49 protein-coding genes and 1 riboswitch (2 of these 50 cut by a window edge) are annotated in these 57,671 nt (G+C 35.8%); of the genes, 41 read left to right on the plus strand and 8 right to left on the minus strand.

Features of this window, described 5'->3' with window-relative positions:
• The 28 genes from OCV67_RS00280 to OCV67_RS00415 all read left to right on the plus strand — a co-directional run.
• Positions 1-267: the final stretch of a DUF3794 and LysM peptidoglycan-binding domain-containing protein gene (locus tag OCV67_RS00280; protein ID WP_147641854.1), read on the plus strand. Its footprint begins 1,272 nt before the window's first position; only the last 267 of its 1,539 coding nucleotides appear in the window; its start codon lies beyond the left edge, outside the window; its stop codon occupies positions 265-267.
• 9 nt (positions 268-276) lie between these two features.
• Complete coding sequence (gene spoIVA / locus OCV67_RS00285; protein ID WP_147641855.1) at positions 277-1,752, plus strand: stage IV sporulation protein A; 1,476 nt, start codon at positions 277-279, stop codon at positions 1,750-1,752.
• A 139-nt stretch (positions 1,753-1,891) separates the two neighbouring features.
• Complete coding sequence (gene trxA, locus OCV67_RS00290; RefSeq protein ID WP_147641856.1) at positions 1,892-2,215, plus strand: thioredoxin; 324 nt, start codon at positions 1,892-1,894, stop codon at positions 2,213-2,215.
• 138 nt (positions 2,216-2,353) lie between these two features.
• Entirely contained in the window at positions 2,354-3,064 is a 711-nt protein-coding gene (gene pyrH / locus OCV67_RS00295) for a UMP kinase (protein ID WP_147641857.1), read from the plus strand.
• Positions 3,065-3,066: 2 nt separating this feature from the next.
• The gene (gene frr / locus OCV67_RS00300; protein ID WP_147641858.1) at positions 3,067-3,621 is read left to right on the plus strand and encodes a ribosome recycling factor; all 555 of its coding nucleotides are present in this window, start codon (positions 3,067-3,069) and stop codon (positions 3,619-3,621) included.
• A 17-nt stretch (positions 3,622-3,638) separates the two neighbouring features.
• Complete coding sequence (locus OCV67_RS00305; protein WP_147641859.1) at positions 3,639-4,373, plus strand: isoprenyl transferase; 735 nt, start codon at positions 3,639-3,641, stop codon at positions 4,371-4,373.
• The gene (locus OCV67_RS00310; protein WP_147641860.1) at positions 4,374-5,207 is read left to right on the plus strand and encodes a phosphatidate cytidylyltransferase; all 834 of its coding nucleotides are present in this window, start codon (positions 4,374-4,376) and stop codon (positions 5,205-5,207) included. It begins immediately after the preceding gene.
• A 42-nt stretch (positions 5,208-5,249) separates the two neighbouring features.
• Positions 5,250-6,437: a 1-deoxy-D-xylulose-5-phosphate reductoisomerase gene (locus OCV67_RS00315; RefSeq protein WP_262644112.1), complete on the plus strand. Its 1,188-nt coding sequence runs from the start codon at positions 5,250-5,252 to the stop codon at positions 6,435-6,437.
• Between the two features lie 8 nt (positions 6,438-6,445).
• Entirely contained in the window at positions 6,446-7,495 is a 1,050-nt protein-coding gene (locus tag OCV67_RS00320) for a M50 family metallopeptidase (protein WP_147641861.1), read from the plus strand.
• 11 nt (positions 7,496-7,506) lie between these two features.
• Complete coding sequence (ispG, locus tag OCV67_RS00325) at positions 7,507-8,544, plus strand: flavodoxin-dependent (E)-4-hydroxy-3-methylbut-2-enyl-diphosphate synthase (protein WP_147641862.1); 1,038 nt, start codon at positions 7,507-7,509, stop codon at positions 8,542-8,544.
• A gap of 9 nt (positions 8,545-8,553) precedes the next feature.
• The gene (locus OCV67_RS00330) at positions 8,554-12,891 is read left to right on the plus strand and encodes a PolC-type DNA polymerase III (RefSeq protein ID WP_147641863.1); all 4,338 of its coding nucleotides are present in this window, start codon (positions 8,554-8,556) and stop codon (positions 12,889-12,891) included.
• 65 nt (positions 12,892-12,956) lie between these two features.
• Positions 12,957-14,147 (plus strand): ATP phosphoribosyltransferase regulatory subunit, encoded by a 1,191-nt coding sequence (gene hisZ, locus OCV67_RS00335; RefSeq protein ID WP_147641864.1) that lies wholly within the window; start codon positions 12,957-12,959, stop codon positions 14,145-14,147.
• Positions 14,148-14,786, plus strand: coding sequence for an ATP phosphoribosyltransferase (gene hisG, locus OCV67_RS00340; RefSeq protein ID WP_147641865.1), 639 nt, complete (start codon positions 14,148-14,150; stop codon positions 14,784-14,786). It begins immediately after the preceding gene.
• Positions 14,776-16,062, plus strand: coding sequence for a histidinol dehydrogenase (gene hisD / locus OCV67_RS00345; protein ID WP_147641866.1), 1,287 nt, complete (start codon positions 14,776-14,778; stop codon positions 16,060-16,062). Before hisG ends, hisD begins: the two co-directional genes overlap by 11 nt.
• Before the next feature lie 54 nt (positions 16,063-16,116).
• Positions 16,117-17,172 carry a histidinol-phosphate transaminase gene (gene hisC / locus OCV67_RS00350; protein ID WP_178084941.1) on the plus strand — a complete coding sequence of 352 codons (1,056 nt, stop codon included), beginning with the start codon at positions 16,117-16,119 and terminating at the stop codon, positions 17,170-17,172.
• A gap of 14 nt (positions 17,173-17,186) precedes the next feature.
• On the plus strand, positions 17,187-17,768 hold the full coding sequence (gene hisB / locus OCV67_RS00355; RefSeq protein ID WP_147641868.1) for an imidazoleglycerol-phosphate dehydratase HisB: 582 nt from the start codon (positions 17,187-17,189) through the stop codon (positions 17,766-17,768).
• A 3-nt stretch (positions 17,769-17,771) separates the two neighbouring features.
• Complete coding sequence (hisH, locus tag OCV67_RS00360) at positions 17,772-18,377, plus strand: imidazole glycerol phosphate synthase subunit HisH (RefSeq protein ID WP_147641869.1); 606 nt, start codon at positions 17,772-17,774, stop codon at positions 18,375-18,377.
• Positions 18,374-19,102, plus strand: a complete 729-nt coding sequence (gene hisA / locus OCV67_RS00365) for a 1-(5-phosphoribosyl)-5-[(5-phosphoribosylamino)methylideneamino]imidazole-4-carboxamide isomerase (RefSeq protein WP_147641870.1) — start codon at positions 18,374-18,376, stop codon at positions 19,100-19,102. The genes hisH and hisA overlap by 4 nt, the downstream gene beginning before the upstream one ends.
• The gene (gene hisF, locus OCV67_RS00370; RefSeq protein ID WP_147641871.1) at positions 19,103-19,858 is read left to right on the plus strand and encodes an imidazole glycerol phosphate synthase subunit HisF; all 756 of its coding nucleotides are present in this window, start codon (positions 19,103-19,105) and stop codon (positions 19,856-19,858) included. It begins immediately after the preceding gene.
• Positions 19,859-19,876: 18 nt separating this feature from the next.
• Entirely contained in the window at positions 19,877-20,224 is a 348-nt protein-coding gene (gene hisI / locus OCV67_RS00375; protein WP_147641872.1) for a phosphoribosyl-AMP cyclohydrolase, read from the plus strand.
• A 2-nt stretch (positions 20,225-20,226) separates the two neighbouring features.
• The gene (gene hisE / locus OCV67_RS00380) at positions 20,227-20,565 is read left to right on the plus strand and encodes a phosphoribosyl-ATP diphosphatase (RefSeq protein ID WP_147641873.1); all 339 of its coding nucleotides are present in this window, start codon (positions 20,227-20,229) and stop codon (positions 20,563-20,565) included.
• Between the two features lie 91 nt (positions 20,566-20,656).
• On the plus strand, positions 20,657-21,463 hold the full coding sequence (locus OCV67_RS00385) for a hypothetical protein (RefSeq protein ID WP_147641874.1): 807 nt from the start codon (positions 20,657-20,659) through the stop codon (positions 21,461-21,463).
• A gap of 58 nt (positions 21,464-21,521) precedes the next feature.
• A complete protein-coding gene (locus tag OCV67_RS00390; RefSeq protein WP_147641875.1) occupies positions 21,522-22,157 on the plus strand; it encodes a sporulation protein YunB in 636 nt (211 codons plus the stop codon).
• A 107-nt stretch (positions 22,158-22,264) separates the two neighbouring features.
• On the plus strand, positions 22,265-24,250 hold the full coding sequence (gene ligA / locus OCV67_RS00395) for an NAD-dependent DNA ligase LigA (protein ID WP_147641876.1): 1,986 nt from the start codon (positions 22,265-22,267) through the stop codon (positions 24,248-24,250).
• Positions 24,251-24,263: 13 nt separating this feature from the next.
• Positions 24,264-24,533 (plus strand): Asp-tRNA(Asn)/Glu-tRNA(Gln) amidotransferase subunit GatC, encoded by a 270-nt coding sequence (gene gatC, locus OCV67_RS00400; RefSeq protein ID WP_147641877.1) that lies wholly within the window; start codon positions 24,264-24,266, stop codon positions 24,531-24,533.
• A gap of 11 nt (positions 24,534-24,544) precedes the next feature.
• Entirely contained in the window at positions 24,545-26,008 is a 1,464-nt protein-coding gene (gene gatA / locus OCV67_RS00405) for an Asp-tRNA(Asn)/Glu-tRNA(Gln) amidotransferase subunit GatA (protein WP_147641878.1), read from the plus strand.
• 12 nt (positions 26,009-26,020) lie between these two features.
• Positions 26,021-27,457 (plus strand): Asp-tRNA(Asn)/Glu-tRNA(Gln) amidotransferase subunit GatB, encoded by a 1,437-nt coding sequence (gatB, locus tag OCV67_RS00410; protein WP_147641879.1) that lies wholly within the window; start codon positions 26,021-26,023, stop codon positions 27,455-27,457.
• Positions 27,458-27,752: 295 nt separating this feature from the next.
• Entirely contained in the window at positions 27,753-30,965 is a 3,213-nt protein-coding gene (locus OCV67_RS00415; RefSeq protein WP_147641880.1) for a glycoside hydrolase family 9 protein, read from the plus strand.
• 408 nt (positions 30,966-31,373) lie between these two features.
• Here OCV67_RS00415 and OCV67_RS00420 read toward each other — a convergent pair whose 3' ends face one another.
• From OCV67_RS00420 to OCV67_RS00445, 6 genes are all read right to left on the minus strand, one after another.
• Entirely contained in the window at positions 31,374-32,234 is an 861-nt protein-coding gene (locus tag OCV67_RS00420) for a hypothetical protein (protein ID WP_262644117.1), read from the minus strand.
• 107 nt (positions 32,235-32,341) lie between these two features.
• Complete coding sequence (locus tag OCV67_RS00425) at positions 32,342-34,039, minus strand: sensor histidine kinase (RefSeq protein ID WP_178084942.1); 1,698 nt, start codon at positions 34,037-34,039, stop codon at positions 32,342-32,344.
• Positions 34,032-34,715, minus strand: coding sequence for a response regulator transcription factor (locus OCV67_RS00430; protein WP_147641882.1), 684 nt, complete (start codon positions 34,713-34,715; stop codon positions 34,032-34,034). The genes OCV67_RS00425 and OCV67_RS00430 overlap by 8 nt, the downstream gene beginning before the upstream one ends.
• Positions 34,716-34,837: 122 nt before the next feature.
• The gene (locus tag OCV67_RS00435) at positions 34,838-37,330 is read right to left on the minus strand and encodes a cellulase family glycosylhydrolase (RefSeq protein ID WP_147641883.1); all 2,493 of its coding nucleotides are present in this window, start codon (positions 37,328-37,330) and stop codon (positions 34,838-34,840) included.
• A 601-nt stretch (positions 37,331-37,931) separates the two neighbouring features.
• Complete coding sequence (locus OCV67_RS00440; RefSeq protein WP_147641884.1) at positions 37,932-38,858, minus strand: dockerin type I repeat-containing protein; 927 nt, start codon at positions 38,856-38,858, stop codon at positions 37,932-37,934.
• A gap of 131 nt (positions 38,859-38,989) precedes the next feature.
• Positions 38,990-39,160 (minus strand): hypothetical protein, encoded by a 171-nt coding sequence (locus OCV67_RS00445; RefSeq protein WP_178084943.1) that lies wholly within the window; start codon positions 39,158-39,160, stop codon positions 38,990-38,992.
• Positions 39,161-39,273: 113 nt separating this feature from the next.
• Between OCV67_RS00445 and OCV67_RS00450 the strand changes: the two genes are divergently transcribed.
• Positions 39,274-39,624: a hypothetical protein gene (locus tag OCV67_RS00450; protein ID WP_147641885.1), complete on the plus strand. Its 351-nt coding sequence runs from the start codon at positions 39,274-39,276 to the stop codon at positions 39,622-39,624.
• Here the strand turns inward: OCV67_RS00450 and OCV67_RS00455 are convergent.
• Complete coding sequence (locus OCV67_RS00455; protein ID WP_147641886.1) at positions 39,621-41,219, minus strand: cellulase family glycosylhydrolase; 1,599 nt, start codon at positions 41,217-41,219, stop codon at positions 39,621-39,623. The genes OCV67_RS00450 and OCV67_RS00455 overlap by 4 nt on opposite strands.
• Positions 41,220-41,372: 153 nt before the next feature.
• Here OCV67_RS00455 and recD2 point away from each other — a divergent pair, with 153 nt between their 5' ends.
• The 6 genes from recD2 to OCV67_RS00485 all read left to right on the plus strand — a co-directional run bounded on the left by recD2 (position 41,373) and on the right by OCV67_RS00485 (position 46,844).
• Positions 41,373-43,607 (plus strand): SF1B family DNA helicase RecD2, encoded by a 2,235-nt coding sequence (recD2, locus tag OCV67_RS00460; RefSeq protein ID WP_262644120.1) that lies wholly within the window; start codon positions 41,373-41,375, stop codon positions 43,605-43,607.
• Positions 43,600-44,265, plus strand: a complete 666-nt coding sequence (locus OCV67_RS00465) for a ComF family protein (protein ID WP_147641887.1) — start codon at positions 43,600-43,602, stop codon at positions 44,263-44,265. Before recD2 ends, OCV67_RS00465 begins: the two co-directional genes overlap by 8 nt.
• 5 nt (positions 44,266-44,270) lie before the next feature.
• Positions 44,271-45,287 carry a rod shape-determining protein gene (gene mreB / locus OCV67_RS00470; RefSeq protein WP_394802675.1) on the plus strand — a complete coding sequence of 339 codons (1,017 nt, stop codon included), beginning with the start codon at positions 44,271-44,273 and terminating at the stop codon, positions 45,285-45,287.
• A gap of 143 nt (positions 45,288-45,430) precedes the next feature.
• Positions 45,431-45,607 (plus strand): DUF4250 domain-containing protein, encoded by a 177-nt coding sequence (locus tag OCV67_RS00475; protein ID WP_147641889.1) that lies wholly within the window; start codon positions 45,431-45,433, stop codon positions 45,605-45,607.
• A 9-nt stretch (positions 45,608-45,616) separates the two neighbouring features.
• Entirely contained in the window at positions 45,617-46,549 is a 933-nt protein-coding gene (locus OCV67_RS00480) for an InlB B-repeat-containing protein (protein WP_147641890.1), read from the plus strand.
• Positions 46,550-46,664: 115 nt separating this feature from the next.
• Complete coding sequence (locus tag OCV67_RS00485) at positions 46,665-46,844, plus strand: alpha/beta-type small acid-soluble spore protein (RefSeq protein ID WP_147641891.1); 180 nt, start codon at positions 46,665-46,667, stop codon at positions 46,842-46,844.
• A 50-nt stretch (positions 46,845-46,894) separates the two neighbouring features.
• On the opposite strand, the gene mgtE is transcribed toward OCV67_RS00485, so the two are convergent.
• Positions 46,895-48,232: a magnesium transporter gene (gene mgtE, locus OCV67_RS00490; RefSeq protein WP_147641892.1), complete on the minus strand. Its 1,338-nt coding sequence runs from the start codon at positions 48,230-48,232 to the stop codon at positions 46,895-46,897.
• A gap of 73 nt (positions 48,233-48,305) precedes the next feature.
• Positions 48,306-48,463: riboswitch (M-box (ykoK) riboswitch) on the minus strand.
• Between the two features lie 215 nt (positions 48,464-48,678).
• On the opposite strand from mgtE, the gene OCV67_RS00495 reads away from it, so the two are divergent.
• The 6 genes from OCV67_RS00495 to OCV67_RS00520 form a co-directional block, all read left to right on the plus strand.
• The gene (locus OCV67_RS00495) at positions 48,679-49,725 is read left to right on the plus strand and encodes a glycoside hydrolase family 25 protein (protein WP_147641893.1); all 1,047 of its coding nucleotides are present in this window, start codon (positions 48,679-48,681) and stop codon (positions 49,723-49,725) included.
• 54 nt (positions 49,726-49,779) lie between these two features.
• Positions 49,780-53,079, plus strand: a complete 3,300-nt coding sequence (locus OCV67_RS00500; RefSeq protein WP_147641894.1) for a PD-(D/E)XK nuclease family protein — start codon at positions 49,780-49,782, stop codon at positions 53,077-53,079.
• Between the two features lie 185 nt (positions 53,080-53,264).
• Positions 53,265-53,513 carry a TM1266 family iron-only hydrogenase system putative regulator gene (locus tag OCV67_RS00505; RefSeq protein WP_147641895.1) on the plus strand — a complete coding sequence of 83 codons (249 nt, stop codon included), beginning with the start codon at positions 53,265-53,267 and terminating at the stop codon, positions 53,511-53,513.
• 14 nt (positions 53,514-53,527) lie between these two features.
• The gene (gene hydG / locus OCV67_RS00510; RefSeq protein WP_147641896.1) at positions 53,528-54,979 is read left to right on the plus strand and encodes a [FeFe] hydrogenase H-cluster radical SAM maturase HydG; all 1,452 of its coding nucleotides are present in this window, start codon (positions 53,528-53,530) and stop codon (positions 54,977-54,979) included.
• Between the two features lie 20 nt (positions 54,980-54,999).
• A complete protein-coding gene (gene hydF / locus OCV67_RS00515) occupies positions 55,000-56,184 on the plus strand; it encodes a [FeFe] hydrogenase H-cluster maturation GTPase HydF (RefSeq protein ID WP_147641897.1) in 1,185 nt (394 codons plus the stop codon).
• A gap of 148 nt (positions 56,185-56,332) precedes the next feature.
• Positions 56,333-57,671, plus strand: partial view of a transglutaminase domain-containing protein gene (locus OCV67_RS00520; RefSeq protein ID WP_147641898.1) — the 5' portion only. Its footprint extends 125 nt past the window's final position; the window shows 1,339 of its 1,464 coding nt (coding positions 1-1,339); its start codon is at positions 56,333-56,335; its stop codon lies beyond the right edge, outside the window.

A 57,671-nucleotide genomic window follows, 5' to 3' on the forward strand; every position in this document is an offset into this window, starting at 1 on the left:
TTATCTATAAAAACGGATATTCGGGTAATCGGCGATTTATTTACGTCTTCAATGTGTGAAGCTCTTACAGATGTAAAATTTGACGATACTGTAAAGATCACCAGAGACGGAGATTATGCGCTTAAATTATATTACGGAGTAGAAAATGAAGACGTATGGAATATTGCCAAAAAATACTGTACATCAGTAAATGCAATAATGGAAGAAAATTCTCTAGACAGCGACCGTTTAACAGATAACGGCATGTTATTGATACCAATTGTGTAGGAGGATAAAATGGTTAACGATATTTATAATGATATATCCAGAAGAACGGACGGAGATATATATATAGGGGTAGTCGGACCCGTTCGAACGGGAAAATCTACATTTATAAAAAGATTTATGGAATCGTTGGTGATTCCGAATATTGAAAGTGATTTTAAAAGAGAAAGGGCCATTGACGAGTTGCCGCAGTCTGCCGCAGGCAAAACCATAATGACTACCGAGCCGAAGTTTATTCCTGAAGAAGCGGTTGAAGTTAATCTGGAAGACGGTGCAAAATTTAATGTACGTTTGATTGATTGTGTCGGATACATAGTTCCAAGCTCACTGGGATATATAGAGAATGAAGCTCCCAGAATGGTTGTAACTCCATGGTTTGATGAAGAAGTGCCGTTTAATATGGCTGCGGAAGTGGGTACTCAAAAGGTTATATCCGAACACTCTACAATCGGTTTGGTGGTAACTACCGATGGAAGTATTTCAGATATTCCCAGAGAGGAGTATGCAGAATGCGAAAAGCGGGTTGTTGAAGAACTGAAAGAAATAAATAAACCTTTTATTATCATAATGAATTGCTTGGATCCTGAAGCGGAAGAGTCCGTATTGTTATGTGAGGAGCTTTCCGAACAGTATGGAGCAACCGTTATACCTGTAAATTGTCTGGAGCTGAGTGAAAAAGACATTAAGTATATTATGACTCAGATATTGTTTGCATTTCCGATTAAAGAAATTAACATAAGAATGGAAAAATGGATAACAGGACTTGCAAAAGGTCATTGGTTAAAAGATGAGATTTTTTCAAAAGTAAGGGAATCTGCGCAGGATATTAAATTAGTAAGAGAGGTTAAGCAGGCGGCGGAAAAAATAAGGGAGTGTCAGTATATAACGGATTCAAAAATTGCTGAAATTGATCTGGGACAGGGAAGCGTTACCATACAGGTTAATCTTGACAGTACGCTGTTTTACAAAATACTTGGTGAAACGACCGGTATAGAGATCGTAAACGAGAGCGATCTGCTTCCGATTTTAATGGAACTTAATAAAATAAAGAAAGAGTATGAAAAAATTAAACCGGCGCTTGATGAAGTTGAGGCAACCGGTTATGGAATAGTAATGCCGGACATTGACGAGCTTTCTTTGGAAGAACCGGAAATAATAAAGCAGGGAGGAAAATACGGCGTAAAGCTTAAAGCTTCCGCTCCGTCAATTCATTTAATGAAAGCGGCTATTAATACAACGGTCAGCCCTATAGTGGGTACAGAAAAACAAAGTGAAGAACTTGTTATGTATTTATTATCAGGTTTTGAAGAAAATCCAAAAAAAATATGGGAATCAAATATTTTTGGAAAATCTCTCCATGAACTTGTAAACGAAGGACTTCATAATAAATTGTACAAAATGCCTGTAGATGCAAGAATGAAATTACAGGAAACCTTAGAACGTGTTATAAATGAAGGCTGCAGCGGTCTTATCTGCTTTATTCTTTAAAAATTAATAAAAATACTTCCTTTTATGAATTTCATTGCCGAAAAAAATCATAAGGGAAGTTTTTTTTATAATATTGTTGATATTTATTAAAAAAAGTGATAAAATATTCATATAAATACTTTAGGATAAGGAGAATTATATGAATATTATCAATGACAGTAACTTTGAAAATGAAGTTTTAAATTATAACGGAAAAATTTTGATTGATTTTTGGGCGGAATGGTGCGGACCATGTAAAATGATGACGCCTGTTTTTCAGGAGCTTGAAAAAAGTTTTAATAATATTAAATTCTGTAAGATTAATGTTGACGAGTGTTCCGCACTTGCAGAACGTTTCGGCGTTATGAGTATTCCTACATTTATTTTATTTGAAAACGGCAAGGCTGTAAAGCAAATGACAGGCGCACGACCGAAATCAGAATTGGTAAATTATTTTAATTTGGATATTGACTCGAAAATTTAATATTTTCGGGTTATTTTATTTATCTGTAATTGAGAGTAAAAAAATGAATAATTATTTTTAATAAATTTGTATAAATAGACTTTACATCTTGGTAATTTTAGTGTAAAATATAAAAAGAATATTTTGCGAGGTGTAAAAATGGAACTTAAATATAAAAGAGTGCTTCTGAAATTAAGCGGTGAAGCATTAGCCGGAGAAAATAAATTCGGTTTGGATTATAAAGTAATTACCGATATATGCAACAGTATAAAAAAATGTGCTGACGCAGGAGTGGAAATGGGAATTGTAGTCGGGGGAGGAAACTTCTGGAGAGGACGTTCCAGCGGAGGTATGGACAGAACAAGGGCAGACCATATGGGAATGCTTGCAACTACCATTAATGCACTGGCTATTGCCGATGTACTTGAATCAATGGATATTGACGTAAGAGTGCAGACTGCTATCACTATGCAGCAGGTTGCCGAGCCTTATATAAGAAACAAGGCTATGTCTCATCTGAAAAAGGGCAGACTTGTAATTTTCGGCTGCGGAACGGGAAATCCGTTTTTTTCCACTGATACGGCAGCAGCATTGAGAGCAGTTGAAATTGAAGCTGATATTTTTCTCAAAGCTACAATGGTTGATGGGGTTTACGATAAAGATCCCAATAAATATAATGATGCCGTTAAATATGATTCACTGACGTTCAGCGACGTGTTAAATCAGGAGCTTGCTGTAATGGATAGTACTGCCGCAACTATGTGCCGTGATAATGATATGGGACTTTTAGTATTTGATCTTAGCCGTCCTGATAATATTTATGATGCAATAATGGGTAAAAATATTGGAACTATTATAAAGGAGAATTGATTATGAATGAAAAAATAAAAAAAGCAGAAGGTAAAATGACTAAATCTGTGGACAGGCTTAAAGGAGAATTTGCTGCGATCAGGGCAGGCAGAGCAAATCCGGCAGTACTTGATAAAGCTATGGTTGATTATTATGGAGTACCAACACCTATAAATCAGATGGCTGCCGTTTCAGTGTCTGAAGCCAGAATACTTCTGATTCAGCCTTGGGATATTTCAACATTAAAAGCAATTGAAAAGGCAATAATGACGTCGGATATAGGTATTACCCCAACAAACGACGGTAAGGTTATAAGACTTGTATTTCCTCAGCCGACTGAAGAAAAACGTAAGGAGCTTTGCAAGGAAATAAAAAAATACGGCGAAGAAACAAAAGTGGCAGTTCGTTCGATAAGAAGAGATGCGCTGGAGTCCCTGAAATCTATGAAAAAAGAAGGGGAAATCACAGAAGATGATTTGAAAGATCTTGAAAAGGAAGTACAGAACTTAACAGATAAATTCTGTAAAAATATTGATAATCTTGTTTCCGAAAAGGAAAAAGAAATTATGAGCCTGTAATATAAGGTTGGAAAAGTATGGCATTATTTAATAAAACAAAAGAGGAATTACTTCCTGAACAGTTTCCTGAACATATTGCGTTTATAATGGACGGAAATGGCAGATGGGCTAAAAAGCGTGGATTACCAAGAAAATTCGGTCACAGGGAAGGTGCAAAAACATTTAAAAAAATTACAAGATACTGTAAAGATATTGGTATCAAAAATATTACTTTTTATGCTTTTTCTACTGAAAACTGGAAACGTCCTGCAGATGAGGTAAGCGCAATTATTGAACTGTTCAGAGAGTACATAGTTGATGTGCGCAATTATATAGGCGAGGAAGTCAGAGTTTTATTTCTGGGAGATAAAACAATATTTGATGATGATCTTCAGAAAAAAATGAACGATCTTGAAGAGGATACTAAAGATTATAATAAAATGACTATGCTGCTTGCTATAAATTACGGCGGACGTGATGAAATTGTTCATGCGGCGAAAATACTTTCAGAACAGGTTAAAAGAGGTGAAATCCAACCTGACGAAATTACTGAAGATATGTTTCAGAAATATTTGTATACTGCCGATGTTCCTGATGTGGATCTGATGATCAGACCAAGCGGAGAATTGAGACTTTCAAATTTTCTTATATGGCAGTCTGCATATGCTGAATTTTATTTTACAGATGTTTTATGGCCGGATTTTTCACCTAATGAATTGGATAAAGCATTAATTGAATTCGGAAAACGTTCAAGACGGTTTGGAGGTGTCTGAATGGCAGTCAGGTTACTTTCTTCTGCGGTAGGTATTGTAATTGCTGTAATTATCCTGATTTTACATAATACGATTGCATTGAATATTGCAATAGCATTAATTTCAGTAGTTATGGTCTATGAAGTTTTGAAAGCTGCTAGATGTACTCAACTTAGATTAACATGCATTCCAGCGCTTTTGTACGCTGCTGTTAATCCGTTTATAGTGACCGGAGAAGCTGCAAAATACAAATTTACTGTTACTTTTATTGCGCTGACTTGTATTTTTACAACATATATTATTCAGCATAATTCAATGAAGTACTATAGACTTATGTTCATAATTGCTTCATCATTGTTAATCAGCAATGCTATGAGCAGTCTAATTATATTGCATGATATTGATAAGGTAAATGGATTAATGTATTTGATTATGGGATTATGCGGAGCTTGGCTTGCTGATTCGGGAGCGTATTTTGTAGGTACGTTTATAGGCAAAAAGAAATTATGTCCGGAAATCAGTCCTAAAAAAACAGTTGAAGGATTTGTTGGAGGGATTTTTATAACCGGTCTTTTGTTTATGCTTATTAATTTTGGATATTCAAAAATTCTTCCTCATTTTACTGAATATACAGTAAGTGTAAATTACTTTGAAGTATGCGTATTGGGAATGATTCTGGCAGTTGTAGGAACTCTTGGAGATTTGTCGGCATCTGTAGTTAAAAGACAATGCGGAATAAAAGATTACGGAAATATTATGCCGGGTCATGGCGGTCTTATGGATCGTTTTGATAGTGTTGTTTTTGTAGCTCCGTGTCTTTATGCATTTGTTACTATTTTTAATATATACAAATAACTATAAACAGGGGCTTAAAAGCCCCTGTTTTGCGAAAAATATATGAAAGGCTGGTATTATGCCTTAAAAATGGCATATAATTATATGAATAAGGTTATATCAATTCTTGGCTCAACCGGTTCTATAGGCACACAAGCTATAGAAGTTGCACGAATGCATAATATTAAAATTCATGCGCTTGCCGCAAACAGAAATTATCAAATGCTTGCTAAGCAATGTAAAGAAAACAATGTAAAAACTGTTTGCATTTATGATGAAAAATATTATAATGAATTAAAAGTATTGCTTGACGGAACAGGTACAAAAATACTTACTGGTATGGAAGGATTATGCGAAATAGCTGCTGATATTTCCGGAGGATTGCTTTTGAATTCGGTTGTTGGTATGGTGGGACTTCTTCCTACCCTGACAGCGATTGGTTCCGGTAAAGATATTGCCCTTGCCAATAAAGAAACTCTTGTTGCAGGCGGAAATCTTGTGATGAAGGCGGCTGAAGAAAAAAATGTTAGGATCTATCCGGTTGACAGCGAGCATTCAGCAATTTTTCAGTGCCTTCAGGGAAATAAACGCTCACAGCTGAAAAAAATTATTCTGACAGCGTCTGGAGGACCGTTTTTTGGTAAAACTGAAAAAGAATTGAAAAATGTAACAATTGAACAGGCTTTAAATCACCCTAACTGGAGTATGGGAAACAAGATCACTATTGATTCTTCAACTCTTATGAATAAAGGTCTGGAATTCATTGAAGCAAAATGGCTTTTTGATCTTAAACCGGAACAGATTGAAATTGTTGTGCATAAGCAGAGTGTCATGCATTCAGCAGTCGAATTTAATGATAATTCTGTCATAGCGCAGATGGGTGTGCCGGATATGAAAATACCTATTCAATATGCTATTCTTTATCCTGAAAGAATGGAATGCAGCTGTCGCCCGTTAAGTCTGACCGATTACGGTACGCTTACTTTTGAAAAACCTGATTATAAGACATTCAGATGTCTTTCAGCGTGTATCGAAGCTATCGGCAAAGGAGGAGCATATCCGTGTATTGTAAACGGAGCAAATGAGGAAGCGGTAAAACATTTTCTGAATGGAAAAATAGGTTTTCTTGATATAGGTAAATTGGCAGAAAGTTCTGTTGAAAGCTTTAGTTACCGAGAAATAACTTCTTATGAGGACGTAATTGAAATTGACAAAGCGGCAAGGGATTTTGTTAACAGCCGGGTAAATTAGGAGGTATTATGCTTAAATATATTCTGGCAATCATTATTTTTGGAGTTATAATCTTTATACATGAATTCGGTCATTTTTTTGTTGCAAAGCTTTGCGGAATAAAAGTAAATAAATTTGCTTTGGGTATGGGACCGAAGATACTGAAAAAACAAATAGGCGAAACTGAGTATTCGCTTAGACTTTTTCCGGTCGGCGGATTCTGTGCGATGGAAGGTGAAGATCAGGAAAGTGAAAACAGCCGTGCATTCGGGAATAAACCCGTATGGAAAAGAATGCTTGTTATAGTAGCCGGAGCGTTCATGAATATACTATTAGGATTTGTACTTATTGTAATTTTGACTTGTATGCGCAGTGCAGTTCCCAGTACAATAGTCGGAGGATTCAGTACACAGTCTGAAACCAGTGAAGTAATTACGGCGCAAAGCTATGAATGCGGACTCAGAGAAGGCGATGAAATTATAAAAATGGATGGTATGAGAATTTTCACTCCCAGTGATCTGAGTTATCAGCTTTATTCGGACGATGATGGTAAATTTGATATTGTTGTTAAAAGAGACGGTAAAAAAATAACGCTTAATGATGTGATATTTCATGACAGTGCAACAGATTCTGTAGTAGACTTTCAAATTAAGGGATTAAATAAAAATCCTCTGAATGTATTGGCGTTTTCTGGCAAAGACACTGTTTCAACGGCAAGAATGATATGGATTTCTCTTGTAGATCTTGTAACGGGAAAATACGGGTTTAATGACCTTTCAGGACCGGTAGGATTAGTTGGGGCGATAGGTGATGCGGCTGATGCAGGAGAAACATTTAGAGAATCTTTTATGACTCTGATAAATCTTACAATATTTATAACTATTAATTTGGGTATATTTAATCTTCTTCCTATTCCGGGACTTGACGGCGGAAGATTTCTGTTTCTTCTTATTGAAGCAGTAAGACGTAAACCGGTAAAGCCGGAACATGAGGGAATAGTTCATTTAATAGGTATGGCGCTTTTAATGATGCTTATTGTTGCAGTTACTTTTAGTGATATAAAAAAATTGATAGGGTAGGTAAATATACAATGAGAACGGTAAAAGAAGTTAAAGTAAAGGATTATATTCTCGATGGTAAAAAAATATATATTCAGTCTATGCTTAATAAAAGATCTGACGATATTGAAGGAAGTGTAGATCAGGCTGTTGAATTGGAAAAAGCCGGCTGCGATATTGTCAGAGCTGCAATACCGAATATGGAAGCCATAAAGCTGATCCCGGCAATAAAGGATAAGGTTAATATTCCTCTTGTGGCTGACATACACTTTGACTATAAGCTGGCTCTTGCCGCAGCTGATGCAGGAGTAGATAAGATAAGAATAAACCCGGGCAATATCGGAGATATTGACAGAGTGAAACAGGTTGCAGTTACATGTGCAAATAAAAATATTCCTATAAGAATAGGCGTAAATTCAGGTTCGCTTGAAAAACATATACTTGAAAGATATCAGGCGCCTACTGCTGAGGCATTGGTAGAAAGCGCGCTGTATCATGTAAAGCTTCTTGAAAAATTTGATTTTGAAAATATTGTTATTTCTATAAAATCATCAAATGTTAAAACTATGATTGAAAGCTACCGTCTTGCGGCGCTGAAGTGCGGATATCCTATGCACCTTGGCGTTACTGAGGCGGGAACTGAAAGAATGGGCATTATAAAATCTTCTGTGGGAATAGGCTCGCTTTTGTGCGACGGAATAGGAGAAACAATAAGAGTTTCACTGACTGGAGACCCCATAAAGGAAATATATGCGGCAAAGGATATTTTGAAGGCTGTTGGAAAGGGAAGCGGTGTTGAGGTTATTTCATGTCCTACATGCGGACGGACTAGAATTGATCTTGTTAAGGCAGCATGTATGATAGAGGAAGCGGTTAAGGATATCAATAAAGATATTAAGATTGCGGTAATGGGCTGCATAGTAAACGGTCCCGGAGAGGCCAAAGAAGCAGATATAGGAATAGCCGGCGGAGATAAATGCGCAGTACTGTTCAAAAAGGGCGAAATACTGCGTAAAATTCCAGAAGAAAATATCGTATCGGAATTGCTTAAAGAAATTGAATTATTATAGGAGATTAAAATGACTGAAATCAGATTAGGCGATTTTTTAAGTGAATATACAAATGATATTCCCGAAATTACAAAAAACGGAAATATTTATAAATTAACATATTCGGCAAATCTGACTGAAATATCTTTTTATGTAAATTTCAGGGATTTAATTCCCTATAATGATATAATATCATTTGAAAAGCATCTGGAGAAAATTCTGAATCTGGATAAAATTAATCTTTATTGTACATACCTTCCGGAAATGTTTACAATGAATTATTATAATGATCTGATTTCACAGCTTAAAAGAAAATTATCTGTTGTAAACGGATTTCTGGATAATGCTGATGTAAAATATGCTGACGGACTTATTTCTATAGAATTGAAAAACGGCGGATACGACTTATTGGTTAAATCAAATTTCAGCGGAGAATTTTCAAAGCTTATTCAGGAAGAATTTAATTTAAATATCGATGTTGAACTTACAGGCGAGCATAATGTTAATGTTGCAGAGCATGAGAAAATGATGGAGGAAGTAAGAGCGTCAATACCGCAGCATCAGGAACAGTTCGGTAATAAACCGCAGATCTCCAGGGAAATATCCGATCCTAAGCCTCCCAAAAATACTTCTGCTGATATTTCTTCACTTGAAATGCCCTTTGAAGTTATTACAGATTCGGCAGAAATTATTATGGGACGTAATATAAGAAATACTCCTGAATCAATAGCGTCTGCAACAGCCGAACTGGATAGAAAAGTAACAATAATGGCTGATATTTTTGACGTTGGGGAACCCAGAAATACTAAAAGCGGTAAGACGATTTATTCTTATTTCATTACAGATTATACAGGTTCAATACAAATGAAAATGTTTGTTGATCCGAAAAAAGACGAAATAGCTGTGGACAAGCTGAAAAAAGGAGTAACAGTTATAGTATCAGGTTCAATTGAATTTGATACATTTTCTAAAGATATTACAATAAGACCGTTTTCTATTGTTTCAGTTAAAAAGAAACAAAAGCAGGATAATGCGGAAAAGAAACGAGTCGAACTTCATTTACATACAAACATGTCTGCAATGGACGCAGTAACGGATACGGCAACTCTGATTAAACGGGCACATTCATGGGGTCATAAAGCAATGGCTATAACCGATCACGGAGTAGTGCAGGCATTTCCTGACGCAATGAATGCATCGGCCGGACTGGATGACTTTAAGGTTATATACGGGTGCGAGGCGTATGTTGTAAACGATATTAATCCTGTTAATATAATAAACAAGAACGATACCAGAGATGTAAACGACGAAATAATAATATATGATGTAGAAACTACCGGTTTGAATGTGGAAAAAGAAAGATTAACTGAAATAGGCGCTGTTAAAATAAAAAATATGCGTATTGTCGACAGCTTTAATATTATGGTTAATCCGGAAAAACCAATACCGCAAAAAATAGTCGAGCTGACCGGTATAAACGATGGCATGGTCGCTAATGCGCCTAAGGAGAAGGAGGCGGTAGAACAGTTTCTGGAGTTTTGCGGTGATAATCCGGTAATGGTTGCACATAATGCAAGATTTGATAATTCATTTATTGACGCAGTCTGCCGCAGACATAGTATTTCTCATGAATACTCTAGTATTGATAGTCTTGTAATGTGCCGCGCGATGCTTCCGGAGCTTGGAAAGCATAAGCTTGATACGGTTGCAAAGCATCTTAAGCTTGGTAAATTTGAACATCACCGTGCATGTGATGACGCACTGATGCTGGCAAAAATTTTTATAGAACTCATGGGACGTCTAATTAAAAATAACAGTGTTGAAAAATTGTGCGATCTGAATACTAAAGTTAATAAAATAGACGTTAAAAAGCTTAAATCATATCATCAGATTATACTTGTAAAAAATAGCGTGGGATTAAAGAATCTTTACAAGCTTATTTCTTACAGTCAGTTGAATTATTTTTATAAAAAACCTCTTATGCCGAAGTCTGAACTGCTAAAGCACAGAGAAGGTCTGATTTTCGGAAGCGCCTGTGAAGCAGGAGAATTATTCAGAGCCATAATTGATAAACACCCTCAGAAGGAAATTGAAGAGCTTGCAAAATTTTATGATTATCTGGAAATTCAGCCTGTTATGAATAATGAATTTATGCTTCGAAACGGTACGGCTGAAACAGTAGAAGAACTTGAAAATTATAATAGGAAAATTGTTGAACTGGGTGAAAAACTTAATATTCCCGTTTGTGCCACATGCGACGTTCATTTTATGGATAAGGAAGACAGTATTTTCAGAAAGATCCTTATGACCGGAAACGGATTTAAAGACGCCGAAAATCAGCCGCCTCTTTATCTGCGTACTACAGATGAAATGCTTGAGGAATTTAAGTATCTGGGTGAAGAAAAGGCGTATGAAGTTGTTGTTGAAAATACTAATATGATAGCCGACTGGATCGAAAATGATATCCGTCCTATTCCTAAGGGAACGTTTACTCCGGATCTTCCCGGCGCACAAGAAGATTTAGTACGTATAACAAATGAAAGGGCAAAAAGCATATATGGAGATCCCTTGCCTGAAATTGTCGAAAAACGACTTAATCGAGAGCTGGAATCAATTATAAAGCATGGATTTTCAGTATTGTATATTATTGCGCAGAAGCTTGTGTGGAATTCCGAGGAACATGGATATCTTGTAGGTTCAAGAGGTTCGGTTGGCTCTTCGTTCGTGGCTTCTATGGCAGGTATTTCCGAGGTTAATCCGTTAGCTCCTCATTATGTGTGTCCGGAATGTCAGTACAGTGAATTTATTACGGACGGAAGTATCGGTTCCGGTTTTGACTTGCCTCAGAAGAACTGTCCTAAATGCGGAACGGATATGAAGCGGGACGGACATGATATTCCGTTTGAAACATTTTTGGGATTTGACGGTGATAAAGCGCCTGATATAGATCTGAACTTTTCCGGTGAATATCAGGGCAGCGCACATAGGTATACCGAAGAGTTGTTCGGACCGAAAAATGTATTTAAAGCCGGTACTATAAGCGGTGTGCAGTCTAAGACCGCATTCGGTTATGCCAAACATTATCTTGAAGAAACCGGAAAGACTGCAAATCCGGCTGAAGAAAACAGACTGTCTATCGGCTGTACCGGAGTAAAAAGAACAACCGGTCAACATCCAGGAGGAATGGTTGTTGTTCCGTCGGATTATGAAGTATATGATTTTACACCTATACAGCATCCGGCGGAATCAGATGAATCTGATGTTGTTACCACTCATTTTGATTTCCATTCGCTTCATGATACCATTCTTAAACTTGATGAATTAGGACATGTTGTGCCTACCCTATACAAGCATCTTGAGGACATAACAGGAATTAAAATAAAAGATGTTCCGACATCTGATCCGCAGGTTATAAAAATGTGTACGTCTGCTGAGGTTCTTGGAGTAACACCTGAAGAAATATATTGTCAGACGGGAAGCTTGGGTATTCCTGAAATGGGAACAGGATTTACGATCCAAATGCTTATTGATGCAAAGCCTACTAAGTTCAGCGACTTTCTTCAGATTTCCGGATTATCACACGGTACAGACGTATGGCTGGGCAACGCTAAGGATCTTATAGATCAGAATATATGTACAATTTCAGACGTTATCGGTACTCGTGACAGTATTATGACATATCTGCTCTATAAGGGTGTAGAACCTAAAATGGCATTTAATATAATGGAGTTTACCCGAAAAGGCAAAGCGCCTAAGTTCTTTACTCCGGAAATTATTGAAATGCTTAAAGAGCATGATGTTCCGCAGTGGTATATTGACAGTTGTCTGAAAATTAAATATATGTTCCCGAAAGCACATGCTGCTGCGTATGTAATTGCGGCCATAAAATTGGGATGGTTTAAATTATATAAGCCTCTTGAATTTTATTCTACATATTTTACTACAAGAGGCGCTGATTTTGATATAGAAACAGTTGTCAGCGGTATTAACGCAGTAAGAAATAAAATTGAACAGTTAAAGGCAATGGGGAATGAAAAAAGTGCAAAGGAAAAAGATACTTATGATTTGCTTTTAATAATTAATGAAATGATGTCAAGAGGATACGACTTTCTTCCGGTTGATATTTATAAATCTCATGCGTTGAAATATCTTATTGAAGACGGGAAAATCCGCATTCCGTTCAATGCCATTTCCGGCGTCGGAGAAAATGCGGCATTGAAGCTATATGAAGCTGCACAGAAAAAGGATTATATATCTATTGAAGAATTACAGGAAAAGAGCGGTGCGTCAAAAACAACAATGGAAGCTCTTGAAAGAATGGGAGCTTTAGGCAGTTTGCCTAAAACTAGTCAGATGACTCTGTTTTAACTTGACTTTTTTTAATTATCATGTTATCATATTAGCGTACTAAAGTGAAATAAGGAGAAATACCAATGAGAAGCAATGATCTAATTACTCCGGAAGGTACAAAAGACCTTCTTTTTGAAGAATGTATAATCAGACAATCAATAGAAGATAAAATTCATAAAATTTTTAACAGCATGGGATACTCCGAGCTGATAACTCCAAGCATAGAATTTTATGACGTTTTCAATCATAATTCATCTTATTTTCCTCAGGAGAAGCTTTTTAAGCTGACAGACTGCAAAGGCAGACTTCTGGTATTAAGACCGGATAATACTATTCCGATTGCCAGAATAGTGGCTACAAGACTTAAAGATACTACTCTTCCTATGAGGCTTTATTATAATCAGTGTGTATTCAATATGGCTCCGTCTCTGAAGGGAAAAAGCGCACAGGTAGTACAAACGGGAATTGAGCTTATCGGTTCATCGTCTAAAATGGCAGATTTGGAGGTTATTTCAACTGCAATAGAAGTGCTGGCATCATGTTCTTCCAGCAGCTTTTCGCTGGAAATCGGTGATATAAGATTTTTTAATGAGCTTGTAAATAAGCTTGACGCTAATGATATACAAAAAGAAATTATAAGAAATTATATTGAAACCAAGAATTATCCGGCGTTGAATGATTATCTTGACAGTATAGGTAAAAATGAAATAACACACGCTTTAAAAAGACTTCCAAGACTTTTTGGCGGTGAAGAAGTGTTTGAAAAAGCTTCTAAATTGTTTTCTGACGAAAAAATTGACACTATTCTTGCCAATCTTAAGGATCTATATAATCATATTTCACAGATTATAGGTAATGGAAACCTTACTGTGGATTTAGGAATGGTAAACCGTACTGATTATTATACAGGCATTATAATTAAGGGATATCTTGAAGGGTATGGTGAAGAAGTTCTGTCCGGCGGACGTTATGACAAACTGATTGCTGATTTTGGATATGACGTTCCTGCAACGGGATTTGCCGTGAATGTTGACGCAGTTACAAAAGTTGAAATGAAGCATAATTCTGCTGAAGCTTCTGTTGTTGATACAATTGTATTTGCCGAAACAGGATATGAAATGCAAGCACTGAAAATTTCATGTGATTTAAGAAAAGAAAATAAAAAAGTTGAAATATCCTTGTTTAATACAATAGAAGAAACAAAAAAATATTCAGAAGAAAAAAATATTGGAAATATAATATCTGTCGGTAAAACAGTAACGGAGGTAAAATAAATGTCAAAACCATTGAGAATAGCTCTTACAAAAGGAAGGTTAGAAAAGGATACGTTAAACCTTCTGGAAAAATCAGGCTTTGACTGTACTGCCGTAAGAGATAAGGGAAGAAAATTAATTCTTCCGATAAAGAATGCTAATATTGAAGTTGTACTTGCCAAAGCAAACGATGTTATTACTTATGTTGAACACGGCGTGTGCGATATGGGTGTAGTGGGAAAAGATACAATTATTGAAATGAGCGGTAAATTTTTTGAATTGGTTGATTTGGGATTCGGCAGATGCAAATTTGCACTTGCTGCTAAAAAAGGCACTGATTTTTATGAAGGATACGGAGTAAAAACAATAGCTACAAAGTATCCGAATGTTGCAAGAAACTTTTTTGAAAGTAAGGGCATGGATATAGACATAGTAAAAATTGAAGGTTCGGTTGAACTTGCACCATTGTTGGAACTCTCAAACGGAATTGTTGACATTGTAGAAACAGGTACGACTCTTAAGGAAAATGGATTGGAAGTTATTGAAGATATCGTTTCTATTTCAGCAAGACTGATTGTAAATACCGTAAGCTTAAAGCTTCGTCAGAAGGAAATAGAAGATTTGATCAGTATTATTGAGGAGAATTTAAATGATAAGTAAAATTTATGCAAACGGAAAAGATGAAATTGAATTTCTTAAAAACCTGAAAAAAAGAAGCGGTGAAACTAATAAAAAGGTGGAGCAGGTAGTAAGCGAAATAATTGAAAATGTAAAGGAAAACGGCGACAAGGCCGTAAACGATTACACGCTGAAATTTGACGGCAGTCTGCCGGAATATTATGAAGTACCGCAGGATGTCATAAATGACGCTCTGGAAGAAGCAGATGAAGATTTTGTTAATGCACTTTTGAACTCCATGGAGAATGTTGCAGATTTTCATAATCGTCAGAGGGAAAACGGTTTTATGCACTCAAAGGACAACGGTGTAATGCTTGGTCAGAGAGTACGAGGACTTGAAAGAGTGGGTCTTTATGTACCGGGAGGTACGGCTGCTTACCCATCAAGCGTTATTATGAATGCTATACCTGCAAAGATTGCCGGAGTAAAAGAAATTATTATGGTTACTCCGCCTTTAAAGGACGGCACTCCCAATAAAGATATTCTGGTTGCGGCAGCTGTCTGCGGAGTAGACAGAATTTTCCTTACAGGTGGCGCTCAGGCTGTGGCAGCTTTGGCTTACGGTACAGAATCAATTCCTAAGGTTGATAAGATTGTAGGTCCGGGAAATATTTATGTTGCTACTGCCAAGAAGCTTCTTTACGGTCAGGTTGATATTGATATGATTGCCGGACCAAGTGAAATACTTGTTATGGCAGACGAAACTGCTGATCCTAAATTTATTGCAGCTGATCTTATGTCTCAGGCTGAACATGACAAGCTTGCTTCTTCAATTCTTCTTACAACAAGTGAAGAAATTGCAGATAAAACTATTGCTGAAATTGAAAGACAGATGCAATATCTGTCCAGAAAAGATATAATTGAAAAGTCTCTTGATGATTATGGAATGATTATTATATGTGATTGTCCTCACTGTGCTGTTGAGCTTGCAAATGCAATAGCTCCGGAGCACCTTGAAGTACTTATGAAAAATCCAACAGAGTATATAGGTAAGCTTGACAATGCAGGTTCTGTATTTCTGGGTCAGTATGCATCAGAACCATTGGGAGATTATTATGCAGGTCCTAATCATGTTTTGCCTACAAGCGGTACAGCACGATTCTTCTCTCCGCTTTCTGTTTATAGCTTTGTAAAACGTTCCAGTTATATTTATTATACGGAAGAAGCTTTGCGTGAAGCCAAAGATGATATAGTATTGATTGCAGAAAAGGAAGGTCTTACCGCACATGCAAATGCGATAAAAGTAAGATTTGAATAAGCTTTGATAAGAGTTTAAAATGAAAAAGCCTGATTCGGCAGAACGGAGATAAATATGAGCTGGGAAAATAATATAAGACGTGTTGAACCTTATGTACCGGGCGAGCAGCCAAAAGAAAATGATATCATAAAGCTTAATACAAATGAAAATCCTTATCCGCCGTGTCCGGGTATAAGACAGGTGTTAGATAGCTTTGATATAGGCAAAATGCGTTTATATCCGGATACAAATGCCGATGTACTAGTATCTGAACTTGCAAAGAAATATGATCTTGATAAATCTCAGATATTTGTAGGTGTTGGATCAGATGATGTAATATCTATGGCTTTTATGACATTTTTTAATTCAGATAAACCTATTTTATTTCCTGATATAACCTATTCCTTTTATGACGTATGGGCAGAAGTTCACAGAATTCCGTATAAGCGTATTCCCTTAGATAACAATTTTAGAATTAATCCCAATAATTATAAATCAGAAAACGGCGGTATTATTTTTCCTAATCCCAATGCTCCCACAGGCGTATTGGAAAGTGTGGAAATGATAGAAGATATCATTAAAGCAAATCCGAATTCAATTGTAATGATTGATGAAGCTTACATTGATTTTGGCGGTGAAAGCTGTCTAAAATTAATTGATAAGTATGAAAATCTTCTTGTTATTCAGACGTTTTCAAAGTCCAGATCAATGGCAGGCATGAGAATTGGATTTGCTATGGGAAATTCTAAGCTTATTAAGTATCTTAACGATGTAAAGTTTTCTGTAAATTCCTATACTATGAATCAGTTGTCACAAATATGCGGTGCAGAATCAGTAAGAGATGAAAAATATTTTAAAAATACTGTTGAATTGATAATTAATACAAGGGAAAAAACTAAAACTGCTCTTGCCGAATTGGGATTTGAATTTACCGATTCAAAAAGTAATTTTTTGTTTGTTAAGCATAATAGTGTTAAGGCAAAATATATATTCGAAGAATTAAAAAAGAAAAAAATATATGTTCGTTACTGGAATAAACCCAGAATTGATAATTATCTGCGAATCACAGTAGGCACTCCGGAAGAAATGTCAAAGCTTATTTCGGCATTGAAGGAAATTGTAAAAGTCTGAGAAAGGATATCATTATGAAACACGGTCTTGTTGAAAGAAAAACCAGAGAAACTGAAGTTTCGGTTGAAGTTACGATTGACGGAAAAGGAATCGCAGATATCAGCACAGGTATCGGTTTCTTTGATCATATGTTGACAGCTTTGTCAGTGCACAGCGGAATAAGTATGAATATAAAGTGCCAAGGGGATTTGTATGTTGACGGTCATCATACCGTTGAAGATACCGGTATTGTTCTGGGACAGGCATTAGCTCAGGCGCTTGGTGATAAATCAGGTATTGTACGCTACGGCTCGGCGTATATACCAATGGACGAGGCTTTGGGATTTTGTTCTTTGGATATAAGTAACAGACCATTTCTGGTATTTAATGGTGAATTTACTAATCAGATGATAGGTGAATATGATACATGTCTTACTAAAGAATTTTTCAGAGCATTTGCTGTCAATGCAGGTATAACGCTTCATGTTAATATGGTATATGGCAAAAATGATCATCACAAATGTGAATCTGTTTTTAAGGCTGTTGCGCATGCGTTGAAAATGGCTGTTAAAGAAACAGGATCCGGTGAAACGCTTTCAACTAAGGGAGGATTGTAAAAAATGATTGCTGTAATTGATTATGGCGCCGGAAATATTTTCAGTGTAAAAAATGCACTGGATTATTTAGGCTTTGATTCATTACTTACAAATAAAAAAGAAGATATTGAAAAAGCCGACGGACTTATACTTCCGGGAGTAGGAGCATTTCCCAGCGCTATGAAAATGCTTGAACAAAGCGGTTTAACAGAGACTATTAAAACTGAGTCAAAGAAAAAACCGTTTTTAGGAATTTGCCTTGGAATGCAGCTTATATTTCAAAAAGGATATGAATTTGAAGAGTGTGACGGACTGGGTTTGATTCCAGGCAGCGTCAGAAAAATGGAAGAACGGGAACTGATTATTCCTCATATGGGTTGGAATAAGCTTGAGGTTTTAAACGACTGTCCATTGCTTGCAGGACTAGACGATAACAGCTATGTTTATTTTGTTCATTCCTATAAGGCTGAGTGCGAGGATAAAAATATAGCGGCATATTCCGTATATGGCGGCAGAGTACCTGCACTGGTATACGATGGAAATACTGTATACGGAGCACAATTTCATCCTGAAAAGAGCGGAGATACCGGTCTTAAAATTCTTAAAAACTTCGGAGGACTTATTAAATGATAATTTTACCTGCAATAGATATTAAGGACGGAAACTGCGTCAGACTTTTTAAGGGCGATTTTTCTACAGTTGAAAAAGTAGCGGCAGATTATATGGAGACAGCAAAAGGTTTTGAAAAGGCAGGCGCTTCATGGATACATATGGTAGACCTTGACGGCGCAAAGGAAGGAAAACCGGTAAATACTAAGATTTATAAAGATGTAGCGACTAAAACCTCATTGAAAGTCGAAGTGGGCGGAGGAATAAGGAATCTTGAAACCATTGAGGAATACCTTGCAATGGGAATTTCAAGAGTAATAATAGGTTCAGCAGCTTTGAAAAATCCTCAGCTTGTAAAAGATGCAGTGAATAAATTCGGCTGTGAAAAAATCGCTGTTGGAATTGATTCAAAAAACGGTATGGTTGCAACCGAGGGATGGCTTGAATCATCTGACGTCCATTATATAGATCTTGCAAAGAAAATGATTGAAATCGGTGTGAAATATTTTATCGTAACGGATATTTCTAAAGACGGTACGCTTTCAGGCGTAAATACCATTCAGTTGGCAGAGCTTTCAAAGGCAACAAAAGGGCAGTGTAAAATAATTGCAAGCGGAGGAGTTCATACAATTGAAGATATAAAAGAATGTAAAAAACTCGGACTTTACGGTACAATTTGCGGAAAATCCATTTATAAAGGTACTCTTGATCTGAAAGAAGCTGTTGAAATAGGGGAGGGAGCATAAATGCTTGCAAAGAGAATTATTCCTTGCCTTGACGTGAGAAACGGAAAGGTAGTCAAGGGAGTAAATTTTGAAGGAATTAAAGATGTAGGCGATCCGGTTTTATCTGCTGAGGAATATAATAAACAGGGCGCTGATGAAATAGTATTTTATGACATAACAGCTTCATTTGAAGGCAGAGGTGTTTTCCTTGACGTTGTAAGAGAAACTGCTAAAAAAGTATTTGTACCGCTTACAGTGGGCGGAGGAATTAAAACGGTTGATGATATCCGTGATGCGTTAAGGGCAGGTGCAGATAAGGTTTCTGTAAATTCACAGGCTGTACAGAATCCGCAGTTAATAAAAGACGGGGCTGATATTTTTGGAAGCCAGTGCATATGCGTTGGTATCGATGCAAAAAGAATTTCCGATAAAAAATGGACTGTCTTTATAAACGGCGGTCGTGTTGATATGAAGCTTGACCTTATAGATTGGGTAAAGCAAATCGAACAGCTTGGTGCGGGGGAAATATGCCTTAATTCCATTGATGCCGACGGAACTAAAGCCGGATTTGATATTCCAATGCTTGACGCTGTTTGCAGCGCTGTAAATATTCCGGTGATAGCAAGCGGCGGCGCCGGAAAAATTGATGATTTTTCAGAGGTGTTTGAAAAAACCGGTGCTACTGCCGCACTTGCCGCTTCGCTTTTCCATTTTAAGGAACTCACTGTTGGCGAGGTTAAGGATTATTGCAGAAGCAAAGGAATTATTGTGAGATAAATAGAAAGGCAATTTACAATGGAAAAAATAAAAGTGAATTTAAATAACCTTGACAAATATTTTGTCAAGAGCGAACTGATACCGGCAATTGTATATGAGGCAGATACTAAAACTGTTCTTATGCTTGCCTATATGAATGAGGAAAGTCTTAGAAAAACTTTGGAGACAGGATACACATGGTTCTGGAGCCGTTCAAGGCAGGAACTGTGGAATAAAGGCGCAACATCAGGTCATTTGCAAAAAATAGTAAGCATTTACAGCGATTGTGATGATGATACACTGCTTGTAAATGTTAAACAGACGGGCGTTGCCTGTCATACCGGAGAATACAGTTGTTTTTTTAATAATATTTATGAGGGAGAATAAAAATGACAGTTTATGAAGAAATTTTTGAAGTAATCAAGCAGAGAAAAAAAGATTATGAAAATGGTACTGCTCGGGAAAATTCTTATACCTGCTATCTTTTTGAAAAAGGTGTAGATAAAATCTGCAAGAAGATCGGTGAAGAAGCTTCTGAAACAATAATTGCAGCTAAAAATAAAGATAATGATGAACTGAAAAATGAAATAAATGATTTACTGTATCATGTAATGGTGCTTTGTGCAAATCAAGGACTTGAATGGTCAGAGGTAGAAAAGGTTCTGGAAGAACGAAATGAAAAGATCGGAAACTTAAAAAAATTTCATCAGGTTGATAAAAATACTTGATTTTGTAACAATTCGTTTCAAGTCTGAATATTATATATAGAAGTGTTCAAAAAATTTTGAAACTTTAGTATATAATAGGAGGACTTTTTTTATGAGCGAATATACTCGTCATTTTAACGACTGTGACGCTGTTCCAATTAAAGTTAACAGAGTATTTGACAGTTGCAGTGACAAAGACTGCGTTACCGGCGTTCAGGTTAATCTTGACTGTAAACTTCCGCCGGAAATAGCAATAGTTAAATCAAGATGTATAACAGTTTCAGACGTATGTATGAATGTTGAAGAAATACCGTTTAATAAGGGATTCTTTTCGGTTGATTTGACCTTTTCACTGGACGTTCAGCTTTTAGGTTATGAAAAAGCCTGTGGTGATCCCGTTATTCTTACCGGTACGGCAACAGTCAGCAAAAACTGCATACTTTATGGCAGTGAAACAAACTCTAAAACATTTTACAGCGACGGTACATCAATAGGAACCACAGGAAGCTGCTGCAACACTATTAATCCGCCGTCTGCCGCTGTTCAGGTTGTTTCGCCGATCGTACTTGAAGCTAAAATTGTTAAGGGATGTCAGCACTGTGATTGCGGATGCAGTGAAAGCAGCGAATTTCAGTTGCCTCCTCCAAGACCTCAGAGAGATGTTGTCTTGACGTTGGGTTTATTCTATGTTGTTGAATTGACTAGACCGGTTACCATAATGGTACCAACTTACAATTATACAATACCTCAAAAGGAATGCTGTGCAGATATGGCAAGTCCGTGTGAAATATTTGATAAAATTAAATTTCCGGTAGAGGAATTTTCACCTTCAAAACTTGAAAATAATAATAATTGCGGATGTACTTATCCGGCAGAACGCAGTATCAGTCAGGATGACTGCGGTTGTCAGGATATATAATTTTATCGGGACGGTCATAAGACCGTCCGTTAAATTATAAAAGAGGTATGTGTAGAAAATGAGATCAAGAAAGAAATTAAATAAAAGAAAAATATTTATTGCCGCAGTATTTACGGCTATTATAATAATAACAGTAATTTGTATTGACATTAAAATAAAGAACAAGATAGAACAGATAAGTATATATTACTGTAATATATCTGTGTCAGAAATTATAAATAAAAGCGTCAGCAAGACGCTTAATGATAATAACACAGAATATTCAGATTTAGTTTATGAACTTTATGACGCAGATAATAAACTGTCTTCAGTAAAGGTTAAAACTGATAAATTAAATATTCTTCAAACACAGATTATATCCGATATTAACCGTCAATTATTAAATAACAGCAAAAATAAAATTAAAATACCATTGGGGACTGTCAGCGGTTCATATTTGTTCAGCGGACGGGGTCCGGAAATTGAAATAAAATTTCTTCCGTCCGGATCAGTATCGTCGGCGCTGAACAGTGAGTTAACTTCTGCCGGAATTAATCAGTCGTGTCATAAAATTTCTATGAATATTACGGCTGATATTACAGCTGTGTTTCCTTCAGGAAGCTGTAATACCAGCGTACAATTAAATTGTATTTTAGCTGAATCTGTAATTATCGGAGAAGTACCTGACGGAATCATAGGAGAAAATATATCCTAAAATACATAATACGAGCTTTAATTTGAAAAAATAAGTTGAAAATATTGCATAATCGTGGTATAATAAACAATGTATTTATTGTAAAGTTAGTAAAAAACGGAGAGATTATGAATAGTTCGGAAATACTTGATAAAATAAAAAAATTGTCTGCGGAAATTGAAAGACATAATAAAAATTATTATGTGATGGATAATCCTGTGATTTCGGATTATGAATATGATATGATGATGCAGGAACTGAAAAAGCTTGAGAATGAATATCCTGAATTTGCTTTTGAAAATTCTCCTACAAAGCGTGTGGGGGGAGAGGCTCTTAACACATTTGAAAAAGTTGAGCACAAGGTACAGATGGGAAGCCTTCAGGATGTTTTTTCTTTTGATGAAGTGAGAAACTTTATTGAAAAATGCTTTGAACAGCTTGATGCTCCTGTATTTGTTGTCGAACCTAAAATTGACGGCTTATCTGTATCATTGGAGTATGTAAACGGAGAGATGAAAATCGGTTCAACCCGTGGAAATGGTTTTGAGGGAGAAAATGTAACAAATAATCTTAAAACTATAAAGTCAATACCGCTTATCCTGAATGAATCAGTTCCATTAATAGAGGTTAGGGGTGAAGTTTATATGCCCCGTAAAAGCTTTACTGAGCTTATAGAAAAACAGGAACTGAATGATGAACAACCTTTTAAAAACCCAAGAAATGCAGCCGCAGGCTCTCTTCGCCAAAAAGATTCTAAAATTACTGCACAAAGAAAACTTGATATTTTTGTATTTAATTTACAGCAAATTGAAGGTAAAAATATATTATCTCATAAAGAATCACTGGACTATATGAAATCTTTGGGGTTTAAGGTTATACCAAGTTATATTGAATGCAGAAATTATGAAGAAATTATTGCTGAAATAAATAAAATCGGTGAAAGCAGGAATAATTACTCTTTTGATATTGACGGTGTTGTAATTAAAGTCAATAATTTTGAACAGAGGGAAATAATGGGATCTACTGCAAAAGTACCGAAATGGGCAATCGCTTATAAATTTCCTCCGGAAGAAAAAGAAACAAAGCTTCTTGATATTGAGGTAAATGTTGGAAGAACAGGCGCAATAACGCCAGTGGCTGTTTTTGAACCGGTAAATCTGGCTGGGACAAGTGTTTCCAGAGCAGTACTGCACAATCAGCAGTTTATTGATGAAAGAGATATCAGAATCGGAGATACTATATTGGTAAGAAAAGCCGGAGAAATTATTCCGGAGGTTATTAAAACTGTATGTCATGATGAGAATTCTATGAGGTTTTCACTTCCTTCGGAATGTCCTGTTTGCGGAACGTCTGCGGTCAGATATGAAGATGAAAGTGTGCTGCGATGTCCTAATACTGACTGTCCGGCACAGCTTTTAAAAAATATTATTCACTTTGCTTCAAAGGATGCTATGAATATTGACGGTCTCGGACCTGCTATTGTACAGGTTCTTTTGGAAAAAGAACTTATTAAGTCGGTAGCAGATTTATACTGTATTGAATATGATCAGCTTGAATCTTTGGAGAGATTTGCAGAAAAGTCTGCTAAAAATCTTCTTAAAGCAATTGAAAATTCAAAAAGTAATAATCTTGACCGTCTTTTGTTTGCACTTGGTATACGGAATATAGGAGTAAAGGCTGCAAGGCTTTTATGTGAAAAATTCGGTAATATTGATTCTATTATGAATGCAGACGCTAAAGAAATATCAGAAATAGACGGGTTCGGAAACGTTATGGCAGAAAATGTGGTTAAGGCTTTTAAAGAAACTCATAGGATTGAACTTGTCAATAGATTGAGAGAATACGGAGTAAATATGATTTATAGATCTTCCGTATCCGGAGGAGACGGAAGATTCAAGGGTAAGACTTTCGTTCTTACAGGTACTTTGCCGACTATGAAAAGAAAAGAGGCTCAGTCCTTAATTGAAAAGCTTGGCGGAAAGGTTTCCTCATCTGTTTCAAAGAAAACTGATTATGTTGTTGCGGGAGAAGACGCTGGAAGCAAGCTTGTGAAGGCACAGGAATTGGGAATAGAAATTATAAGCGAACAAGAGCTTATTAATATATCAATGTAAAAGGATGGTAGATATGAAAATTGACATTAAACATATTGCGAAGCTGTCACGCTTGAGAATAGAAGATGATAAGCTTGAAAAATTTGAAAAGGATATGGAATCTATTGTTAACATGGTCGACAGACTGCCTGATGTTGAGGGCACGCTTGATCTGAACCCTAAGGATACTATGACTTTAAGGGAAGATAAAGCGGTTACTGATAAATTCAAACGTGAAGAACTGCTGAAAAATGCACCGGAGGTTCAGGCAGGCTGTCTGGTAGTTCCGAAAACTGTTGAATAAAGGAGTTTACAATGAGATTATATGAAAAAACAGCTTCAGAGCTGTCAGAAATGCTTAAAAATAAAGAATGCAGCGCTGTGGAATTATGCAATGATGTATTAGCAAGAATAAATGAAACTGAAAATAAAATTGGTGCTTATGTAACTGTAGCGGAAGAATCTGCAAAGGAAAATGCAAAGAAAATTGATAAAGCAATGGCAGCGGGAGAAAAGCTTCATCCGCTTGCAGGTATTCCTATAGGAATTAAAGATAATATTTCTACAAAAGGAATCAGGACGACTTGTTCTTCAAAAATGCTTGAGAATTACGTTCCTCCTTTTGATGCTACTGTAATGAATAAGATAAATAATGCCGGAATGACAGTTATTGGTAAAATGAATATGGACGAATTTGCAATGGGTTCTTCTACAGAAACGTCCTATATGCATCTGACAAGAAATCCTTATAATACAGAATGTGTTCCGGGCGGTTCGTCAGGCGGTTCCGCTGCCGCTGTTGCTGCCGGTGAGGCAATACTTACACTTGGTTCAGATACAGGTGGTTCTATACGTCAGCCTGCTGCACTTTGCGGTGTTGTGGGAATGAAACCTACTTATGGCAGCGTTTCCAGATATGGGTTAGTAGCGTTTGCTTCCTCATTGGATCAGATAGGACCTCTGGGTAAATCCGTTAAAGATGTGGCAATGCTTCAGAGCCTTATCTGCGGTCATGACAGATACGACGCAACTTCTAAAAATATTGAATATCCTGACTATGCGGCTGCACTTAAAGAAAATGCAAAAGGTCTAAAAATAGGTATACCTAAAGAGTATTTCGGTGAGGGAATTGATTCTCAGGTAAAGGAATCGGTAATGAAAGCCGTTAAAGAATTTGAATTACAGGGTGCAGTTATAAAGGAAATTTCTTTGCCGAGTACAGAATATGCAATTAACACATACTATATTATTGCGTCAGCAGAGGCTTCATCAAATCTTGCAAGATTCGACGGTGTAAAGTATGGCTACAGAACATCTGAATATGACGGTTTGGTTGATATGTATGAAAAGACAAGAAGTGAAGGATTCGGTGACGAAGTTAAACGAAGAATCATGCTTGGTACTTTTGTTTTGAGTTCCGGATACTTTGACGCTTACTATAAAAAAGCAAAAAGAGTTCAAAATCAGATTTCTCAAGAATTTTCCAATGCTTTTAAAGAATGTGACATTATTGCTACGCCTACAGTTCCGGCATCAGCTTTTAAAATCGGTGAAAATATAGGCGACCCTATTAAAATGTATTACAATGATGTGTGTACAGTAACGGTAAATATTGCCGGACTTCCTGCAATTAGTCTCCCATGCGGTAAAGACAGTGCAGGAATGCCTATGGGACTTCAACTTATCGGGGACAAGTTCAGCGAGCAGACGCTTCTGAATACAGCTTATACTTATGAAAAAATCTGCGGCGGATTTGACGTTCTGTCAAAAGCACTTTAAGGAGGAAAAACAATGAAGGATTACGAAATAGTTGTAGGTCTTGAGGTTCATGCAGAACTGAATACGGAATCTAAAATTTTCTGCGACTGTAAAAATGCATTCGGACTTGAAGTGAATACTCAGGTTTGCCCTATCTGCATGGGAATGCCCGGAACACTGCCGACCTTAAATGAAAAGGTGGTTGAGTATGCAATAAAAATGGGACATGCTCTCAACTGTACTATTAATACTCTGTGCAGACAGGACAGAAAAAATTATTTTTATCCAGATCTTCCTAAGGCATACCAGATTTCTCAGGCTGATATTCCTCTTTGTGAACACGGAAGCCTTGAATTTATGGTAGACGGAAAAATGAAAACAGTTGGAATTACGAGAATCCATATTGAAGAAGACGCCGGAAAATTATTACATGACGAATCGTTTGCAGGCTCGCTTGTTGACCTGAACAGATGCGGTGTACCTCTTATTGAAATCGTTTCGGAACCTGATATAAGAAGCTCGGCAGAAGCTAAGGCTTATCTGGAAACTATTAAGTCAATATTGCAGTATATTGGCATATCTGACTGTAAAATGCAGGAGGGTTCAATTAGATGTGATGTGAATGTTTCTGTTATGGAAAAGGGTTCAAGCGAATTTGGTACAAGATCTGAAATGAAGAATGTAAATAGTTTCAGTGCAGCAGTCAGAGGTATTGAATATGAGGCAAAAAGACAGATCGAACTGCTGGAAAAAGGGGAGAAGGTAATTCAGGAAACAAGAAGATGGGACGATTCTAAGGGAATGAGTTTCCCTATGCGTTCTAAAGAGGACGCTCAGGATTATAGGTATTTTCCGGAACCTGACTTGCTTACTATTTCAGTAGATGAAAAAATGGTAAATGATTTGAAGGAATCTTTACCCGAGCTTCCAAACGCAAAAATTAAAAGATATGTGAGAGATTATGGTCTTTCACAAATTGACGCTACTCTTATTTCCGAGGACATGGAAAAATCATCTTTATTTGATAAATGTAATTTATTGGGTATATGTAAGCCGAAGAATATCAGTAATTGGATATTAAGCGATATCTCAAAATATATTAATGAAACCGGTAAGATTATTTCTGAAACAAACTTAAATGCCGAAAATCTTTGCGCTTTAGTAGAAAAAATTGAAAAGGGTGTTATTTCCAATTCTGCCGGAAAAACAGTGTTTGATGAGATTATGAAAAACGGCGGAGATGTGGATTCTATAATTGAATCAAAGGGACTGGCACAGAATTCCGATACTGATTTTATTAAAAATCTTGTTAAGGAAGTTTTTGCAAACAATGAAAAATCTATAAATGATTACAAAAACGGTAAAACAAATGCGTTGGGTTATCTTGTCGGACAGTGTATGAAGGCTTCAAAAGGAAAGGCAAATCCTGGTATTGTAAAAGAAATTGTAACCGAAATGTTAGAAAAATAATTAAATAAACTTTTGGTATTAATTTATTGTTAAAATAAACAAAAACAATTCATGACTTTCATACATTATGACAAAATTTACAAAAAACTATTTACAAGATTGTGTAGATGTATTATAATAAACATGAAAATTTATTGTATAACTTGTGAGGAGTATAGGTTTACATTAATTTTGATTAAAATGAGTTTTTGACTGACTCATTAAAAATTGTTGTATATTGAACAAAATATACAATAATACACAAAAGAGCGAGAAATCGCAGAAATTTTTGTTTAATTTTTAGGGAGGGTATGCAATGCATAACAAAATTACAAAGGCAGTTACTGCAAGTCTTATGGCTGCTGCAATGTTGACAACAACAGTTGCAACAATTGCGCCTATGAGCGTTTCTGCCGGACAGGTACTTGGTGAAAATGATTTTACTTATAAGGCTTTGCCTTGGCACACTTGTGAAACTAACCCGGCTAAGCAGACATTTGAGTTGACTAGTGACGGAACATTCCATGTTACTGTTAAAGAACCGGGCGGTGCAGCAGCTGGCGGTGAATCCAGATGGGATCTTCAGTTCAGACACAGAAATCTGACTTTTAAAGCAGGTCATACATATAAGATTCATTGGGAAGTTAAGGTTTCTCGTCCCGGTATTCAGATAAACACTAAGATCGGTAATATTAAAGGTGATGAGGAATACTGGAATAATAACAATGCAGGTCCTCACGGCGGCGGTACTTGGAATCCAATTATAACAATTAATAGTACAGAGTGGCAAAAGTTTGATTCTACTTGGACTTGTCCTCAAAACTTAGAAGGTGTTGAATGGGCATTCCATTACGGCGGTGCTGGCGCAAATCAGCCTACTCCTTGTACACAATCCGGTGACGAGATTTGGTTTGATAATATGTCAATTGAAGATACAACAGGCTCTGAAGGCGACTGGAAAGGCGGTCAGGACAATTTAAGCGCTTTGGGCGTTATGAATCGTGATAACAGCGGTCTGGAAAATAACTATATCTCCGTAAACCAGGTTGGTTATTTTACAAAGCTTGCTAAGGTTGCTACATTAGGTGATAATAAGGGTGATAAAATTCACGGATCTACATCAATTGAGCTTGGCGACTCGGCTTTGGAATTTGATCTTATTGATAATGCTACTGGAAAGTCAGTATATAAAGGCAATACAGTTCCGGGCGGTTTGGATGCTGATTCCGGAGACAACGTACATACTCTTGATTTCTCTGATTTTACAACAGCAGGTGAATATTATCTCAAGTGCGGCGATTATGTAAGCTTCCCATTCAAGATTGGTGATGATATTTATAGTGAATCCGGTCACAATATGCTGACAAATGCTATGAACTATTATTATCAGAACCGTTCAGGTATTGATATTGAAGAAAAATATATTACATCAGGTGATAAATCTTCACTGGCTCATATAGGCGGTCATAAAACTGATACAGCTGCCGTTCAAACAAAGTGGATAAAATCTTATAAGTCTGCTGATGAAGCTACTGGAACATATAAGAGTTCTGATATTACTGCTACAGGCGGTTGGTACGATGCCGGTGACCATGGTAAATATGTAGTTAACGGTGGTATTTCTGTATGGACTCTCCAGAATATGTATGAAAGAGCAGTAGCAGAAGAAAATGCTGATAAATTTGCTGATGGTAATGGTACAGTTGTGATTCCTGAAACAGGCAATAATGTTCCTGATATTCTTGATGAAGCAGCAGTTGAACTTGACTGGATGATGGAAATGGTTGTACAGCCTAATGAACCTACATGGGGTAAATATGCAGGTCTTGTATATCATAAGCTTCATGACCATAAGTGGACCGGTCTTGCTACAAGACCTTGGAATTACGATGGTCCTAAGGATCAAGGCGGCTGGGAAACAAAGCGTATTGTTAAACCTCCGACGTTTGCAGCAACACTGAACTTCGTAGCTTGTGCTGCACAGGCAGCTCGTCTGTGGCAGGATATTGATTCTGCGAAGGCACAGGAATATTACGATGCAGCTGTAGCTAGTTATGCAGCTTATAAAGAACATTATTATGAATATGATAAGTCAAAGGCTGGAGAAGATGGTAATGGTCAGCCATTGTACGCTCCTATGGATCAGGCTATAGGCGGCGGTGCTTACGGTGATGATAACGTTAAGGATGACGCTTACTGGGCAGCTTGTGAACTTTATACAGCTTCTAAGGCTCTTGGTAAAGATGGAGATTCTTATTACAAAGATATTAAGGATTATGGCGATGCATTTACGGTTCTCTCAACTCTAGAGGGCGGTGAAAATAACGGTTCTTTCGGTTCATTTAACTGGGGCAATACTGCTTCACTCGGTTCACTTTCACTGTATTTGAACGGCGATACAATTACTAGTGATGAATTAAACAAGGTTAAAAATTCAATTGTTGATGCTTCTGAACTTTATATTGCTAAGGAAGAAGAACAGGGTTATGGTATTCCATATCAGGGTACTACATTTACAGATTCAGTAAATATTGGTGATGAAGTAGTTAACGGTTTTGAATGGGGTTCGAACTCATTTGCTGTTAATAATGCAATAGTAATGGCTTATGCTTATGATATTACTGGTGATAAGAAGCATATTGACGGTGTTTCTACTGCTATGGACTATGTTCTTGGACGTAACCCACTGTCAGTTTCCTATGTAACTGGTTATGGTAGCTATCATATCAGCAGACCTCACCACAGATATTGGTCTAATGAACTTGATTCAACACTTCCAGTTGCTCCGGATGGTGTAATGTCAGGTGGTCCTGGCGCTGGTCTTCAGGATCCATATATTCAGGCTCTTGGATTTAAGAGAGGCACATTGGCTTCAGAACGTTGCTATGTTGACTCAATTGAAGCTTGGTCTGTTAACGAAGTTACAATCAACTGGAATGCTCCATTTGCTTGGGTTGTTTCATTCCTTCAGGATGAGGCTCCTAACGTTTCAGATTCAGATGAAGATAAACTTGTTGTAACACCTTCTAAGGTTGAAATTGAAGTTGGTGAAACTGAAACATTAAAGCCAACAGTTAATGGTTCAGCAGTTGATGCTACATTTGAATCAAGTGATGATTCTGTTGTGACAGTTGACGCTAACGGTACTATTACTGGTGTTGGTGAAGGTACGGCTACAATTACTGTAACATTTGGTGATAAGACTGCAACAGTCAATGTTACTGTTACTGAAGTAGGTACAACAGATGATACAACAGAAAGTACAGGTGTTACTGTTCCAAGCTTTACAGGTGATTTGGATGAAGTTAAATACGGTGACGTTAATGTAGATGGTTTTGTTGATTCTAGTGATATTGTTACTTTAAATAAATACCTGTTAAACAATATCGCATATCCTCTTAAGTCAGATGTAGCTATGGAAAATGCAAATTGTGTATATGATACAACTATTGATACGAAGGATTCAGTAGCAATTATTAATTGTGTTCTTCAGATTATTGAAGAATCAGATTTGGGTCCTCAGAAATAATTTATAATATCACAAAGTACTATTAAAATTAAACCACGATATTTCATTTGAAATATCGTGGTTTTTTGTATAAATAGAATTTACTTTTTTAGTTGCTTTGAAACCAAAGAATCAGCACTGATATTTATTAAATTTTATTTAACCAAAAGCTTTGTTAGGCATATAGATTTTCCAAAAAGAAAAAGCCATTCAATTTTGAATGGCTTTGTAATATAATAAGAAAAAAGCCGGAATTCCTCCAGCTCCTTTCTTTGTTCAAGTGTTTTTTCTTTTTCTCTTTTGTTCTATCACTTTAAAATTATACCATAAATTTAAAAAAATAAAATAGATAACTTTTAAATAATATATTAATTTTTTGTTAATAAATCCATGCATAAATAAGTAGTTGGTATAGAATTATCATTATATTTATAAATTCTTCAAATTATATTCAAATTCAAAGCTTGCCCTGTTACTTGTAAATTCACATAGTTTTTTACCTTTAAATGTAAATTTATAATATGCTGTGCAGGAAGCGCTTTCATGAATTGTTCGGCTCATTTTTCCATAATCGGGTGCATAAAGCGGCTGAGCATTTTTTTCAATTAATACTGTATTCAGCTCATAATCTCCTTGCTTTACAGTGACGGAATTTTTGCTTATTCGTTTTATTTTTGCACCAAGATAAGTAGCAATGCGATATTCCCTTCTATTCATCATTATGACACCGATTATTCCTGTAAAATGTCCCCCTAATATGGGAATATCCGCAACGGATAGCATAAGCGAACCATTGCTGAAGGGACATTGTGTCCAAATATATCTATTTGGAAATGAACGGCCGCAGTCTCCTTCAATATATCCCATACTATTTTTAAAAATCAATAGTTGTCCATTAACATTGATTTGTCCGTCAATTCGATGTCTCATACTGTAAACACTATGTCGGCATTGCATGAATGGTATAAATTGAAATGGTCCCATAATATCATACTTGATTGGTGAAAGATGACTGAAATTCAGATTTCCCTGTATTATAATGTCTTTTGTATAAATATTGATGTTAATTCCTTTTTCGGAAAATTGGTTTTCGCCAATTTTGACGGATAATTGTTTATCTTGAAATTTCAGAGAATCGAAATATATGTTAAAAGCAGAAGAGTTTGTAATTATCTGCAATGACGCAGTTTCTTCCTGATTGCTTCGATGAAATGCCGGAATAAATGCAATTGTATGATCATCGTTAATACATTTGAAGTACCAGCCTTTAAAATAGTTTTTTTGCAACAACTGAAATATTCCTCCTTAATTTTCTATTTAGTATTTCCTATTTAAAAAAAGTTATTCAGCAGCTATATTTTTAAGTGGATACTATTAACGTGTCCGCTGTCATTAATTTATATGGAAAATTTTACAGTAAAGGAAATAACATCATTTTTATAATTAACAGAAATACTGCCATTATGAAGCAATACAATTTCTTTTGCGATTGAAAGTCCGAGTCCGAAGCCTTCTTTTTCTTTTGAGTGCGATTTATCAGCACGGTAAAAACGTTCAAACAAATGCGGAATATTATCTGTATTGAAATTTTTGCATTGATTTTGACAAGTCAGTATAATTATACCTTTTTCTAACCGTAAATAAAGCTTTATCTTAGATTCTTCATCTGAATATTTAAGTGCATTATCAAGTAAAATTCCTGTAAGTTCGTCTATTTTATCCGGATTGCCGATAAATCTTATATTATTTTGTATATCAGATATTATTTCTTTCTTTTCTTCAAAGGCTCTGCTTTCAAAATATAATGTTGTATTTTCTATAACCTTGCTTATATCAAATTGCTTAAAATCGTCAGGTTTTTTTTCTTGATTTGAAAGTTTTGAAAGAGTTAGCATTTCATTTACAAGTCTGCCCATTTTCTGAGACTGAACCTTAATGCAGCTTGTAAATCTGTTTGAACCGATTTTCTTTTCCATAAGTTCTGCAGTTGCTGTAATTACGGTAATCGGAGTTTTAAGCTCGTGGCTAGCATTTGAAATAAATTCTTTCTGTCTTCTATAATTTTCGCTTATTGGTTTTACTGCTTTACCTGATATTATATATACAATCACTAGTATTAAAATAAATATTATAACGCCGGATAGAATTGACACTAATAATAATTGACGAATGTTTTTTTCAGCCTGTGTACTGTGTATAAATATGTGAATCCTGAATTTATCAGTTTCTGTAACGTCATGATTGTAGCTTATATTATTGACAATAAAATCAGATTTGTCAGTTCTTTGTAAAAAAGAAATTGCATCAGCTTCTGATATTTTTTGAGAAATATTGCCTTTATTAATTTCTACGAGGTTATTGTTTTTATCCGTTATAAAATAGAAGCATCTGAAATTATTTAAAATCTGAGGTATCCCTGAAGGATAAATATCATTAAAGTCACAAATTTTAACCTTATAATTCTGTGCTGATGCAGCAGAAGCATCTTCATTGTATTGTATTTCTATACTGTCAATATTTAGTTTAACATCAGGGTTATTTGTACTTTCTGAAGCGCTTGACATTGTCCACCAGACAATAGAAATCAGGAATCTATCCTGCGACACTTTTGTTATATCCGTAGCAACCGGCTGCTCATTACAGATAAAATCAGAGTTATCCGTAAAATCAACTGTTATTTTTGTATTGCCCTGATTAAATTTGTATTCTTTGTGAATTAATTTTGAATTACCCAGCTCATCGGTCAATTCAAAGTAAATTCCTCCGCCAGCACAATACCATTCAGCGCTTGTATCAGTACAAGTTATTTCGCCGTTGAGCGTAATATTTTTAATTGTTCTTGGATTATATGGAATAATATGATCGCCGATATCGTTTGTATCAGTATTTTTTAAATAAATTATTTCTTTATCAATATCTGGCATATTGGAATAAGCGGTCTGTTTTATCATCTCGTCTGCGGTTTTAAATTCACTATGATATGAAATCTGCATAAAAAGATTTAAAATCAGCAGCATTACAAAAAGAATAACAAACGAAATTGAAGTTGAAAGAATAAAAAACTTCTTCCTAAGACGTTTTATTTCTTTATCCATTTTTCTGCTCCTTAATTGTATATCCAATGCTGCGGACAGTAATGATATGAACATTTGAATTGATAGCTTTAAGCTTTTTTCTCAGAAATGAAATGTATACTTCAATTGAATTATATTCAATATCCGAATCATATCCCCATACTTTTACTGTAAGTCTTTCCTTTGGAACAGTTTTATCACTATTTAAAATCAGAAGCTCCATTATTTCAAATTCTTTTTTTGTAAGTTTTATTTTCTGTTCATCTTTATATATATTATGTGTTTCCTTATCAAGGGTTATATCTGCAAATTTAAGATTTTCGTCTAAAAATATCTTATCTCTGCGTCTAGATAAGGCGCGTATTCTTGCCATCAGTTCCTTTGTATTAAATGGTTTTGTGAGATAATCATCAGCGCCGCTTTCAAGTCCGTCTACCTTATCTTCAATTTCTGACTTTGCAGTAAGTATTAAAACAGGTGTATTAATATTATTTTTCCGGATTTCAGAAAGCGCCTGAATTCCGTCCATTTCAGGCAGCATAATATCCAGAATTATTATATCATAAATTCCTGATAATGCATTATCAAGTCCGCTTATTCCGTCATATGCTGCATCAACATAATATCCTTCCATCTCAAGCATTTCAGTTAATATCATAGAAAGATCCTTTTCATCTTCTACAATGAGTATACGCATATATATCACTTCCTTAAAATTAATTATAACACATTTTACAAAAAAACGCACGCCTAAAAATAAGGCGTGCGTTTTATAATATATTAAGAGGGAATAAGATAAAGAAGAAAGCAATTTCATTATCAATTTATTGGAGATGTAATATGAACTGATCTTACTTTAATATATTTTGTCAAGTCTGTGCCTTCAGGTAAATTGTTTCCCCAGCTTTCAGCAACCCACCAGTAAAACAGGTTAGCTTCCTTTTCATTCATGCATTGTTCAGTAAGCCTTTTATAAAGTTCTTCATTACCGTTTTGTTCAACCTTTACATCATTCAATGTAATCTGATTTGGTTTTGTCATATCAATCTTGACTACTCCGGAATCATTTGTTTGCCATTCATAAGCAATCCAGTATTCATTATCGTCAATATTCTCAATAAAAGAAATACATCCTCCGCCGCCTACGCAGTCTTTCTTTTCAACTTCAAGAATCAATTCACTGCCTATTCCGGATTTAAATGTAATTTTATTTTCTGTAATTACACCCGCTTCGCCTTCAATTACCGGTCTGCCTTCATTTTGCTTATTTATATATTTTTGTTTCATAATGCATAAATCAAATGCGTTCCAGACGCCGTCGCCGTTCAGGTCATAATCTTTGTCATATAAATTCGGAGTACTTTTGTTTACAAGGAAATTCTGCAAATTATTAATATCGTCAATTGTATATTCTCCGGAAGCTTGACTGGTATTCCATGAGCCATGACCCATATTTGTATCAAGCTCAAGGCTCATAGGTCTTACGTTAATAACTGCAATAACTTCTTTGCAGGCAGCAGCCTTAAGCGCAGATACTTCCTCTTCTGTTTTTCCTGCTGTTACAGATGAATCCGGTCTGTCGCCCCAGTTAAGATTAAGAGACCACCAAAGCTGAATTTCAGCGCTAGTGCTTTCCTGACAAAGTTTTGAAAGCATCTTAAGTTCTTCTGTATCTGTAACTTGTCTGTTTTCAGACCAGCAATTAACATTCATTATAGAAGTATCTGTGAGGTCGATCAGTGTAGGAACAGGTACATTATCATTTTTTTCATAGTTCCATTCAACGCCAGCCCTGAAAGGATATCCTATCCAGTAGCTCTTTCCGTTAGGAGCGTTTAAGTTGAAACATAAAGCACCGCCGCCGCAGAGAGATTTTGTTGTATCAATATCAAAATAAATCTCTGCTTTTTCTCCTATTTCGCAGGGGAACATGACCTTGCCGTCAGGGTATATTGTACAGTTTGTATTACTTACAACACCCTCTACATCGCTGCCTGAGAAACTTTTTCTCGGTGCGCCGTATTTTTCAGCTGCTTCTGCGATGGAATCATAGATAAATTTTTTGTTAGTTCTGTCAAGGAAACGATAAGCTTCATTATCGCCTTCCGCATTTGAGTTATCCCACATACAGCAGGTAATACCTCTAGCTCTTGCAGCTGCATAATAGTATGCTGCATGATCAGTTCTGGCCTGAGTATTATTTCTGTTTGTTGCACCGAATTCACCGATTACAACCGGAATATTCTGTTTTATAAATGCAACATAAAGAGTATCGAACATATCGTCCAATGATTCTTTCATTGTGTCACTGAATTCTGTCGGTGCACCTTCGCTTGTTTTATCCATAGAGAAATTAAATGGCTCATAAGCATGAATAGAAAGTATCAGCTTATCTTTTGCGGAATCTTCAGGCATTTTAAAATATTTGCTCTGCATAGCGGCTTCGGCCTTAGCGGAAGTTGCAGGAACCATAATATAACGGTTACTGTTATTGCCGCCGCTATTTCTTATTGCGTCAACAGCCGCCTGATTGATCTCAGTTATACATTCCAAAGCTTCATGACAGCATTCATCGTCAGCATACCACCATTCATGAACATTACCGACCTGACGAGGTTCGTTCATTGTTTCAAAAACAAGGTGTTCATCACAGTCCTTGAAAGTTTTTCCTAATTGTTCCCATATTTTGGTTACATAATTTTTTGATGATTCTAGATGTTCTTTATCAGGGTATATGTAGCAATCCTTGTTACCTTCAGCCCATGACGGATCGTAGTCTGGATTTGTAAAGCCCGAAGCTTTTTCATTGTCATGGTGAATATTAAGGATTACATACATATCCCTAGAGAGGGCGTAATTAACGATATCATATACTTTTTCAAGCCATTCTGACTTTATATTGAAATCGGAATCAAGATGGTTATGCCATGAAACAGGAATACGAACAGTTGTAAAGCCTGCATCTTTTATCGCGTCAATAGTTTCATGAGTTGTAATTCCTGCTTCTTTATCGCTGAGCCAGTCATATTCAAGAAACATATTTGCGTCTCCCTCGACAGCATCTACGTTATTGATAGCATCGAAAGTATTTCCGAGGTTAAAGCCGGCGCCCATAGAGTTTACAAAATGAAAACTTTCAGTGTCAGGAATTGCTTTGTTTTTCATCGTCAGTTCAGGAACTGTATAGGCGCTTTCTGCGTAAGCGACATTTAATTCAGATTGATCCTGTATTGGCGATAAAAATGTTGTTGTGCAAGATGCAGTAAAAACAATTGCAGCGGCAAGTCTTGCAAGATTTTTTCTTTTAATCATAACATTCGCATTATCTCAATCTCAAATAACATCGAGATAACTACCTCCTTTATAATAATTTTATTTTCAAAAAATTATAAACATTTCACAACACAGCACAAACTGCGGCCGTTCAGATTTATACCATGTGTGAAAAGATATATAAGTCTGCTTTGTATATCAACCGCATCTGTAATTTTATGGCTGATATCAATCTTGCTTAATGACTATGCAGATTTATTTTCTATTTGAAGCATTCTGTTTTCCTTTAATGAATTAATTATATCATAAAAAGCTTGAAAAATCCTTTAAAAATTATCTAATTATACTCAAGATTTTTTAATAATTCTGGGCGAAAACTACAATCGCTGATAAAATATCTTTCGTTTTATTTACTGATTTTTTGTACAGTACTTCTATATTGATAAATTATTATAAAAGCAATATAATTATATAGTCACTCGTTTTTCTTTTGATTGATAAACTACATTATAACGCTTTGCTTTTTTTTGCAGGGCATTATTTATATACAACAAAGATGCCCACAGGATAAATCCTGTGGGCAGTACATCAAATTATTTTTGATCTTCAATTGAGTTTTTTTAGTAAAAACAGTAAATAATTATTTACCGCCAATACTCTGTTCAGCAAGGTGCTTAGCGATTGCAGCAGCGTCAAGAGCTGTAATCTTACCATCGCCATTGAAGTCAGCAGCAGGATATTCATCAATTGAAACCGGCTTACCCATTGCATCAGCTAATGTCTTAGCAATAAATGCAGCATCAAGAGCTGTAAGCTTGCCGTCACCGTTAGCATCGCCAGGGATAAAGTCATTAGAAGTAAACTTAATGTTCTTGCCGTCAGCATACTGTTTGATTTCTGTTGGAGCTTCAGATGTACCAGCATTACCCTTAAGTGTTAAATCACCATAAGGAATAGCTGTAACATATATATTGAATTTGTCAACGTTAGCCTGTGAAAAGCCCATTTCGTCAATATTCATGATCAATGTCATAAGCTTGCCTTTAACTGTAGTAGCTGCAGAAATATCAACCTTATTAAGGTGATTTACAAGTTTAACGCTTAATTCTTTAATGTCAGCGTCTGTAATAGCGCCGTTTTCGCCAGTGCCCTTGTAATCAGCTTTTTCTGCAACATATCTGATAATATCATCAGTTGTAGCAGCTTCAGACAGTTCGTTGTCAAAGAAATCCATAACCATAGTAGAAGTCAGGAAAGCTGTATTTCCCATGTTATCAAGCTTAAGTGAATCAGGAACATTTACAACTGCCAGATTTTCGCAAAGACCAAAAGCATAATCAGCAATACCAATAACAGCCAGTTCTTCATCGCCTTCAGTAACTGTAGCAGGAATTGTAGCTTCTTCAACAGAAATATCGTTCCAAGCTGTTACTACAACGCCGCCTTCAACTTTTTCATATTCAAAAGGTGCTGCTTCATCAGCGCTTACGCCTACAAATGGAATAGCAGAAGCAAGTAAAGAAAGTGCTCCGGCAGTAGCCATTAACTTTGAAATAGTTTTTTTCATAAGTAATTCCTCCAATTTTTATAATATACATAATAATATCATTAAAACCTCTTTTTGTCAAGAAATTTTATGTAAAATTCATAATTTACCAGTTTTCATCAAAAAAGAAGTTAAAATGTAAGAAAAAATATTTAAAGGATACTATACTCAAAATTTTCCCATAATAATTCTGTACCCAAATCTGTTCCGAACGGCAGAAGAGCAAGAGCTATAAACATTGTTTCTTCCGTGGAAATATCGGTTCTGATAAGTGTAGCATAGTCGCCTTCGATCTTTATAACTTTGTATTTATATGATCCCATATTCTCCTCCATAAATATAATAATACATGACTGGAATAAAGTCAATATGTTTATTAACATTTTCGTAAAAAATGCATAATATTATATTAAATATGTTGATAGGATGTGGTGTTATGAACAGTACAATTGTTGTACTAATAGTTTTTATATCATTATTTTTGTTTATATGTGCATGCGGAATGTTAAAAAATATATTTGGCGAAGAATGTATTTCAGATTACTGTAATATTTCTGTAGTAGTACTTTATAGTGATGAAAATATAAAAATAAAACTTAATCATATTGTTAATAAAATGCAGTGGATTGATGAAGATTTAATTAATAAGATAATTCTGGTAGACGGTGGTTTAAATATAGAACAAAAAGAGCTTTGCAATAATTACTGTCATAAATATGATTTTCTGGAATTTACAACTCCTGACAGTTTAAATGATATGATATTTAATTTGCAGAAAAATAATTAATATTTTATCAGAAATTTATTAAGCTGGATCAAATCTGATATGCCTATATTACCGTCCGAATTAAAGTCAGCGTTATTTTTATCAATATCTGTTTCGATGCCTGCAACAAATCTTTTTAGTACAACAGAATCAAATATATTTACTTTTTTATCGTTGTTAACATCGCCTTTAATTAAGGTATCTATACTTTCAGACGGCAGTGTTGGCTGTTCCCCGGAATAATAATCGGAAAGTGAAATACCGTTTGCACCTATTGCGAATTTGTGGTCAAGACTTATAAATTTACCATTTTCGTCCTGCCATAATGCAGGTTTAACAAGCGCATATTTATCTTCGTCCCAGGTTCCGAAATTATCGTATACCAATCCGCCGGTATCACCTGAATTTTCATTAAAGCACCAAAAAGTATGATGTATTCTGTTCTCGATCATCAAGTCTCTGAGACAGGTCAGCCATTTAGTATTTGCACCGTCAGGATCGTGCTGTTCATCTATAAATCCGCCCCATTCGCCCATAAGAAGCGGTGCAGTTTTTTCTTCTAGAAGATAAAACCAGTTGTCATACCAGTATTCTTCCATTATACTTTCCTGTGTAAAGCCTTCATGGAACCAGCTTTGTTCATAAACCAGCGGACCGTAATCATGGGGCGAGTATACCAGCTGACTTTGATGTTCACCTAAATCAATAGGATTTTCCTTTGCACCCCGAAAGTTTCCGCCCCACCATGCACCGTAATAAAATTCCGTATTAGTAGTCCAGTCTTTTGCCGGAGCAGTCCAGTCGTAGCCTTCTTTAGGGTAGACTTCTATTCCCTCTACCATTATAAGTAGATTTGGATTAATTGCCAGTACTTTTTCCGCAGCGCACTCGGCAGCATATTTCCAGTTGTTAGGATCCTTGGAATCGTCCCATTTTGCCATTTGCGACGGAACGTCGGCTTTGCCGTGAGGCTCGTTTTTCAAATCTATTGCAATAAGCGTATCGTCGTCTTTATAATAATCTGTAAGCCATTCTAAAGCTTCATACCAGTCTTCAGTGGAATATTTGTCAGTATACCATAGGCTGACCTGATGACCGGCTGAAGCTGTTTCAGCGCTGTGTATATCAATCATGATTTTTATGCCCAGTTCTCTGCACCATTTCACTGCCTGATTCCATACATCAAAGCTGTATTTTACTTTACCGCCTACAACACCCTCTACTGTCAGTTCCGGATTAGTCCATTCATTTATTTTTGGCGTCGCCGGATCGGGTTCGTTGTTTTTCCATTGAAGCAGCAGCTGAGTAGACATAGGAACACGAAGAAGATTAAATCCATGGTCTGCAATTTCTGTAAGCATTTCGTGCATATTCCGTGACCATACGCCGTCAAAAACCTGACTGCCTACATTGTATCCGAACCAATTGCAACCTGTAAGCCATACCGGATTTCCGTACATATCTACTATTTCTGCGTTTTCATTGACATGCAGCCAGTCGTCATGATATTCGTCCGGTTCCGCTGCACTTGGAACGGTACTTCCATAAACGCCGGCAAAAACTGATGAAACCGCTATAACTGCGGCCGCAATTCTTTTTAAGTTTATTCTTTTCATAACTAACACCTCCTGTTATTTTTATAGTAGCATGTAATTTTCATATTGTCAATATTCTTTCTTTTATAAACAGGAATTTTATGTTTGCAAAAAAATACGTAAAATAATTGATTTTTCTGTTGAAAAATAGTATAATAAAAAAGGTATAGTGTAATGACGTTTAAGAAAGGGAAGAGCATGGAGCAGGATTCGCTGAAAATTGAAGGTACTATTGAAGCTGTCATATACAGAAATGAAAATAATGGGTATACTGTTCTGGATATAGATACAGGTGGCGAGCTTGTAACTGCCGTTGGCGAACTTGGCGACGTTGAAGCGGGCGAAGCACTCCTGATGGAGGGGCAGTATGTCACTCATGCCAAATTCGGAGTACAGTTTAAAGTAGAATACTTTGAAAGAAAGCTGCCCAATACATCTGTTAATATATGCAAATATCTTTCTTCAGGTGCTATAAAAGGGATAGGTCCGGCGCTTGCAAAGAAAATTGTCGATGTATTCGGCGAACAGACGCTGGAAATTATGGAAAAGGAACCCAGAAGGCTTTTAGAAATAAAAGGTATTTCTCCGAAAAAATGCGACAGTATAGCTGAAGAGGTTCAGAAAATTTTTAATCTCAGACACCTGATGATTTATCTTTCCGAATTTGGCCTTAAAGCAGGTATTGCCATGCGTGCATATCAGCTGTGGGGACGTCAGGCGATTGAAATGATTAAGGCTAACCCTTACTGTCTTTGTGACAATTACATAGGCTTGTCTTTTAAAAAAGCGGAAGAAGTAGCGGGAGAGATGAATATTCCGTCAGATTCACATAAGCGAATTGAAGCGGGATTTATATATCTTCTCAGCGAAAATGCAAATGCTGGTCATTCATGTATACCGATTGACGTTTTTGAAAAGCTTGCATGTACCTATCTGAAAATCACTCAGGCTGATTTTTATGAAGTGTATAACGAACTGATGGAAGAACAGAAAATTTATGAGTATATAAAGAATGACAGGGGATTTATATACCTTGACGATTATTACTGCGCTGAAAGTTATATTGCAGGAAGGATCGGAGTAATACAGGCGTTTTCAAGTCCTGACGACTATGATTATGAAAAGCTTATTGACATAGAGGAAGAACAGAACGGGATACATTATGAAAAGCTTCAGCGTCAGGCTATAACAACGGCTTTGTCCAGAGGTATTATGATTATGACAGGCGGTCCGGGCACCGGTAAAACTACTACTTTAAACGCTATTATTTCTCTTTATGAAAAAAAAGGTGAATCTGTAATGCTTGCTGCACCTACAGGAAGAGCTGCGAAACGTATGTCCGACTTGACCGGACGTGAAGCGAGAACAATTCACCGTTTACTTGAAGTGGAATTTGACGCGGGAGGAAAACTGAAATTCAAGCATAATGAAAGCGATCCTCTTGAATGTGATGTTGTGGTAGTTGATGAGATGTCGATGGTTGACGTTATTCTTTTTGAAAGTCTTTTAAGAGCGCTTAAATTAAACTGCCGTCTTATTATGGTAGGAGACAGTGATCAGCTTCCGTCTGTGGGTGCGGGCAATCTTCTTAAAAGCCTTATTGAAAGTAAGTGTATACCTGTAATTGAATTAAAAGAAATTTTCCGTCAGGCAGAGCGGAGCTGTATTGTTACGAATGCTCATAAAATAGTAAGGGGAGAAATGCCTGATCTTACACAGAAGAATAATGATTTCTTTTTCTTTAAAAGATCTCAACCGGAAATGGCAATAAATCTTATAATTGATCTCGCTAAAAAACGGCTGCCTAAAGCATATAACTATTCATCAGTTGACGATATACAGATCATATCTCCGTCAAGAAAAGGCGTCGTTGGAGTAATAGAACTTAATAAGGCGCTGCAGGCACAGCTTAATCCTGCCAGTACAATGAAAAAAGAGGCAAGGTCTGTTATATATACTTTCCGTGAGGGAGATAAAATAATGCAGACTAAAAATAATTATGACATTGTTTGGTCAAAAGACGGAGAACAAGGTGCCGGTATTTATAACGGAGATATCGGAAAAATTCTAAGTATCAACAGACAGCGTATGGAAGCGGTTATTTCCTTTGACGGAAGAAATGCCGTATATACGTTTGATATGCTGGATCAGCTTGAACTGGCTTACGCAATAACCGTGCATAAAAGTCAGGGAAGTGAGTTTGAGGCGGTAATTATGCCGCTTATGGGAGGATTTGAAAAGCTGTTTTACAGAAATCTTTTGTATACGGCTGTTACACGTGCAAAAAAGCTGCTTATAATAATAGGTACGGAAGAAATTATAACAAAAATGGTTGTAAACAATAAGCGTACAAACAGATATACCTGTCTTACCGCTATGCTCAGGGAAGAAATCAAACCGCATGAATAAAGCAGTGAGTTATATATTGGATTTATTTTTTCCGAACAGATGTCCGGTTTGCAGAAGCTTTACAGAATATAATGAACTTGTATGTGAAAAGTGCATGAAAAAACTGGAAAAGTACACATTTGAAAGTATCGACGCTCTGCCGATAACAGGTGCGTTTTATGACAGAAAATTAGCGGGTTATTATTATGAAAATGAGGTAAAAAACGGTATTTATTCTTTAAAGGACGGACATAAAGAATTCGGTTATTACCTAGGAAATATTATATCGGAAAAAATAATATGTGATGAAAAAATTTCTAAAGCTGACTGTATTATACCTGTGCCTATGTCTGCAAAGAGCTTCAGACTGCGCGGATATAATCAGGCAGCGGTTATAGCGGAAACTATTTCCACTATAACCGGAATTAAAATGATGACAGATATTTTATATAAACATGAGTCAAAGGTTCAGCATAGTCTGAACATGACTCAGAGAATGGAAAACGTCAGTGCGTATAGTATAAAAAATACCGACCTTTCGGGACGGAAAATTATTATATGCGATGATGTTTGTACGACCGGAAGCACAATCAACAGATGTGCGGAATTATTAAAAAGTATGGGAGCAGCCGAAGTTTATGCGGCTGTCGGAACAACAACAAAACTTAAGAAGGAATGAAGAAAATGGCACAGGACATTGGAATTGATTTAGGAACAGCAAATATTGTTATGGCAGTCAATGGCAAAGGGGTAGTATTAAATGAACCGTCTGTTATAGCAGTAAATAAGAGGACAAATAAAATCCTTGCAGTAGGTAAAAAGGCCTATAGAATGGTAGGAAAATCTCCGGAATACATATCGGTTATAAGACCTTTATCATGCGGCGTTATTTCAGATGACGAAATGACTCAGTGTCTGATACGTGAGTTTGTCAGAAAAGCCAGCGGATACAGATTGATTAAACCCAGAATAGTTATATGCGTTCCGTCTTTTATTACCGACGTAGAAAGCCGTGCAGTTGTAGAAGCAGCTATGAATGCAGGTTCAAGAAAGGTTTATCTTATTCAGGAGCCTATTGCGGCAATACTCGGAGCAGGTATCAATATGTCAAAAGCAAGGGGACATCTTGTAGTTGATATCGGAGGAGGTACGACTGATGTTGCCGTTGTATCAATGAACGGCGTAGTCACTTCACGTTCTATAAAAACGGCGGGAAATATGATTGACAATGCTATTGTAAGATATATTCAGAAAAGGCATAAATTGCTTATCGGCGACAGAACAGCTGAATCAATAAAAAAAGAATTAACTAATTTATATGATCCAAGTGACGATGTCAGAATGAATATCGGAGGAAGAAATTTAATAAAAGGACTTCCGGAAATGATTAATATAAGTGAAATGGAGGTTTTTGACGCCATTGAAGATGAAGTATTTGAAATAGTTGACGCCATCAGAAATCTTCTGGAAGATACGCCTCCGGAACTCGTAGGCGATATATATGAAAACGGTATTATCCTCACAGGCGGAGGTGCTTTGCTGGGAGGATTGGATAAATTAATAAACAGAACCTTAAGCGTAAAATGCAATATTGCCAAAGATCCTATGGGGTGTGTTGCAAGAGGTACTGTTCAGGCGTTTAAGCGTATTGACAGTCTTTTAGACGGTTTTGAAAACGTTGCTTTATATCAGTATAAATAAAATATAAATTGTTTAAATTTAATAAATTTTATATTATGTAATCGTAATATTTAACAAAATTTATTTTTGATTTTTATGTTTAGTTGACTTTTCAGCCTGTTAGCTATATTATTATAATTACAATTTGAAAGGGAATGATAAATATGAATCTTCCGAAGGATCCGGTTATTTTGCTTAGTGTTATCAATACTTTGCTTAGAGATAAGTACAAAAGTTTTGATGAATTATGCGATGATTATAATATTAAAGAAAGTGAAATAACCAGTAAGTTAAATCTTATAGGGTATAGTTATAATGATAAATTAAATCAATTTAAATGAGGAGGAATTATGAAAATAATAAAAAAAATAATGACTGTAATTATTTCATCCGTAATTTTATGTTCTTGTTTTTCATTACTTCCGGTCAATGCGGAGCAGGTTTATGTTTATGGAAATAAGGCTACTGTATTTGACCTCATTGCTATGAAACGCAGTCTGATTAATGAAGACGGAAATTATACACCGACAGATTATCAGCAAATGTCTAATTTTCTTCTGAAGAAAAAATCTAATGTGGCTAAAAAGGTTTCTATATCTTATGATACTGAAGGCTGTGATATGACGTCATATTTAAATCCTGAGGTACTTGATACAATTGAGCGTTACAGCGGTACCAGCATTATAATTCCGCAGGCAAGTCTTAAAAGAGAAGGCTTTATACACGGAGGATGGATGTACGATGGAAAGGTTTATAAAACCGGAGAGTATTTTACGATTCCTGAGACTGACGTATTATTTGTTCCGTATTGGTATTCAAATCACGTTATTACATATTATGCAGGCGATTACGATGGTATAGTAGGAAATAAATATGCAACTGTCAGCTGTACTGCGGGTACAAATTATGATATAGCGGCGTCTTCGCGATTTTCACGAAAAGGATATAAAATTACCGGTTGGCTATGTTCATATGACGGATTGATATATGGTCCGAATTCAAAATATCTTGTGCCCGATTCTGATGTGACTTTTACTGCAATCTGGCAGGCGGCTCCTGCGGAAATAAGTATTTCGGCAAATAACGGTAATTATAATGACAGGTATACGGTAACAGGAATATGCGGGGAAGAATTTGTTCTTCCTGAGTGCGAGTTTGAAAACGGTACAAAAGTATTTAACGGCTGGAAATACAACGGTACTGTTTATCAGCCTGGAGATATTATTATTATTCCTGCACTTTTAACCGGTGAAAAGGTTGTTATAACTGCTACTTGGAAATAGTAAAAAAATGATTTTAATAATTTTCCTTTACTTTTAAATATTACCTGTTATATATTTTTAGCGGATGTCTATAATATTAGTGCGGCATTAATAAATTATAAAAGGAGATTTAAATATGAAAGGCGAATTTACTCAGAAGGGCAAGGAAGCTCTTGAACGTTTTAAAATGGAAGCAGCTAGTGAGGTAGGCGTAAATCTTAAGCAGGGTTATAATGGTGACCTCACATCAAGAGAAGCCGGATCAATCGGTGGACAGATGGTTAAGAAAATGATTGACGCATATAAGGTTCAGTAATAAACCAGATTAATAAAGCGGTACAGTAATAACTGTACCGCTTTTTTTAATTAATGCCTTAATTCTGAAAAAATCATTGTTGCAAATTGGAAATAAATCAGCATTGAGCATGTATCAACAATCGTACTGATCAAAGGAGTTGCCATTATTGCAGGGTCAAGTTTAACCTTTTTAGCTATAAGCGGAAGGGCGCAACCTATAAATTCTGCAATAATTACCGTTCCTATAATGGAAAGAGTAATTACTATTGAAAGTTGAAGATTCTTATAAAATATAAATATTCGCAAACCATTTGTTACAGCAAGTATAACGCTGATTATTAAGGAGATCCTGAATTCCTTAAAAACTGCTTTAAAGAAGTCTTTGAATTGGATTTCACCGGTTGCAAGTCCGCGAATAACAGTAGTTGAGCTTTGAGAACCGCAATTACCTCCTGTTGACATGAGCATCGGGATAAATGAAACTAAAATAGGTATAGCCTGAAATGCTTCTTCATATTTTGTAAGCAGATTTCCTGTAATTGTAGCTGAAAGCATAAGAACAAGAAGCCATCCTATTCGTTTTTTGGCGTGGGTAAAAACTGAAGTTTTGAAGTATGAATCCTCTATTGGCTGCATAGCTGCCATTTTGGAAAAGTCCTCTTCATTTTCTTCAGCGATTACATCCAGTACATCGTCAAAAGTAATAATTCCTACCATTCTTTCCTCATTATCTACAACAGGCATGGCAAGGAAGTCATATTTTGAAAACTTTTTAGCAACGTCTTCACGGTCTTCATGAGTATAAACAAATTTCACATTAGAATCCATAATGCTTTCTATTGTGGCATCTTCGTCAGCTGTAACCAGATCGAGAATTGTTACAAATCCTATTAATTTACGTGATTCTGTAATATAGCAGGTGTATATTGTTTCCTTGACAACCCCGACTTTTCTTATCCAGTCCAAAGCCTCTTTTGTAGTCATATTTTTATGAAGATAGACATATTCGGTAGTCATAACACTTCCTGCACTGTCAGTCGGATAGTCCAGAATAGCATTAATCTGTTTTCGTGTTTCAGCGTCTGTATTTTTAAGAATTCTGGATACAACATTTGCCGGCATTTCTTCAATAATATCAACCGTATCGTCAACAAATATTTCATCAAGAATTTCACGCAGTTCTTTGTCACTGAAACCGCTGATAAGATGCATTTGCGTATCGCTGTCCATGAACGTAAAAGTCTCAGCTGCAAGTTCTTTAGGAAGCAATCTGAATAGAAGTGTTATGTTCCTCGGAGAAAGCGTTTCCAGAAGAGATGCAAGGTCTGCGGGATATAAATCTTTTACAATGGATTTGATTTTTACATAATTTTTTTCATTTAAAAGTTCAAGAATTTTTTCGGTCATAAGCTGTACACCTCTGAAAATAAAATGAAAAGTCCGCATCAGGACATGATACGGACATAAAAATATAAAATATCTGTATTTCTGTCCGTTCGAGCTTTAGCTTCGCAGGGCGTGAAATTACATTAAAATATGCCTTGGTTCGACATATTTTGTTAACCATCTCATAGTGTCTCCACTACTTTGCGGCAGTAACCCGTATCCCTGTGGTAGCCTTACCTACCGGAATTATTATATTAATAATACTCTATTTTTTTCGTTTTGTCAATAAGATTATTAACATTAATGAGCAGAATATGAAAAAAACTTGTTAAAATTACATAAAATATATTCTTGTTTTTTTGCTATTTCATAGAAAAAATTGCAAATTATTAAAAAACAGTTACAAAATATAAAGAAATATGTTATAATATAGTCATAATTGAAATTTTAATATTACGGGAGATGAAATGATGCATTTTTTTAAATCAAAAAAATTTATAATTATGATTGTTTCAGCAATTATGATGACATCTCTTGGCATTACTGCCAATGCAGAATCGCTTCTAGACCAGACATTGACTTATGACAGTAATAAGAGCGCTTTTTTAAATTATGATCCGGAAAATGATACATATGAGCTTCTGACTGAGGATGGCGATGATATTTCTGATTATGTATATGATGAAACTCCTGATGAAACGCAAGCAGCGGTCACAACGCCGGCAGTTACAACAAGATATATATCTCCGGCAACTACTGTTCCTCCGTACATAGGAAGATTAAGAGCTGAAATTTTATCGGAGAGAGCGTTGCTGACAAAAGCTACAACGGTAAAAACCACTGTTAAAACGACCGTAAAAACTACAACCAAAGCAACGACCACTACCAAAAAAATATATGACGGCATTGACGTTTCCAGGCATCAGGGAAGTATAAACTGGAAGAAAGTAAAATCAGCGGGTATTGACTTTGTAATGATTCGCGCCGGATACGGAATGGAATACGATCAGGTGGACGCTAATTTCCATACAAATATAAAAAATGCACAGGCTGCCGGACTGGAATGCGGCGTTTACTGGTACAGTTATGCAGTCAGCACATCAGAGGCGCTTAAAGAAGCGAAAGTATGCTATAATACAATTAAAGGCTATAAATTAAGCTATCCGGTTGCTTTTGATATTGAAGATCCTACTCAGACAGGACTTAGCGTTACTACAATTTCAAATATGACAAAGGTTTTCTGCAACTATCTTGAAGAACAGAAATATTATGTGTCAGTATATAGCTATGCAAGCTTTCTTAAGGATAAAATGAACAGCAGCGTATTGTCAAGATATGATATATGGGTTGCTCATACAGGAGTATCTAAGCCTTCATATACCGGAAGCTATGGAATGTGGCAGTACAGTCATACAGGAAAAGTAAACGGAATCAGCGGAAATGTTGATTTGAATTATGGATATAAAAATTATCCATCAATAATTAAATCCAAGAAATTAAACGGTTATACATAAAATAAAATTGGGTACTGTTTTCAGTACCCAATAATTTTCAAAGGAGAAAGATTAGTGTTAAATTTTATACTTGGCGGAGCCGGATGCGGAAAGTCTTATTTGATGATGCAGAAAATCAATCAGTTTATAAATAACGGTAATGAAGTTATTTTTATTGTTCCGGAACAATTTTCTTTTGAAACTGATAAAAAACTTTACAATTTTTTAGGTTCGAAAAATTTTAATAAAATCTTGTCTGTAAGCTTTACTTCTCTTGCTAAGGAAATTTTTGAAAAGTTTGGCAGCAGATCCGGCGAATACGCCGAGGATATTCATAAATTTATTCTCATGAATAAAGCGATTAAGGAGCTTGAAATTAATAAGTCTTTACAGTATTTTAATAAACAGTCCCGCAAAATTAATTTTATAGGCGATGCACTTAAAATTGTTACGGAATTCAGACAATGCGGTATTTTGTCAGAAGAATTTATGAGATTTGTTGATTCTGCCAATAATAAATATAATGAAAAAATTTACGATCTGGCTCTTATTTATTATACTTATGATAATATGCTTAAAGAAAATCATCTTAAGGATAGTCTTACAGATATTTCTGAAGCGGCCGCTATAGCTAATCTTAATGATTTTTTTGACGGACGTATTGTATTTATAGATGAATTTGAAAGCTTTACCGGTGATGAGTATGAAATGATTGATACGATTATCTCACAATCAAAAGATGTATTTACAGCGCTCAGACTGGAAAATATAGGAGAAAATCAATACGGAGTATTTGATTCTGTTGAAAAAACATGGAAAAGCTTTTACCAGATTGCCAAAAAATATAATATTAAAATTGTAACTGAAAATTTAAAAAATACAGTAAAATATAAAAATGATGATTTAGCTTATCTTAATAAAAATATATTCAGAAATTTTAACGGTAAACAACAGTATTCGGAAAACATAAGTATAATTGAATGCAGAGATTTATATGAAGAGGCAGATTATATATCTTCTCAAATTAAAGAACTTGTTATGAATCAAAATTACTTATTTAGTGATATAGCTATATTGTCTAGACAGCTTAATGAATATACTTATATACTTGAAGCCGCATTCAGAAAATATAATATACCTTATTTTATGGATATAAAAAAATCGGCTTATCATACTGTAATAATGCAGCTTGTTATAAATGCAGTAAATATTTTGTGCGAGGCCAGACCTGATACGGAAACAATACTAAAATATATAAAAACACAGCTTAACGATATTACAATAAAAGAAATTTCAGAAATTGAAAATTACTGTTTTGAATGGGATATAAGAGGTGAACAATGGTTTAGTCCTTTTACTGCTGAAATAGAAAAGAAATCAGGTGTTGAAAATACCCGAAAGAAAGTTATGGAGCCTATAATCAATTTACGAAATAAATGTAAAGGCGCCGATTGTAAAAAAATATGCAAAAGTATATATGAATTTTTATATGAAACTAAGGTTCCGATCAGAGTATCAGAATTATGCGGCAAATTAAATGATATGGGATTGACTTATCAGGCAAAGGAACAAAAAAGAATATGGGATATGCTTATGTCGGTTTTGAACGCCATTTCAGAAATCGGAGGAGCTATGACAATGAGCGAATTTCACCATTTATTTACAGCGGTTATTAAACAGATCACATATTCTATTCCTCCGCAGACTCTGGACGGAGTACATGTTGCAGGTGCTGAAACAGCAAGATTGGATTCGCCGAAAGCTGTGTTTGTTCTGGGAGTAAACGAAGGATATTTTCCTATGGCTTCCCATAAAAGCGGACTTTTAAATGAAAAAGACCGTATGAAGTTTGAAATGTCCGGACTTCGGCTTTCAAGAAATACGGACGAGCTTATATCAGATGAAAAGCTGATAGTATATAAAACCTTGACTTATGCTTCAGATAAGCTTTTTATATCGTATCCTCTGAGCGATAACACAGGTTCTTCACGATATCCTGCGTCAGTATTGACTCAAATACGCAATATGTTTAAAAATGAAATATTGAGTTCTGCTTCGGATAAAGATATAGTGTTTTATTCTTCAACCCCCCAAGCGGCGTATTATAATTATATACAAAATTTTAGTCGATCAGACAGTAAAATTGAAAGTCTGAGAACAGTCTTGAAGGACTATCCTTACTATACGGCAAAAATTGATTACTTAAAAAAAGTATCTTCGCAAAAAGAATTTCATATTGAAGACGCTAACCTGATAAAAAGAATTTATACTGATTCTCTTAATATTTCCGCAACGGGAATTGAAGAATTTAATTTATGTCATTTTAAATTTTTCTGTAACAGCGGTTTAAAATTAAAAGTCAGAAGAAAACGTCAGATCGGCAGCCTTGAACAAGGTAATTTAATTCATCAGTGTCTTGAATGCGTTTTAAGCTCATGTAAAAATAAAGAAGAGTTTGATAAGTTAAGCCGAAATCAAATAAGTAAAATAATTGAAAAATGTGCCGATGATTATTTTGAAAGCAATATGGGGGGTGTAATAAAAAGAAATGCAAGACTGGAAAGTAACCTTAAACGTATAAAGGAAAATATATTTAAAATAATTTCTCATTTGCAGAATGAATTGAAACAGTCTGAATTTCGCCCTATAAATTTTGAATTTAATATAAATGAAAAGGGAATAGCGAATTTAACCGGAGATAACGGTATCGAGATAGTAATCAGGGGGGTTATTGACAGAGTAGATATTTATGAAAGTAACGGTGAGAAATATATACGTGTAATTGATTACAAAACCGGTAAAAAAATTTTTTCCATGTCGTCATTGCTTTATGGCATTAATTTACAGATGCTTTTATATATGTTCACTATCACAGGCAGCGGGGGAGCATACAGCGACTGCAATCCGGCAGGCGTGCTGTATATGCCTTCCGGAGAAATTGTCTGCGGAAGGGACAGAGACGAATCGGATAATATGGAAGAATATTTGAATAAGCATTATAAAATGAACGGAGTAGTATTGAATGACCGTGCGGTACTTAATGCTATGGAAAAGGATATTCAGGGAATATATATTCCGGCAAAGCTGCTAAAGGGAGATACCGGAGACGGAGAACTTCTTTTAAATAAACGTTCTTCATCATGTCTTACTTCTTCGCAGTTTAAAAAACTCAGGCAGCATACAGAAAAAATAATAATTGATGTATGCAATGAGCTTTACAGCGGTAATATTGACGCTGATCCGCTGGTGATTTTCGGCGGCAGTCCTTGCGATTACTGTGATTATTGGTCGGTATGCGGAAATGTTCCTTGTGAAAAATATCGTGAAGCTGATAAAAATGCGGAGGAGAAAATGTTAAAAATTATTTCTGATTAAAAATGATCTATTGACAAATGAATAAGATATGGTATAATTAAATCATAATTACTGTTTTCGGGCTGTGAAGAATTTATCTTAGCAATCGGCTTACAGGCTTATGGGCATATAATAATATGTAATAGCTTATAGTTTACCCGATTAGTTAGTAATCGGGTATTTTTATTTTTGAAAGGATTTTAAAAATGGAAAAAAGAATAGCGGTGCTTGCCGTGATTATCAATGAGCTTGAGTCATCAGAAAAGGTTAATTTAGTTCTTCATGAATACAGTGGAATAATAATAGGAAGAATGGGTATTCCCTATAGAGAAAGGGGAGTTTCAGTTATATCTGTTGTTGTGGACACTGATACCGATACAATAAGCGCTATTACGGGTAAGCTGGGAAAAATCAGCGGTGTATCTGTAAAAGCAGCAATATCAAAAAGTAAATGAAAGAGGTTAGAAAAATGTATAACAGCAAATCAGTTAAATCAGAGGAATTTATTGATCATGAGGAAATAATGAAAGTCCTTGAATACGGTGAAAAGAACAAGGACAATTCCGAAATGGTTGATGAAATTTTAAAGAAAGCGGAATCATTAGTGGGACTGGATCGTTATGAGGTATCAGTTTTGCTTTACGCATGTGAAAATAAAGAAAATAAAGAACTTCGTAAAAAAATATTTGCTATGGCTAGAAAAATTAAGGAAGCGATTTATGGTAAAAGGATTGTAATGTTTGCTCCTTTATATGTATCAAACTACTGTATAAACGGCTGTAAATACTGCGGTTATCACTGCGGTTCCGGAATCAAAAGAAAGAAGCTTACTCAGGAGGAAATTGCAGAAGAATGCCGTGCAATTGAAGCAATGGGTCACAAGCGAATTGCAATGGAAGCAGGGGAGGATCCGAAAAACTGCGATATTGATTATATTATCGAATGCATGAAAACTGCTTATGCAACTAAAAACGGAAACGGTGAAATCAGAAGAATCAATGTAAATATTGCGGCAACTACTGTTGAGGATTATAAAAAACTAAAAGAAGCCGGAATAGGTACTTATGTTTTGTTCCAGGAAACATATCATAAACCTACATATGAAAACTTGCATCCGTCAGGACCAAAAAGCAATTATGATTATCACACAACAGCTCATGACAGAGCAATGCAGGGAGGAATTGACGATGTGGGTATCGGAGTATTGTTTGGACTTTATGAGTATAAATATGAAGTTATCGGTACAATGCTTCATGTAAAGCACCTTGAGGATACATTTGGAATAGGTCCTCATACAATTTCAATTCCGAGAATCAGAATGGCAGAAGGCGTGGATTTAAGTCTGTTTCCGAATATAGTGACAGATGAACAGTTTAAAACGATTATTGCCGTTTACCGTTTAGCTGTACCATATACCGGAATGATAATTTCCACAAGAGAGGAGCAGAATTTCAGAGACGAAATTATTTCTCTGGGAATTTCACAGACCAGCGGCGGTTCATGTACAGGAGTTGGCGGATACGCTGAAAGATTAAGCAAGGGATACTGTGATAGCAGCTGCGATGATCAGAGTACTGCACAGTTTAAGGTCTCAGATGAGAGAACAGAAGCGGAAGTAACTAAAACGTTGCTGAAAAACGGATATATTCCAAGCTTCTGTACTGCCTGTTACCGTGCCGGAAGGACCGGCGATCGTTTTATGCAGCTTGCAAAGACAGGAAATATTTCTAACTGCTGTCTGCCAAACGCTATGCTGACACTTGCTGAATATGCTCTTGATTACGGTGATGAGGAATTCAATAAACTTACTTTTGATGTTATTGAATCTGAAAGAGAAAATATCAAGGAGGAGAAAGTAAGAGTTAAGTTTGACGAATACCTTGAAAAAATTAAATCAGGGGAACGTGATTTCAGATTTTAAAGATCCGAAAGGAGATTACTATGGTTTCAGAGATTAATCAGACGCCTAAGGCGTTGAGATTGCATATCGGAGTATTCGGAGATACTAACGCAGGCAAGTCTACATTTATTAACGCAGTTACCGGACAGAATATCGCTTTGACTTCCCCTGTTGCCGGAACAACAACGGATCCTGTGTTCAAGCCTATGGAATTACTGCCTTTAGGTCCGGTAGTGTTTATTGATACGGCAGGTCTTGACGATAAAAGCGAGCTTGGACAAATCCGTGTTGAAAAATCTATGGAACAGTTAGAAGTGTGCGATGCAGCAGTACTGGTAATAAGCAGTGAGAGTCAGAATGTCTGTTCCGTTAAAGAATATGTCAGTATGATAAAATCAAAGAAAATACCGTATGTTATTGTAGCGAATAAAATTAACGGTAAGAAATCTGAGTTGGACTTAGAACTGTATGGCAATGTTGTTTCGGCAGATTTAAATGATAAAAATGATATTGGTAAAATAAAAGAAGCTTTAATAGATTTGCTTAAAGATAAAATTGAAGATCCTGTTCTTACCGCTGATCTTGTACACCCTGGAGATTTAGTGATGCTCACTGCTCCGCAGGATATTCAGGCGCCTAAAGGACGTCTGATTCTTCCAGAAGTACAGGTTCTGAGAGATTTGCTTGACAATAACTGTATGGTAATGACTGTAACGTCTGATAATATCCGTAACGCACTGGATAGTCTTAAAAATCCGCCGGCACTTGTTGTTACCGATTCACAGATATTTAAGGAAGTCAACGAAATAATTCCGAAAGACATTCCCCTGACATCTTTTTCATTGCTGATGGCAAAAATCAAGGGGGATATAAAAAGTCTTATAAAGGGTGCTGAATCAATTAATAATCTTACGGACGGTGATAAAGTTCTGATACTTGAAAGCTGTTCGCATCATGCTATGGATGACGATATTGCAAGAGTAAAGATACCTAATCTGTTAAGAAAATATACCGGTAAAAATCTTGTTATAGACAACATATCCGGACAAAATATAAGTATAAATATAAAAGACTATAAACTTGCAATACATTGCGGAGGATGTATGATAAATAGAAAAGCTATGCTTAAAAAGCAACGGATATTTAGTGACGCCGGAATACCGATGACTAATTTTGGAGTGTGCATAGCGTATATGAATGGAATGTTGAAAAGAATTTGTTATTAAATTATTGTCAATGAAATTTTGGAATATTTCTAGAATTTCATTGACATTTTGATTGTAATATTGTATAATATGTTTAAAAGATATAGAGGCGGATTAAGGGTAAATAATTTGGAAGGAGGATACCATTATAATATGGTATAAAAGTTCTATGAAAAAATTTACCATTAGTTTTTTAACTGCTTTTTTCTTCTGTATATCTGTTTTTTCAGGTTCGGATGATTATGCAATCAGGACGGGACTTTCAGCTGCCGCTTTCGAGGCGATAAGTGCAGAAGAAGAATTTGATGCTGAAATATGTTATGATTCCGGCGATTGGAGTCAAACATCCTTGTTGATGCCAAATGATTTTGAATTTCTTTATAATGAAAATACGTTCAGTTATTACGATCAGCTTGATGATAATAATAAATCGGCATATAATGCAATGAAAGTATGGCTTAATCCTACAACTGAAAATATTTCGATTCCTTTGCCCGAATCAATAACCTTTCAGGCTGATTCAGCAAATATTTCTGATTGGAGCGATGATCAGCGAAGTGAATTCTGGAATCTTGTTATGGCAAATATTAAGGAGGGCAAAACAGCGCTGACATTTGATTATCCTGAATTATTCTGGCTGGATGAAAAAAAGATCACGGTATCTGTTGCAAATGCTAAAGTAAGCCGTAATTTTATAACAGGAAAATACACTGTATATGTTTCGGAAGTAACAGTAAGCGGTAATGTTAAAGATGTATATAATGATGTTGAAACCGCTGAAAAATTTCAATCGATTTATGAAGACTGTGTGGATAAATTCACAGTAGAAGGAACAGATAATTACAGTAAAATTAAATATATTCATGATTCAATAATAAAAAGAGTAAATTATGATTTATCTGCGCCGTACTATGATACCGCACTGGGATTTTTTATAGAACCTTATGGTATAGTTTGCGAAGGATATTCAAAGGCTATGAAAATCTTATGCGATAAAGAAAATATACCATGCATTCTAGTAGTCGGAAACATAAATCTGGAAACAAATTTTGCACATATGTGGAATTATGTGCAGATGGAAGACGGACAATGGTATGCAGTAGACTGTACATGGGACGATTTGGATGATGAAACGAATCCTGTTAAATATCAATACTTTCTTAAAGGGTCTGAAAGTTTTAACAGTAATCATACTCCGGATAATACGTATATAACTCCTGCATTTACTTATCCGGAATTAAGTGATACTGATTATGTGTATATTTCAGATCAGCCGATTGTCACAACTTCTGTAACGTCTCAGGTTACCTCTTCGGTAACTACTGTTTCAATAAGCGTTGAAAGTTCTGCAGTATCTAAAACTACTGTAACATCTGAAAGCAATGTAACATTAACTACATCAGCAGTTTCTTCTGTTGCTTTGACAACTTCTTCGTCTGGTACAGAAGTTGTTATAAAAGGAGATTTTAATAATAATGGAAAGCTTGATACGGGAGATGCAGTAATAC

Origin of the sequence: Porcipelethomonas ammoniilytica (genome assembly GCF_025567485.1) — a bacterium.
Classification (GTDB): domain Bacteria; phylum Bacillota; class Clostridia; order Oscillospirales; family Ruminococcaceae; genus Porcipelethomonas; species Porcipelethomonas ammoniilytica.

Bases quoted from the DNA above. Each gene is read 5' to 3' on its own strand.
- OCV67_RS00480 (WP_147641890.1), top strand. From the start codon at position 45,617: ATGAAAATAATAAAAAAAATAATGACTGTAATTATTTCATCCGTAATT.
- OCV67_RS00495 (WP_147641893.1), top strand. From the start codon at position 48,679: ATGATGCATTTTTTTAAATCAAAAAAATTTATAATTATGATTGTTTCA.
- gatA (WP_147641878.1), top strand. From the start codon at position 24,545: ATGAGATTATATGAAAAAACAGCTTCAGAGCTGTCAGAAATGCTTAAA.
- OCV67_RS00455 (WP_147641886.1), bottom strand. From the start codon at position 41,219: ATGAAAAGAATAAACTTAAAAAGAATTGCGGCCGCAGTTATAGCGGTT.
- hisC (WP_178084941.1), top strand. From the start codon at position 16,117: ATGAGCTGGGAAAATAATATAAGACGTGTTGAACCTTATGTACCGGGC.
- OCV67_RS00425 (WP_178084942.1), bottom strand. From the start codon at position 34,039: ATGGATAAAGAAATAAAACGTCTTAGGAAGAAGTTTTTTATTCTTTCA.
- frr (WP_147641858.1), top strand. From the start codon at position 3,067: ATGAATGAAAAAATAAAAAAAGCAGAAGGTAAAATGACTAAATCTGTG.
- trxA (WP_147641856.1), top strand. From the start codon at position 1,892: ATGAATATTATCAATGACAGTAACTTTGAAAATGAAGTTTTAAATTAT.
- OCV67_RS00440 (WP_147641884.1), bottom strand. From the start codon at position 38,858: ATGAAAAAAACTATTTCAAAGTTAATGGCTACTGCCGGAGCACTTTCT.
- hisG (WP_147641865.1), top strand. From the start codon at position 14,148: ATGTCAAAACCATTGAGAATAGCTCTTACAAAAGGAAGGTTAGAAAAG.
- OCV67_RS00415 (WP_147641880.1), top strand. From the start codon at position 27,753: ATGCATAACAAAATTACAAAGGCAGTTACTGCAAGTCTTATGGCTGCT.
- OCV67_RS00465 (WP_147641887.1), top strand. From the start codon at position 43,600: ATGAATAAAGCAGTGAGTTATATATTGGATTTATTTTTTCCGAACAGA.
- gatC (WP_147641877.1), top strand. From the start codon at position 24,264: ATGAAAATTGACATTAAACATATTGCGAAGCTGTCACGCTTGAGAATA.
- gatB (WP_147641879.1), top strand. From the start codon at position 26,021: ATGAAGGATTACGAAATAGTTGTAGGTCTTGAGGTTCATGCAGAACTG.
- hisF (WP_147641871.1), top strand. From the start codon at position 19,103: ATGCTTGCAAAGAGAATTATTCCTTGCCTTGACGTGAGAAACGGAAAG.
- OCV67_RS00390 (WP_147641875.1), top strand. From the start codon at position 21,522: ATGAGATCAAGAAAGAAATTAAATAAAAGAAAAATATTTATTGCCGCA.
- OCV67_RS00330 (WP_147641863.1), top strand. From the start codon at position 8,554: ATGACTGAAATCAGATTAGGCGATTTTTTAAGTGAATATACAAATGAT.
- OCV67_RS00430 (WP_147641882.1), bottom strand. From the start codon at position 34,715: ATGCGTATACTCATTGTAGAAGATGAAAAGGATCTTTCTATGATATTA.
- hisI (WP_147641872.1), top strand. From the start codon at position 19,877: ATGGAAAAAATAAAAGTGAATTTAAATAACCTTGACAAATATTTTGTC.
- OCV67_RS00320 (WP_147641861.1), top strand. From the start codon at position 6,446: ATGCTTAAATATATTCTGGCAATCATTATTTTTGGAGTTATAATCTTT.
- hisB (WP_147641868.1), top strand. From the start codon at position 17,187: ATGAAACACGGTCTTGTTGAAAGAAAAACCAGAGAAACTGAAGTTTCG.
- OCV67_RS00485 (WP_147641891.1), top strand. From the start codon at position 46,665: ATGAAAGGCGAATTTACTCAGAAGGGCAAGGAAGCTCTTGAACGTTTT.
- spoIVA (WP_147641855.1), top strand. From the start codon at position 277: ATGGTTAACGATATTTATAATGATATATCCAGAAGAACGGACGGAGAT.
- OCV67_RS00445 (WP_178084943.1), bottom strand. From the start codon at position 39,160: ATGGGATCATATAAATACAAAGTTATAAAGATCGAAGGCGACTATGCT.
- OCV67_RS00435 (WP_147641883.1), bottom strand. From the start codon at position 37,330: ATGATTAAAAGAAAAAATCTTGCAAGACTTGCCGCTGCAATTGTTTTT.
- OCV67_RS00475 (WP_147641889.1), top strand. From the start codon at position 45,431: ATGAATCTTCCGAAGGATCCGGTTATTTTGCTTAGTGTTATCAATACT.
- ligA (WP_147641876.1), top strand. From the start codon at position 22,265: ATGAATAGTTCGGAAATACTTGATAAAATAAAAAAATTGTCTGCGGAA.
- OCV67_RS00450 (WP_147641885.1), top strand. From the start codon at position 39,274: ATGAACAGTACAATTGTTGTACTAATAGTTTTTATATCATTATTTTTG.
- OCV67_RS00385 (WP_147641874.1), top strand. From the start codon at position 20,657: ATGAGCGAATATACTCGTCATTTTAACGACTGTGACGCTGTTCCAATT.
- OCV67_RS00315 (WP_262644112.1), top strand. From the start codon at position 5,250: ATGAAAGGCTGGTATTATGCCTTAAAAATGGCATATAATTATATGAAT.
- hisE (WP_147641873.1), top strand. From the start codon at position 20,227: ATGACAGTTTATGAAGAAATTTTTGAAGTAATCAAGCAGAGAAAAAAA.
- mgtE (WP_147641892.1), bottom strand. From the start codon at position 48,232: ATGACCGAAAAAATTCTTGAACTTTTAAATGAAAAAAATTATGTAAAA.
- ispG (WP_147641862.1), top strand. From the start codon at position 7,507: ATGAGAACGGTAAAAGAAGTTAAAGTAAAGGATTATATTCTCGATGGT.
- OCV67_RS00505 (WP_147641895.1), top strand. From the start codon at position 53,265: ATGGAAAAAAGAATAGCGGTGCTTGCCGTGATTATCAATGAGCTTGAG.
- hydF (WP_147641897.1), top strand. From the start codon at position 55,000: ATGGTTTCAGAGATTAATCAGACGCCTAAGGCGTTGAGATTGCATATC.
- recD2 (WP_262644120.1), top strand. From the start codon at position 41,373: ATGACGTTTAAGAAAGGGAAGAGCATGGAGCAGGATTCGCTGAAAATT.
- OCV67_RS00305 (WP_147641859.1), top strand. From the start codon at position 3,639: ATGGCATTATTTAATAAAACAAAAGAGGAATTACTTCCTGAACAGTTT.
- pyrH (WP_147641857.1), top strand. From the start codon at position 2,354: ATGGAACTTAAATATAAAAGAGTGCTTCTGAAATTAAGCGGTGAAGCA.
- hisD (WP_147641866.1), top strand. From the start codon at position 14,776: ATGATAAGTAAAATTTATGCAAACGGAAAAGATGAAATTGAATTTCTT.
- OCV67_RS00310 (WP_147641860.1), top strand. From the start codon at position 4,374: ATGGCAGTCAGGTTACTTTCTTCTGCGGTAGGTATTGTAATTGCTGTA.
- hisZ (WP_147641864.1), top strand. From the start codon at position 12,957: ATGAGAAGCAATGATCTAATTACTCCGGAAGGTACAAAAGACCTTCTT.
- mreB (WP_394802675.1), top strand. From the start codon at position 44,271: ATGGCACAGGACATTGGAATTGATTTAGGAACAGCAAATATTGTTATG.
- hisA (WP_147641870.1), top strand. From the start codon at position 18,374: ATGATAATTTTACCTGCAATAGATATTAAGGACGGAAACTGCGTCAGA.
- hisH (WP_147641869.1), top strand. From the start codon at position 17,772: ATGATTGCTGTAATTGATTATGGCGCCGGAAATATTTTCAGTGTAAAA.
- hydG (WP_147641896.1), top strand. From the start codon at position 53,528: ATGTATAACAGCAAATCAGTTAAATCAGAGGAATTTATTGATCATGAG.